Here is a 57,671-nt window from a genome sequence, read left to right as displayed (position 1 = left end):
TCCGGCCGGGGCGGCGGAAGGGCGTGAAGGTCAGCGTCCAGAGCCCGCCGGCGGAGCGCTCGGCCACCGGGAGTCCGGCCAGCGCGGCCGGGTAGGGGCCGAAGACGGGCTCGTCGCCGGGCGCGGGGCGGCCGTCCGGGCCGAGTGCGCAGTAGCCGCCGGAGCCCCGGCACCAGTACCACATCGTCCAGCCCGAGGCGAAGCCCGACATCGCGGCGACCTGCCGCCGCACCAGCTCCGCGTTGCCCGGGGTGCGGGAGTTCGGCGGCCCCCACTCGCCGACGAGGACCGGCATCCGGTGGGCGGTGGGGTAGCCGCCGATCGCGGCGGTGTAGTTCTCGACGAATCCCCCGGCCGGGTCCCAGTCCCGGCCGCCCTCGACGGCGGTGTCGTAGAAGTGCGGTGCGTAGCCGAGCCGGTCCGGGCCGTGGCGCGGGTCGGTGAACGCGGGCAGTTCGGTGGGCACGCCCAGACCGACCAGGACGGTCGGCTCGACGAACAGCCAGGAACGGCTGTCCGTGCGGCGGACGGCGGTGATCAGCCGCTGGTACATCCTCGGCAGCCGGTCGCGTTCCAGCGCGGCCGAGGCGGCGACCAGGACGGCCGGGTCGTGCGGGTCGCCGTCGATGGGCCCGGACGGCTCGTTGAACAGGTCGTAGCCCAGCAGCGAGGGGTGGCCGCGCAGTTCGGTGGCGATCCGGGTGTAGAAGTCGCTCTGCCGGCGGCGCAGGTCGGCGTCGTCGTACAGGTGCCGGAACGCGGCCTGGACGGCCGGCTGGTAGTAGCCGGCGAACCAGTCGTCGGGGTCCTCCTCGAACGGCAGGCCCTCGTCGCGGGTGGCCCAGAGCGGGATGCCCCGGTCGCCGCCGCCGAACTTGGGACCGTAGACGTCCTGGTGGAAGTCGACGACGGCGAGCAGCCCGTACCGGTCGGCCCAGCCGAGCACCCTGTGCAGCCGGGTCAGCTCGGTCCGGTCGTAGCGGTCGGGGGCCGGTTCGAGCCGGTTCCAGGAGGTCGCCACCCGGATCACCGTGAACCCGTGCGCGGCGATCGAGCGGATGTCGGCCTCGGTCGTCTCGGCGTACTTGTCGACGTTGAAACCGCGCAGTTGCAGCACCCGGCCGTCGGCGTCGGTGAACAGCGTGCGGCCGTCGGCGGCGGTCACCGTGCCGGTGGGGAAGGCGGCCCGCGCACCGCCGGAGCGGTCCGCGCCGTACGGGTCGGGGTGGTCGGCGGTGTACGGGTCGGCGGCGACGGCCGCCGTGCCGGTGCTCAGCGCGGCCGCAAGGGCCAGGACCAGGGCGGCGGCGGTACGGCGAACGCGCACGGGGCACCTCGGGCGGGGGCGGAGGGGTGGCGGTGAGGGCCGATCCTGCCGCACGGAAGTGCCCCGCACAAGAGGTGAGCATGACTCATGTTCAGTTGATCTCGCCTGGTGCTGAACGGAGTTGGGCTCGCCGGCGGGTCAGCCGGTCGGCGCCGCGGGGGCGTCCGGCGTGGCGGGGACGGCCGCGCCGGTGATCGCCTGAGGCAGGTCGGCGGCGGCGGCGAGCCGGCCCCAGAGCAGGTCGGCCAGCGCCTGCACCATCCGGGCCCGCGGGCAGGGGCGCTGTTCCAGCCACCAGTCGCCGACCGCCAGCACCATCCCGGTGACGGCCCGCCCCCAGGTCTCGGAGAGCAGCGGCCCGTCCGCGCCGAGGTCGACCTGCACCTGGACGGCCTTGGTGATCTCCTCGGCGATCTGTCGCAGTGCGGGGGCCAGGGCGTTGCCCGCGCCGGTCGGGTCGCCGCTCTCGGGGTGGGTGAGCAGCCGGTAGACCTGCGGGCGCGACTCGATCGCGGCCAGGTAGGTGTCGAGCACGTGCTCCACCCGGTCGCGCCGCTCCAGCGGCTCGTTGAGGGCGGCCCGGACGGCCGCGAGCAGGCCGCTGGTGTGGCGCTCCGTCAGGGCGGTGATCAGGCCGTTCCGGTCGCCGAAGTGCCGGTACAGGATCGGCTTGGTGATGCCCGCCTCGGCGGCGATCGCGTTCATGCTCGCCCCGGGGCCCTCGCGCTGGACGACCCGGTCGGCGGCGTTGAGCAGCTGCTCGCGGCGGAGCTCGCCGGCGGGCTGGGCGGGGGGCGTCGACACGGTGGGCGCTCCTGCGGTCGAGGGGGTCGGGGGGTGGGGATGAGCGTTGACAGGGCCTGCCCATCAGTAGCAGACTCCCGTCATGTTACCCGAGGTAACACGCCCTGTGGCGTGGGCTTCTGCCGATGCGCGGCCCCGACGCCCGACCTGATGCCCGACCCGATGCCCGAACCCGTTGACCGGAGGCACCATGAGCACCTTCTCCCTGGACCCGGGCCCGGACCAGCTGGCCGTCCGCGACTGGCTGCACGGCTTCGCCGCGGACGTGATGCGGCCCGCCGCCGCCGAGTGGGACGAACGCGAGGAGACCCCCTGGCCGATCATCCAGGAGGCCGCCCGACTCGGCATCTACTCCCTCGACTTCTACGCCCAGCAGTACTTCGACCCGTCCGGGGTGGGCATCCCGATCGCGATGGAGGAGCTGTTCTGGGGCGACGCCGGCCTCGGCCTCGCCATCGTCGGCACCACGCTGGCCGCCGTGGCCGTGCTCGCCAACGGCACCGACGAGCAGATCGGCACCTGGGCGCCGCAGATGTTCGGCACCCCCGACGACCTCAAGCTCGCCGCCTTCTGCTCCTCGGAGCCCGACGCCGGCTCGGACGTCTCCGCCCTGCGCACCCGCGCGGTCTACCAGGAGGCCACCGACGAGTGGGTGCTGAACGGCACCAAGACCTGGGCCACCAACGGCGGCATCGCCGACGTGCACGTGGTCGTGGCCACCGTCGACCCGGCGCTCGGCGCACGCGGGCAGGCCTCGTTCATCGTGCCGCCCGGCACCCGGGGGCTCGCCCAGGGGCAGAAGTTCAAGAAGCACGGCATCCGCGCCTCGCACACCGCCGAGGTGGTCCTGGACGACGTCCGGCTGCCCGGACACTGCCTGCTCGGCGGCAAGGAGAAGCTGGACGAGCGCCTCGCCCGGGCCCGGGAACGGGCCGCCGGCACGGCCGCCGGCTCCGGCGGTTCCCGTGGTTCCGGCAAGAACGCGGCGATGGCGACCTTCGAGGCCTCCCGACCGGCCGTCGGCGCCCAGGCGATCGGGATCGCCCGGGCCGCGTACGAGGTGGCGCTGGACTACGCCGGGACCCGGGTGCAGTTCGGCCGCCCTATCATCGACAACCAGGGCGTGGCCTTCCAGCTCGCCGACATGAGGACCCGGATCGACGCCTCCCGGCTGCTGGTCTGGCGGGCCTCCTGGATGGCCGCCACCAACCAGCCGTTCACCGCGGCCGAGGGCTCGATGTCCAAGCTGTACGCCGGCGAGACGGCGAAGTGGGTCACGGCGCAGGCGATGCAGATCCTCGGCGGCAACGGCTACACCCGGGAGTACCCGGTCGAGCGGATGCACCGCGACAGTGCGATCTACACCGTCTTCGAGGGCACCAGCGAGATCCAGCGGCTGGTCATCGCCCGGGCGATCTCGGGGCTGCCGATCCGCTGAGCCGGCGGCCGTCGGCGGGGCCGGCCGGCGCGGCGCGGGGCGCGGCCCGGTCCGGGCGCTCCGCCCGGTCGGGGTCAGCGGGCCGCCCAGAAGGTCAGGCCCGCGGTCAGCGCGCCGACGACCGTGCCGGCCACGGTCTGCGCGAGGGTGTGGTCCCGGAGCACCACCCGGGACCACGCGACGACGGCCACCACCGGGGCGACCAGCAGCCACCAGGGGCTCAGCGCCAGGGCGAGGCAGACGGTCGCGCCGCCGGTCACCGCCGTGTGCACGGAGATCTTCCACCACACGGTCACCAACAGCAGCGGCAGCAGCGAGGCGAACATCGCCAGCACGATGGCCGTCATGTCGGTCGGGGCGTCCAACACCACCATGGTCACCAGGCTGATCAGCACCGACAGCAGGACCAGCGGCAGCACCACCAGCCGCCGCTTGCGGTGGCCGACGTGCCGGTCCTCGATCTCGCCCCGGCGCATCCCGCGCCGGATGAACCAGGTCGGGATCACGGCGGCGAACAGCGCCGCGAACGCACCCCAGCCCAGGCCCACCAGCCCGTAGCGGACGGCGCCCAGCAGCAGCACCAGCGCGATGATGACGTTCTTCGGCTCCACCCCGTCGGTGACCAGCCGGGCCATCCGGTGCTCGGGGACGGCCGGGGCGGCCGGGATGCCCGGGCCGGGCGCCGCGGACGCGTCGGTCGCACCGGTCGCGTCGGGAGAGGTCTGGGCCGTGGGGTTCATCAGCTGCCGTTCTGCGGGAAGGAGACGCTCGGTCAGAATTGTGCCTCCCGCCGCTCCAGGAACGCCGACAGCCCCTCCCGGACGTCCGGCGCCAGCCGGGACTTGCGTTCCCAGGGCGCCACGGCCGCGCCGGCCCGCTCCGGCGAAACGGCCAGTGCGGCCTTCACCGCACCGATCGTCTGCGGTGAGCGCCGGGCCAGCAGCCGGGCGAACTCCACCGCCCTGGCGTCCAGTTCGGCCGGCGGCAGGACCTCCTCGACCAGCCCGTACCGCTCGGCCCGCCCGGCCGGCACCAACTCGCCGGAGAAGAGCAGGTACTTGGCGCGGGCCGGCCCGACCAGCCGGGCCAGCCGGACGGTCGGCACGGCCGGGTAGACCACGCCCAGCTTGGCCGGCGTGATGCCGAACCTGGCGTCCTCGGCCGCGAACCGCAGGTCGCAGGCGACCGCGAGCTGGCAGCCGCCGCCCACGCACGCGCCGTGCACCACGGCCAGGGTGGGGTGCGGGAAGGCGGCCAGCGCTTCCTCGGCGGCCACGTTGTCCGCGTGGTACGCGTCGGCCTGCGCGGGGTCCGCGTAGACCCCGGTCAGCTCGGTGATGTCGGCGCCCGCGGAGAAGGTGCCGCCCGCGCCGGTGAGCAGCAGCGACCGGACGTCCGGGTGCGCGGCCAGCCGGTCCAGGACCCGGGGCAGGCCGCGCCACATCGCCAGGGTGACGGCGTTGCGGCGCTCGGGGCGGTCCAGCAGCAGGGTGGCGACCGCACCGTCCACCCGGGCGCGCAGGCCGTCCACTCCGGTGTCGACCGGCTCGACCATTCAGTGCCTCCACGGGTGCTCGTCGGTGCGCCTCACCCTTCCACAGCGGGTCGCTCCGGGACGACGGCGGTCACTGTGATCTCCACCAACTGGCCGGTGTAGCCCAGGCAGGCCACGCCCAGCAGGGTCGAGGCGTGCGGCCCGTCGGCCAGGCCGGAGGCGTTCACCACCTCCCAGACCTCGGAGAGCGGGCCGGGGAGCGGCGCCACCACGTAGACCGTGCTGGCGACCACCTGCGGCAGTCCGCTGCCGATCGACCGGAGTGCGGCGTCCAGGTTGGCGATCACCTGGTGCGCCTGGGCGACGTGGTCGCCGGGGCCGACCAGCGTGCCGTCCGCGTCCAGCGGCACCGCGCCGGCGAGGAACGCCAGCCGGGTGCCCGGCTCGACGACGGCGGTGTGGGCGTACCCGGGCGGCGGGAAGAGGCCCGGGACGGTGCTTCGGCGGATCATGCGCGGCGCTCCTCGGATCGTCCGGTCCGCACGATCATCGGGTGCGGGCGGCCGGCTGTCACCCGGGTTTCCGGTGTCCCGTCAGCTGGCCGCGCCGCCGCTGGCCGCGCCGCCGCTGTCCGCGCTGCCGCCGTCGGCGGTCGCCCCGTTGCCGTCGGCGTCGCTGCCGTCCGCGGTGCCGCCGTCCGCGTCCTCGCCGTCGGCGGGGCGCCACTCGTGCGCCAGCAGGGACCACACCTCGTAGTCCAGCCGGACGCCGTTGTGCAGCGCGTACTCGCGCAGCACGCCGTCCAGCCGCATCCCCGTCCGCCGGGCGACCGCCCGGCTGCGGGCGTTGACGGTGCTGTTCCACCACTCGACCCGGTGCAGCCCCCGCTCGACCAGCGCGTAGTCGACCAGGTGCCGGACCGCCGCGCCGATCAGGCCGCGGCCCCCGCCGGCGGGCTCGCTCCAGACGCCGATCTCACAGGTGCCGGCCTTGGCGTCGAAGTGGACGAACATCGCGCCGCCGACCAGGGTGCCGTCCAGCCAGATCCCGAAGATCCGGCCGCTGTCGGTGGCCTGCCGGTCCGCGTACGACTGGAGGGTGGCGCGCGCCGAGTCCAGGTCCGTGGAGCGGGCGGCCCAGGGGATCCAGGGGTCGACGGTCTCCCGGGCGCGGTCCATGTGGGCGAGGAACTCGGTGGCCTGCCAGGGCTCCAGGGGGCGGAGCTCGGCGTCCTCGGTGAGCGGGATGGCGTACACGGCGGCCTCCGGTCGGCTGCGGGTGGGTGCGCGTGGGTGCGGGGCACCGCCGCGGGGCGGGCCCCGGCCAGAGTACATAACAAACGTTTGGTAGGTACCATGGCCGCCATGACGCCCGCCCGAGGAGACCACGAAGCCCGCCGAGCCGACGTCTCCGAGGCGGTCTGGCGGGTGCTGGCCGCGCGCGGCTTCGGCGGCCTGACGCTGCGGGCGGTCGCCGCGGAGATGGGCGCCTCCACCGGGCTGCTCACCCACTACTTCCCGAACAAGCGGGCCCTGCTGCGGCACGCGCTCGACGTCCTGGACCAGCGCTCGGCCGCGCGCGCCAGGCCGGCCTCGGAACGGGCCGGCGCCGGCCTGGAGATGCTGAGGGCCACGCTGCTGGACATCCTCCCGCTCACTCCGCTGAGCGCGGCCGGGAACCGGATCTGGGTGGCCTCCTGGGACGTTGCGCTCGCCGATCCGGAACTGGCCGAGGAGCACGCCGAGCGGTACCGGAGAGCCAGGCTCCGGATGGCCGGGCACGTCGTGGACGCACGGCGGCGGGGTGAGCTTCCGGACGGATCCGGTGGTTCGTCCCGCAGCTTGTCGGGCGGCTTGTCCGGCGGAACGTCCGGCGGTTCGTCCGGCGGTTCGTCCGGCGGTTCGTCCGGCGGTTCGTCCGGCCGGGACGGAACGGACGAGGTCCGCGTTCCGGGCACACCGTGCGGTGCGGATGAAATGCGCGGACCGGATGAAATGCGCGGAGCGGGCGGATCGGGCGGATCGGCCGAGGATGTGGCGGCGGCGGCGCAGAGTTTTGTACTGGGGTTGGTGGTGCAGGCGCTCTTCGCGCCGCGGGAGTTCCCCGCGGAACGCCAGATTCAGCTGGTGGACCGTTATCTCGCCGGTCTCGTGGCGGGTGCGGCCGAGGGTGTTGTGACGGGCGCCGGAGAGGGAGTCGAGCCCGGTGCCGGCACGGGCCGGACCGGTGCCGATGGATTCCACCGCGGGTGATTCGGGTGGATGTGGGCGCCCCCAGCAGGATTCGAACCTGCGACCTACCGCTTAGAAGGCGGGTGCTCTATCCGCTGAGCTATGGGGGCCGGGCGGGGTGTCGGGCCGGATAAACCGGCCCTCGACTGCGCTGAGTGAGGGACTGCGAACGCATTGTGTCGGTCTGCGGCAGGCTCCTCGGGTGCCCGGCGTGCGGGCACACCCGGCCCCTGGCCGGGGGCTGGATGTTCCGGGACAGGATACGGGTGTCGGGATCCTCCGCCGGGCGTTCAGGCGTCGGGTCGGGTGTGTCGGCCTTGGTGGAGCCGTCCGATAATCGCAGGTGGTGGCCGGACGTGCAGCGCCCTGGCGGGCCTTGGGGCCGGACGTTGTGCACTCGTTACGGGGCTGCCTCCTCACCCGTTATGGATTCGGTGCGGAGAATACCCGGCCGTCCTTGCGGGTGGGGGCCGGATTTGGGTTACTTCGGTCGGATGACATGGCCCGGACGGCTGCCCGGCCACCCGTTCGGTGCTTGGCGGGATGTGCGGTTTGCGCGATTCGTTGTCATGTCCGCGGTCAGGTCAGGGTTCCCGTAGCTGCCGAATTCCGGGTGAATTCACTCGGTCGAGCTATTTGCGTTGTCCACAGCCGCGACTTGTCCACAGGAATTCGGACGATCCTGGCGCGCACCGGCTCGGGATTGCACTCTCTTCCCGGGCGGATCGCTCCGCCGAATGCCTCGGCGGATTTCTTCGGGGATTCGGTCGGCGCGTCCGGTCACGGGTCGCCGGGCGGTGAATGGCCGTCCGGCGGAGGTGCCCGGCGGGCGGCCGAATGGCGGTCCGCGGGTGGGGCTGCGGGGGGTGCGTGCGGCCGCCGGCGCACGGCGGTTGACGGGTGGTCGGCGGTGTTCGGCCGGAGATCGGGAAGGTGTGCCATGAACGAAACCCTGGTGACCATGGTCGGGAACGTCGCCTCGGCGGTGAGCTACGCGCAGACGTCGGCCGGGGTGCCGGTCGCCAACTTCCGGATGGCGACCACGGAGCGTCGCTACGACCGGGGCAGTGGCGACTGGGTGGACGGCGACACCAGCTGGGTCACGGTGGTGGCGTGGCGCTGGCTCGCCACCAACCTGGTCGCCTCGGTCAGCAAGGGCGATCCCGTGGTGGTCAGCGGCCGACTGCGGGTCAGGGAGTGGGAGCAGGAGGAGCAGCGGCGTTCGGGGGTGGAGATCGACGCCCGGGTGGTGGGTCACGACCTCTCCCGGGGGACGTCGGCGTTCCGCCGTGCGGTGCAGGCCGGGCCGGAGCTGGTCCCCGGCGGCGCAGGTGGGGCGGGGTCGGGGGCCCGTCCGGAGCTGCCGCCGGCGGTGACGACCGTCGAGCAGGCGGTGCCGGGCTGGATCGTCGCCGCGGTGGAGGCCAGGCGGGTGGCAGACGTGTCCGATGTGTCCGATGTAGGCGTCTCGTCCGGGGAGTTGACGGGTAATGGAGGTGGCGGGTGAAGCAGGTGGTGGAGTTGTGTCGAGCCGGGGGGAACATGTCGACTAAGGTTCAAAGCTGATCGATTTTCCGGCACTTCGGCGGCCCAAGAGTGCAAAGCCCGACGGATCGCGGATTCGACGGGGCATTCTGTCGAAGCGTCAACCACTGCCGACGCTTGGCGGTTTGGTAACGATACAGCCACGGAACTGTCCGGGTTTGCTACACGGGTTTGAACCTACCGGCTGGTCAATAAGATGCGTCTGGTCCACACAGGTGCTGTGGCGTCACAGGGGGCGCCGCATTGCAGGGGCGGCCGGCCATGAGCGCGGCCAAGCCCGAAGGGATCAATACATGTTCCACAAGCAGGCGCGGGTTCTCTCCCGTATAGCCACTGTCATGCTCGCATCGAGCCTGGCCGTGGCCGGCGGTACCTTCGCGGCGGGCGCGGCCCCCGCGCCGGCCGCCGACGGCGAGTCAGGTTCGGGGATCACCGCCACGATTCAGCCGACGATGCTGAGTGGGCCGGTCCAGGTCGATGCCAACCACAAGATCGACGGTGGGCTGTTCACCCTGCTGACCTCGGACGGCAAGAAGATCCAGACCTACTGCATCGACGTCGACCACGGCGTCGACATCAAGGGCAACATCAAGTACCAGGAGTCCGACTGGTCCTCCAGCTCGCTGGGCGCGCCCGGCAAGGCCGAGGCGGCCGGCAAGATCCGCTGGATCCTGGAGCACTCGTACCCCAAGCTCGACCTGGAGACCGTCAAGAAGGCCGCCGGCATCACCGGTGACTTCGAGAAGGAGGACGCGGCCGCCGGCACCCAGGCGGCGATCTGGCGCTTCTCCGACAACAAGACCACGGCCACCCCGCTCGACGCGGAGGCCAAGAAGCTCACCGAGTACCTCTCGGGTGCGGCCAACACCGGCATGCCCGAGCCCAAGCCGTCGCTGGACCTCGACCCGACCTCGGTGAACGGCAAGTCGGGCACCAAGCTCGGCCCGTTCAAGCTCAACAGCAGCGCCGAGTCGGTCAAGCTCTCGCTGAGCGACGACGCCTCCGGCGGCAAGGTCAAGCTGCTGGACAAGGACGGCAAGGCCGTCACCACCCTGAACGGCCCGATCGCCAAGGACACCCAGCTGTTCCTGGACGTCCCGGCGGGCACCGCGGCCGGTTCGGCCAAGGTCAGCGCCACGGCGACCACGGTCGTGCAGACCGGCCGCGTGTTCCTGAGCGTCGGCTACACCCCCGAGAAGCACAGCCAGAGCATGATCCTGGCCGGCTCCGAGGAGGTCACCGTCACCAAGACCGCGCAGGCCACCTGGACCCAGGCCAAGGGCCCGCAGCTGTCGGCCTCCGCCAAGATCGACTGCGCCAAGAACGGCGTCCAGGTCTCCGTCACCAACGGCGGTGACGAGGAGGCCGACGTGACCGTCGCGCCCGGCAAGACCGTCAAGGTCGGCGCCGGCAAGACCGAGACCGTGCTGGTCCCGGTCGCCGAGGACGCTTCCTACACCATCAAGGTCACCGGCCCGAACTTCACCAAGGAGTTCTCCGGCGTCCTGGACTGCAAGGTCTCCAGCACCACCGGTGGCACCGGTGGCGCGACCCCGTCCGCCTCGCCGTCCACCCCGGTCGGCAACGGCACCACCGGTGGCCCGAGCCTGGCCACCACCGGTGGCGGTAGCGGCACGGGCATCATCGCCGGTGTCGCCGGTGCGCTGGTCCTCGCCGGTGCCGGTGCGGTCTTCGCCCTGCGCCGTCGTGGCCGCCACGGCCGCAACGCGGTCTGAGGCACACCCGCCGCACACCCGCCGCACAGCCGGGCCCGGCCACCGGGCCCGGTGAGCGGCGGAACCACCGGGTGAGACAGAACCACTGAGTGAGAACGGTCCCGTCCGCCGCCGTCCGCGGCGGGCGGGACCGTCGCCTTTCCCGGCCCCGGAGCACGGTCACGTCCCGGCCCCGGAGCACGGTCACGTCCCGGCCCCGGAGCACGGTCACGTCCCGGCCCCGGAGCGCGGTCACGTCCGGGCTCCGGAGGCGACGCCGCAGGCCCCCCGACCACGGGCGCTGCCAGGCCCCGCAGCACGGCCGCTGCCCGGCCCCGGACCACGGCCGTTAGGGCGCCCGGGCCCGGTGCGGCACAATGGAAGGCTGCAAGCCGATTACTCACGACGACGCCGGAGCGATCTCACGTGGCGGAATTCATCTACACCATGCGCAAGGTGCGCAAGGCACACGGCGACAAGGTCATCCTTGACGACGTGACCCTCAACTTCCTCCCCGGAGCGAAGATCGGCGTCGTCGGCCCCAACGGCGCCGGCAAGTCCACCGTGCTGCGGATGATGGCGGGCCTGGACCAGCCCTCCAACGGCGAGGCCTACATCTCGCCCGGCTACACCGTCGGCATGCTTCTGCAGGAGCCCCCGCTCGACGAGACCAAGACGGTCCTGGAGAACGTCCAGGACGGCGTCAAGGAGGTCAAGGGCAAGCTCGACCGGTTCAACGAGATCGCCGAGCTGATGGCGACCGACTACTCGGACGCGCTGCTGGACGAGATGGGCAAGCTCCAGGAGGACCTGGACCACGCCAACGCCTGGGACCTGGACGCCCAGCTGGAGCAGGCCATGGACGCCCTGGGCTGCCCGCCCGGCGACTGGGCCGTCACCAAGCTCTCCGGCGGTGAGCGCCGCCGCGTGGCGCTCTGCAAGCTCCTGCTGGAGGCCCCGGACCTGCTGCTGCTCGACGAGCCCACCAACCACCTCGACGCCGAGTCGGTGAACTGGCTGGAGCAGCACCTGGAGAAGTACGCGGGCACCGTCGTCGCGGTCACCCACGACCGGTACTTCCTGGACAACGTCGCCGAGTGGATCCTGGAGCTCGACCGCGGCCGCGCCTACCCGTACGAGGGCAACTACTCCACCTACCTGGAGGCCAAGCAGTCGCGCCTCAAGGTCGAGGGCCAGAAGGACGCGAAGCGCGCCAAGCGGCTCAAGGAGGAGCTGGAGTGGGTGCGCTCCAACGCCAAGGGCCGGCAGGCCAAGTCCAAGGCCCGCCTCGCCCGGTACGAGGAGATGGCGGCCGAGGCCGACAAGATGCGGAAGCTGGACTTCGAGGAGATCCAGATCCCGCCGGGCCCGCGCCTGGGCTCCGTCGTCGTCGAGGTCAACAACCTCTCGAAGGCCTTCGGCGAGAAGGTCCTGATCGACGACCTGAGCTTCACCCTGCCGCGCAACGGCATCGTCGGCATCATCGGCCCGAACGGCGCAGGCAAGACCACCCTGTTCAAGATGCTCCTCGGCGAGGAGAAGCCGGACGGCGGCTCGGTCAAGGTCGGCGAGACGGTCAAGGTCAGCTACGTCGACCAGGGCCGCGCCAACATCGACCCGAAGAAGACCCTGTGGGCCGTCGTCTCCGACGAGCTCGACTGGATCAACGTCGGTCAGGTCGAGATGCCGTCCCGCGCCTACGTCTCGGCGTTCGGCTTCAAGGGCCCGGACCAGCAGAAGCCGGCCGGGGTGCTCTCCGGCGGTGAGCGCAACCGGCTGAACCTGGCACTCACCCTCAAGCAGGGCGGCAACCTGCTGCTCCTCGACGAGCCCACCAACGACCTCGACGTCGAGACGCTCTCCTCGCTGGAGAACGCCCTGCTGGAGTTCCCGGGCTGCGCGGTGGTCATCTCCCACGACCGCTGGTTCCTGGACCGGGTGGCCACCCACATCCTCGCCTACGAGGGCGAGAGCAAGTGGTTCTGGTTCGAGGGCAACTTCGAGTCGTACGAGAAGAACAAGATCGAGCGGCTGGGCGCCGACGCCGCCCGTCCGCACCGGGCCACCTACAAGAAGCTGACCCGGGGCTGAGAGCCGCAGGCATGCCATGCCACCCGTACGTCGGGCCGTCCGGGTTCGGACGGACGGTGGCAACGCAGCCGAAGCAATGGCCCGGCAGACTGCCTCCGCGGCGGTCTGCCGGGCCGCCGCCCGTGTGCCCCAGGGCCGCACGGACGGCACCCGGGGCCCCCGGGCCCCTCGATCGGTGAGGAGACCAACCGTGGCACGCCACATCTACGCCTGCCCCCTCAGGTGGTCCGACATGGACGCCTTCGGCCACGTCAACAACGTGGTCTTCCTTCGCTACCTGGAGGAGGCCCGGATCGACTTCATGTTCCACCGGGCCGCCGAGGCCGGCGCGGGGGAGTTCGCGGGCGGATCCGTGGTGGCCCGGCACGAGATCGACTACAAGCGTCCGCTGGTCCACCGCGCGGCACCGGTGACGGTGGAGACCTGGGTGACCCAGATCGGCGGGGCCTCGCTGACGGTTTCCTACGAGATCAAGGACGTCGCCGAGGACGGCACCGAGACGGTCTACGTCCGGGCGTCGACCGTCGTCGTCCCGTACAACCTGGCCGAGGGCCGGCCGCGCCGGATCAGCGCGGTGGAGCGGGAGTTCCTCAGCCGCTACACCGACGACGCCGCCGCGGATGCGGGCGACGACACCGAGGCCGTCGGCGCGGACACGGCGGGTACGCGCGGCAAGCGGGCCGTCGCGGCCGTCTGACCGACCCGGGGCCGGAACGGCCCGTACCGCCCCCGAGCGCACCGAGTGAGCTGATCACCCTTGACCACCATCACCCGCCTCCGTCTCGTCGACGCAGGGGACGGCGCCGACCTGGGCGCCTTCCTGCTGCGGCTGCTGCGTTTCGACCGGGCGGCCGCCGTCCGGCTGCAGGCGGTCACCGGCCCGACCGGGCAGGGCGTGCTCGCGGTGTTTGGTCGGCTGCCGCTGGGCGGCTCCGGGGTGCTGGCGATCCGCACCGCACGGCTGGTGGATCTGGACGCCGAGGTGGACGCGACCGTCTCGGCGGGCCGGCTGCTGGACTCGGTGGACCAGGCGGAGGGGACGTTCGCCGTCCCGGAACCGGTGACCGGCCCGGCCTGGGCGGGCCTGCTGCCGCCGCGGGCCGGCTGGCAGCCGGTCGGTACGCCGCCAGCCGGTGAGGTCTACCCCGAACTGATGGCCGCGGTACGGGAGTTCAAGGAGCGCAGCGCGCAGGTCCCGGAGCACCACCGGACCCGTGCGGTGCTGGACGGGCTGGCCGACGAGATCTGGTCCCGGCCGCTCGGCGTCCTGCCCGAGCTGCCGCTGCGGGCCGCGCACGCGGCGTACGTGATCGGCTTCCTCACCCCGGCCGCACCGCTCACCGTCCACCGGGCCGGCGGCTGGCTGCGGTTGAGCGCGCCCGCCGGTTCGGTCGCGCTGCGCCGCACCGCCGCGCCGGGCGCCGGACTGGGGCTGAGCCCGCTGATCTGAGCGGTCGCCCGCGCCGCACCGGCCGCGCCGGGCGTCAGCCGGCCGTGTTGATCATCGAGGCGGCGGCGTAGGTGAGGTAGTCCCACAGCTGCCGCTCGGCGTCCGCGGGCAGTCCCAGCGAGTCCAGGGCCGCCCGCATGTGCTTCAGCCAGGCGTCGTGTGCGGCCCGGTCGACGGCGAACGGGGCGTGCCGCATCCGCAGCCGGGGGTGGCCGCGCTCCTCGCTGTAGGTGCGCGGGCCGCCCCAGTACTGCATCAGGAACAGGGCGAAGCGCTCCTCGGCCGGGCCGAGGTCCTCCTCGGGGTACATCGGCCGCAGCAGCTCGTCCTGGGCGACGCCCTGGTAGAAGCGGTGGACCAGGAGCCGGAAGGTGGCCTCGCCGCCGACCGCGTCGTAGAAGGTCTCCTCGCTGAGCGTCTCGCGCCGGGTCTCGTTCACCCGACCATGGTCCCAGACGGCCCCGGGGGCCGTACACCGGGACTTCCGGCGTACGACCCCCGGGGGAGCGGTCGGGCCGCCGCTACGCGTCGTCCCAGTTGAAGAAGCGCCAGGCGACGGCGGACATCACCGCGGCGAAGGCGAGCAGGCCGCCCATGGCCGGGAGGACGTCCATCAGGCCGCCGCCCCGGCTGAGCACCGACTGGGCGGAGGTGACCAGGTAGTGCAGCGGGAACACCTTCGAGACGGTCTGCAGCCAGCCCGGGGCGCCGTCCAGCGGGAAGAAGGCACCGCCGAGGAAGGACATCGGCAGGATGATCATCTGGTTGATGCCGTTGGCCGCCTCCTCGCTCTTGGCGGCGGCGCCGGTGACCAGGCCGATCGACATGAACGCGATGGTCGCGCAGAGCACCAGCGGGACGACCAGCCACCAGCTGCCGCTCAGTTTCAGCCCGAAGAACGGGGTGGTGGCCACCGCGAGGAAGATCGCGGTCTGGGCCAGCGCCACCACGCCGCTCACCGCCACCCGGGCGCCGACCACGGCGCCCGGCGAGACCGGCGCCAGCCGCAGCCGCCGCAGCACCCGCTTCTTGCGCCAGCTGACCAGCGTGAAGGAGGCGCCGTAGACCGCGCCGGTGGCGATCGCCCAGCCCAGCAGGCCGGGGGTGAGGTACTGGATCGGCTTCAGCGACTCGTCCTCGACCTGGGAGGTCACCAGGGTGAAGGCCGGCGCCCGGCCCGAGGCCTGCTGGTTGGCACCCTGGACCACCGAGTTGACGATGCTCTGCACGCTGCCGGCCTTGACCTGGTCGGTCGCGCTGTAGCGGAGCTTCACCGTCCCGTCCGGCCCCTCGGAGAGCACGCCGTCGAGGTCGCCCTTGCGCAGCTTCTCCAGGGCGTCGGCCTCGTCGGTGACCCGGCTGATGGTGAGGACCTTCTCCAGCTGCTCCCGGCCCTCGCCCTGCACGGCGTCCAGCACCCGCACCTGGCCGACCTCGGCCACCTTCACGTGCGGCGCACCGGCGCTCTTGAACAGGGTGCCGAACAGCAGCAGGAACATCAGCGGCATCAGCAGGACGAAGAACAGCGCACCGCGGTCGCGGACGAACCCGAGCAGCATCACCCGGGTCAGTCCGCCGAACGCGCTGACCCGCTCCGACCCGGTGGACTCGGGCTCGGGGGCCTGCTGTCGTACGGGGGTGGTGGTCGCGCTCATGCCCGGTACTCCCGTCCGGTCAGCTGGAGGAAGACGTCCTCCAGGGTGGCGCCGCGGACTTCGAGACCGCGCAGCGCGTTCTGTTCGGCGAGTACCGAGAGCACCGGCGCGGGCAGCCGGGTGGACAGCGAGAGCGTGACGCCGTCGTCGTCCAGCCCGGTGAACTCGGCCCCGGCCGCGGTGAACAGCTCGCGGGCCCGGACGGTGGTCAGCTGCCCGGACTCCACGCTCACCCGGACGCTGTCGTCGATCTCGCGGACCAGGGCGGCGGGGGCACCGGTCTTGAGCACCTTGCCGTGGTCCATCACCGAGACCCGGTCGCAGAGCACCTCGGCCTCGTCCAGGTAGTGCGTGGTGAGCACGACGGTGCGGCCCTCGGCGTTGATGTCCCGCAGCAGGTCCCAGAGGTTGCGGCGGGCCTGCGGGTCGAGACCGGTGGTGGGCTCGTCGAGGAAGACCAGCTCCGGGTCGTGCACCAGGGCGCAGGCGATCGAGAGCCGCTGTGCCTGGCCGCCGGACATCTTGTCGGTCTGCACCCCGGCCGACTCGGTCAGGCCGACCCGCTCCAGCATCGCGTCGGCCCGCTTGGGACCGATGCCGTAGAACGAGGCGAAGGTGCGGATGGTCTCACGGGCCGTCAGCTTCACGAAGAAGGCCGAGGCCTGGAACTGCACGCCGATGCGCGGCAGCAGCTGCTTGTTGCGCGGCCACGGGCTGAGCCCGAGCAGCTCCACGCGGCCCTCGTCGGGCTCGCGGATCCCTTCCAGGATCTCCAGCGTGGTGGTCTTGCCGGCCCCGTTCGGGCCGAGAATGCCGTAGAACTCGCCAGTCGCGACGGAGAACGAGACTCCGTCGACGGCCTGGACATCCCCGTACCGCTTCCGGATCCCGTCGGCGGTTATTGCTTCAGTCATGCCTCCAGACCCTAGGACCCCAGGTGGGGGCTGTGAAGGCGGCTTGAGCAAAGCGTGAGGAAAACCGGCCGACCGGCGTCTGACGCACGGTCGGCCGACCCTGCGTCAGGCGCCGCGGTGCAGCGTGATGGTGGTCCACGCACCGAGGTGGATCCGGTCGCCGTCGTTCAGCGGGATCGCGGTGTGCGGGGGCACCGGGTCGGGGCTGCCGTTGACGGTGGTGCCGTTGGTGGAGTCCTGGTCGACCAGCACCCAGCTGCCGTCGGCCTGTTCGGCCAGCAGCGCGTGCTGGTGCGAGGCGCCCGGGTCCTCCGGGGCCACCGAGAGGTCGATCTCGGGCACCGTGCCGCGGTTCTGGCTGCGCCGGCCGATCCGCAGCTGGCCGCGCCCGGTCAGCGGGATCCGCCGCTCGGGGGAGTACGACGGGAAGAACAGGCCCGCCGCCTCCGGTCCGCTGCGGGTCATCATGTCGGTGAAGTAGTCGCGGTCGGCGCTGACCACCGCGATCCAGTTGATCCGTGCCGGCGGGGCGGGCGGCCCGGGCGGGGCCGGCTGCTGGGCGCCGCCGGGCGGCGCGAGCCGGAACGAGGTGCCGAGCTCGTCGCCGGGCCCGCCCTGGCCGGGCTGGGCGTAGACCGGGCCACTGCGCTCGTAGCCGTCCGGCTCGGGGAACGCCGGGGCCGGCGGGGCGGGCGGAGCCTGCTCGAACGGCGGCCGGTAGCCGGCCGGCTCGTAGGGGGAGGCCTGCTCGTAGCCCGGGCCCGGCTCGTACGGTGCCTGCGGGCCCCGGGGCGGCTGCGCGGCCGGCGGGGTCTGCGGCTCGTAGGGCGACTGCGGCTCGAACGGCGCCGGTGCCTCGAACGGCGACTGGCCCGCGGGCGGCGGGTACCCGTAGCCGGGTCGGCCGGAGGGCTCCGGCGCGGCCGGTGGCGGGTAGCCGTAGCCGGGGCGGCTGCCGGGCTCGGGCGCGGGCTGCCGGTGCCCCGGCTGCCCGTGCTGCTGTCCCTGGGGCCCGTGCTGCCCGTGCTGTCCCTGGTGCTCGTGCTGCTGGTGGTGCTGCTGGTGCGACGGGCCGGGCGGGGCCGGCGGCTGCAGGCGGGCCGGCGGCGGCGGGGGCCCGGCGGCGGACTGCGGGTGCGCCGGTGCCTGCGGCCGGCCGGCCCCGGGCAGCTGGTAGTCGTAGCCGCACTCCTCGCAGTACCGCCCGGTCTGCGGGGTCCGGCAGATCGGGCAGGTCACCAGGTCCGCGGTGAAGTCGGGGGCGGCCGGCGAGGGCGAGACCACGGTGGGCGTGCCGAACGGCGGCCCGGGCGGCGGGGGCGGGGTGCCGTACGGGCCGGGCGGGGCCGGCGGCGGGCCGGGCGGGCTGCCGAAGGGGCCGCCCGACGCCGGCGCGCCGGGGACGGCCAGGCCGGGCGGCGGAGTCATCGGGAAGCCGCAGAAGTCGCACCAGTCCTCGGCCTGCGACTCATGGCCCCTAGGGCAGATCGGCATCAGGTTCCCCCACATGTCCAGCTGGTCCGGCCCCGGGCGGCGGCCGGTCAGGTTCTCGGTCGGTCGATTATTTCTTGACCCGGACGGTCTTGGTCGACCGGGTCTCGAGTGTCATCGAATCGGCCTCGCTCACATCCTTGCGGAACCGAACGGTACCTTCCTTCGCGTCGACGACGTCGACGACCTTCTGGAGCAGTTTGAGGGTTCCCGCGTTTCCGGTCCGGTGGGCGAGCCGGACGGCCGCGCCGAGCTTGGCGGTGGCGCGGTCCACGTCCCCGGCGCGGTGGGCGGCGAGGCCCTCCTGGATCGAGTCGGCCAGCTCGGCCTGGCCGGTGTAGTGCGCGACCTGGGAGTTGATCCGGGTGGAGGAGGCGAGGTCGTCCGTCCAGACGGCCTTGACCAGCCCCTGGGACAGCACCTCGGGCGTGGCGTCGCCGGGCTGCGGCAGGACGAGGCTGATCCGGGCGGCGAGCATCTCGTTGCCGACGGCGGCCGCGGGCACCTCGACGCAGACGTGGTAGTCGCGGCTCTCGTCGCCCCAGGAGCCGGTCGGGTAGTCGCCGGCCCGGGGACCAGCCTCGGTGCGGCGGTCGGTGAGGTCCTCCACCGAGGGTGCGACCTGCTTGACGTAGGTGACCCGGGCGTTGGCCGGGGTCCACACCCGCAGGGCGACGTCGGCGACCTGCTTGCCCATGGCGGTGGCCATCATGGCGCGGAAGTCCTCGGCGAGGCCGTCCGGCTCGGCGACGATGTCGACCGTGCCGAGCAGGGCGGAGGAGATCTTCCGCAGCTCGGCGACCTCCCAGTCGGTGCCGACGCCGCGGCAGTCCGCGGTGAAGTACCCGGTGGCCAGGTCCAGCGCGCGCTGCAGCTCGGCCGGCTTCTCGTGCTCGTTGCGGCCGTCGGTGAGCAGGATGGCGTGCCGGATGGCGAGGTCGGGCCGGGAGCCGAAGAGCGCGTGGGCCTTGGTCAGCCAGGTGCCGATGGCGGTGCCGCCGGCCGGGGTGAGCTTGCGCAGGGCCTGCTTGGCCTGGGCCCGGGTGCTGCTGCCGGCGACCGCGAGGGTGCCGTCGCCGGGGTAGACCTCGGTGGCCTCGTGGGTGCCGGCGACCACGGCGAAGGCCACCCCGTCGCGGAGCGTGTCGATGGCGGCGGCGGTGGCCTCCCGGGCGTTCTTGGCCTTGGCCGCCGGGTACTGCATCGAACCGGAGCAGTCGACCATGACCACCACGCCGGCGGCGGGGCCGTCGCCCGGGAGCAGCGGGCGCCCGCCGGAGGTGCCGCCGCCGGTGGCGGTGACGGTGACGATGGCGTTGACCTCCCGGGCGCCTTCGGCGAGGTACTCGTTCTGGAAGATCTCGACGTCGAATCGGGGGGCACTGGGCCGGGACAGACTTGCCATGGGCTGAGAGCTCCTGTCGAGCGGTCAGGTGAGTGGGCGTCAGTCGGTGCTGGGTGCGTAGGCGGGCATCGGCGGGACGGCCCGCGTACCCGCCGCCGGGACGACCGGCAGGTCGGGCAGGGTGTCGTCGTGCCGCGGCTGTTGGACGGGCAGGTCGAGCATGGTCGCCTCGTACTCGGCCTCCTCCTCGGGGCGCTGGGCCCGCGGGGTGATCGGCAGGACGGCGACGGTGATGTTGTCGTGCCCGCCCGCGGCCACCGCGAAGTTCACCAGGGACTGGGCGGTCGCCAACGGCTCCGTCCGGGCGTCCCGGCGGACGAAGGTGGCCAGGTCGGTCGCGGCCTCGGCGTAGTTCCACAGGCCGTCGGTGCAGATCAGCACCACCCCGGGCACGTGCGGGGTGAAGCTGACGGTGTGCGGGTCGAGGTCCTCCGCGTCGGCGCCGAGCCAGCCGGTGATGGCGTGGGCGCGGGGATCGGCGTACGCCTCCGACTCGCCCATCAGGCCGGCGCTGACCATCCGGGCGGCCCAGGAGTCGTCCTCGGTCAGCCGGTACGGCTCGGCGGCGTCCCGGTCGTCCGGGATCCAGTACGCCCGGGTGTCGCCGACCCAGCCGATGGTGACCAGGCCGGCCGCCGAGATCGCGCTGACATAGGTGCAGGCGGGCGCGTTGAGGTGGCCGCCGGGCCGCTCCGGCGGGGTGCCGTCGTAGGCCAGGTCGGTCACCGCGCGGGCGGCGGCGGCGATCGCGCCGCGCATCGCCAGGGTCGGATCCTGGCCGTGCTCCAGCGCGGTCAGCAGGGCGGCCGAGGCGGCGTCCACCGCGGTGGCGGAGGCCTCGTCCGGACGGGCGGAGGAGGACACCCCGTCGCAGACCACGGCGATCACGGCGGGCGCGCCGTCGGGCAGCGCGGTGCCGGCCACGGTGAAGGCGTCCTCGTTGCGGTGGTGGCGCAGGCCGCGGTCGGAGACCCCGGCGACGCCGGACAGGGCGCGCTCCTGGTGGTCGCGCGGGCGGGGCTGGGCGGTGCCGCAGGCTTCGCAGTACCCGTCGGCGGCGAGTTCGGCCGCGCCGCAGCGCACGCAGCCCCGGGGGGCGGCGGCCGGGCCGTCGACGACGGTCGGGGGCCCGTTCAGGTTCGCGCCGCAGGCCCCGCAGAACGCGTCCTGAGGGTCCATCGGTTCGGCACAGCTGGGGCACCTGGTCTGCTGCGGCATTGCGTCACACCCACGTCCGGGGGCGGGCCCGGTTCGCCCGCTCCACCATCTCGATCCTTGTTTCGGCCCGGTCGGACAACCGCGCCAACACCCGGTAGGAGTGTTCCAGAGCGAACCGCAGTTCCCGTTCGGCGGGGGCGTGTCCGAGCACCTTCGGCTCGCCGTCGGGCCGGCCGCCGCCGGCCTTGCCGGCCAGCACCCAGCCGAGGGCGCTGTCGAGCACCTCGACGGCGAGTTCCTCGCGGTGCCGGGCGTCCAGGGTGAGTGCGTCCAGCTGCTCCGAGCAGCGGTGCAGCTCCGGTCCGAGCTCCTCCGCGGCCGACCGCCCGCGCAGCCGGGCGCGGACGGTGCCGACCCGGGCGGCGGTGAAGTGCGCGGAGGCCTCGGGCACCGCCTCCAGCGCCAGCACGGCGCCGGCCCGGTCGCCGGCCGCGAGCCGGACCCGGGCCAGGCCGAAGGCGGCGCTGACGTAGCTGCGGTCGGTGGTGCCGACCAGGCGGTAGAACTCGATGGCGTCGCCGGCGTTGCCCAGCAGCTCCGCGCAGACGGCCAGCGCCAGCTTGGGCGCGGGCTCGCCGGGGAAGGCGTCGTAGAGCGCGTCGAAGGACTCGGCGGCGGCCTCGGTGCGTCCGGCGGCGAGCGCGGTCAGGCCGCGGTACCAGACCACCCGCCAGTCGTCGGGGTGTTCCCCGGCCAGCTCGTCCAGGGTGTGCCCGGCGGCGGCGGGGTCGGCGAGTTCGAGCTCGGCGCGCAGGGCCCGCAGCCGCAGTTCGACGGACGGGGCGGGGGCGGCCCGCAGGGTGGCGAGCACCTCGGCGGGGCTGCCGGCGGTCAGTGCGGCGAGGAAGCCCGCGTTGGGGTCGACCGGGTCGACCCGGGGGATCGGCAGGGCCAGCGCGGCCTGTGCGGGGTCGAGCGGCTGCTCGGTGAGTTCGCTGTCCAGCAGGCGCAGTTCGGGCCCGAACAGGGTGGAGGCGGCCGGGCGGGGCCGGCCGTCCTTGAGGCTGAGGACCTCGCGCAGCACGCCGGTCAGCTGGTCGGCCATCTCGGCGGCGGAGCCGAACCGGCGGGCCGGGTCCGGGTCGGTGGCGCGGACCAGGAAGCGGTAGTAGGACTCGTACTCGGCGAGGACCGCGACCTCCTCCGGGCCGGGGAGCTCGTGCCGGTGGGTGGTGGAGTAGCCCTGGAAGTCGAAGGTGAGGACGGCCAGGGTGCGGGCGACCGTGTAGAGGTCGGAGGAGGGCGTCGGGCCGTCGGTGCCGATCTCCGGGGCCTGGTAGCCGACCGTGCCGTAGATCGGGCCGTCGTCGTCGAAGCGGCGGACCGCCCCCATGTCGATGATCTTGAGCGAGTCCTCGCTCTGGATCACGTTGTCGATCTTGAAGTCGCAGTACACCAACCCCCGGCTGTGCAGGTACCCGAGCGCGGGCAGCGCCTCCAGCGCGTACGCGATCGCCTGCTCCACCGGCAGCGGCTCGCGCCGGCCGTCCGCGGTACGGCGCTCGGAGGCGATGTCCTTGAGCGACTTGCCGCCGACGTACTCCATGACGATGTAGCCGTCGGTCGAGCCGGTCCGGGCGTCGGGGTGCTCCACGAAGTTGATGATGCGGACGATGTTGGGGTGGTCCACCTCGGCCAGGAAGCGGCGCTCGGCGACGGCCACCGCCAGCGCGTCCTCGTCGCCGGTGTCCAGCAGGCCCTTCAGGACCACCCACTTGTCGTTCACCCGGCGGTCGATCGCCAGGTAGATCCAGCCCAGGCCGCCGTGCGCAATGCACCCCAGCACCTCGTACTGGCCGCCGACCAGGTCCCCGCGCTCCAGCTTGGGGGTGAACGAGTACGGCGTGCCGCACTTGGTGCAGAAGCCGTCCGGCCGGCCCGGTCGGCCGTTCTTCTCCCGGCCGACCGGGCTCTCGCACTTGCTGCAGAAGCGCTTGCGCTCCGGGACCTCCGGGTCGGTCAGCACCGCCGAGGCCGGGTCCGGGGCCGGCACCGGCGGGACGGTCACCAGGCCGGCGCCGAGGTTGCCGCGCCGGGCGCTGCCCCGGGAACCGGTACCGCTGCGCACCGAGACCGCCGAGCCGCGGCCGGTGCGCGCGGAGGAGCGGTGCGAGCGCGAGCGGCCGGACATCGTCCGCACCGAGCCCGAGCGGGCCGAACCGGAGCCCGAGCCCGAGCCGGACCGGGCGGCGGGCACCTTGGCCGGCGCCGCCGCGGCGGCCAGGCCGCACTCGTCGCAGTAGCCGTCCGCGTCGATCGCCCCGCCGCAGCCGTCCCGGCCGCACGCGCCCCCCGGCTGCGGCCCGGACGGTCCACCACCGGTCGCCGAGGCGCCGGCCACCGCAGACCCCCCGGCCGCCGCAGACCCCCCGGCCGCCGCAGACCCCCCGGCGGCCGCCGCCGACCCGGCGCCGGCCGCGACCGGCTGCGGGGCGAGCCCGCACTCCGTGCAGTACCCGTCGGGGTCGATCTCCCCCGCGCCGGAGCACTCCGGTCGCCCGCACACCTCAGCCGCCATCAGTACCGTCCCCCCCTAGCCGTTCTCATCCCTGTCCACCGGATTGCCCGTCCTGCGGCCCGCCCGAACCCTGCGATCCGCCCGAACCCTGCGGCCCGCTCGAACCCGTCCGGTCCGGCGGCCGCAGCGCCTGCTGGAACCGCGCCACCGCCTCGGCTCCCGCCCGCAGGTCGCAGGGGGCGCTCCAGAGCAGCCAGCGCGCCTGATCGAAGCGCTCCACGACCTCCGGGTCCTCGGCGAGGCCGAGCCGGGCGGCCATCGCCTTGTACGCCTCCAGCCGGCCGCGCAGCTCGGCCCGGACGGCCAGTGGCTGGGCGACCTCGGTCAGCGAGTGCCGGGCCCGGTTCAGCTCCTTGACGGCGGCGTCCTCCAGCGCGTCCAGCAGCGGCCCGAGCCGGTACCACTGGCCGGACTGCTGGCACTCCACCGCCTGGCCGATCCGCTCGCGCAGTGCCGAGGCCGGGCCGGGCACCGCCGGGACCTCGGTCGCGGCGATCTTCGCCAGGACCTCGCCGCGCGCCCGCCGGGCCTCGGCCAGCGTGGCGTCGGCGCGTTGCAGCAGGTCCGCCACCTGCTGGAGGCGTTCGTGCGACTCGTCGCGCAGCCGCAGCAGGCCCTCCAGCTCGACCCGGATGTCGTCCAGGGCCCGTCCGGCCCGGTCGAAGCGCTCGGTGTCCACCGCGCCGCTCGGCGCGGAGAAGCCGCCCTGGGCCGGGACGGTGCCGTGCCGGGCCGGGCCGGTGCCGCCCTGGGCGGGCACCCGGGCGGGTCGCCACAGGGCCAGCGGGTCGGCCCGCACCTCGGCCCGCAGCGCGGTGAGGTCCCGGGCCAGGTCGGCGAGGTCGTCGGCGAGCGGATGGCCGCCGGGCCGCACCCCCACCGAGCCGGCCAGCATCTGGACCCGGTGCAGCTCGGCCAGCAGCAGGTCGATCCGGGCCGGCAGCGCGGACCACACCGCGTCGGCGGCGTTGACCACCTCCAGCACGGTCTCGTACCAGCCGTCCATCCGGCTCATCAGCTCGGCCAGGCTGACCTGTTCGGCCAGCCGGGCCGGGCTGCCCAGGCGGCCGACGGCCTCCGGTAGCTGGCCGCCGGAGACGGTCACCGCCGGGCCGGTGAGCAGCTCGCTGAGCTGGGCCAGCTCGGCGCCGCCCGGTCGGTTGCGGCGGGCCCGGACGGCCCGGGCCGAGGCGAGCGCCTCGGAGTAGCGGTCGAACAGTGCCCACAGCAGCCCGAGGCCCTGCCCGGCGACGGACCAGCGCTCCGCGGTGCGGCCGCTCAGGTCGGCCCCCTCCAGCAGCCGGCGGCCCGGGTGGTCCTGGAGGGCGAGCAGCGCGGCCTCGACCGCGTCGCGCTCGGCGCCCAGCCGGGCCAGCGCACGGTCCACCTCCTCCCGGCTCATCACCGGGCCGGCCGATCCTGCCACGCGGGGTCCTTCCTCTCTGCCACGGCGGACAGCGCAGTTGACGGGGCGACCGGCTGACCGTGCCTCCGGCGGGTGCCGGCGGTGCGTCGCCCGGCGGCCAGTCTCCCGGATCGCGGCGCGCCGGTCGACGGCGGTGCCGGTACCCGTCGTGTCACCCGCTCCGGGCACCTACTGCTCGTACTCGTACGGCTCGGGCGAGGCGCCCATGGAGGCGGCCAGCCAGTGGTCGTAGCTGCGCCGCCAGCCGCCGTCCGCCCGGTAGTCGAGCAGTGCCTGGTTGACCCAGGCGACCAGGTCGGTGTCGGCCTGGTTGACCACCACGCCCATCCAGCCGGCCAGCAGGGTCTCGCCGACCGCCTCGACCGTCGGGTCCTGCGCGGCCTGGGCCGCGGCCAGCACGGCGTCGGTCAGCGTCGCGTCGACCTTGCCGAGCTGCATCAGCACCAGGCAGTCCAGTTGGTTCTCCACCACGATGACGTCGGCGGCGCCGTGCCGGTTCGCCTTCAGCTCGGTGTCCGAGGACGAGGAGGCCGCCGCGCAGACCCGCTTGCCCTTGAGTCCCTGCTCCAGGCCGGTCGCCCTGGCGGACTTGGGGACCACCAGCCGCTGCCCGGCCGCGAAGTACGGCTTGGAGAAGGCGACCTCCTGGAGCCGGGCGCAGGTGATGGTGGTGGTCCTGATGACCACGTCCACCTCGCCGGCCTTGACCGCGTCGATCCGGCGGGCGGTCGGGACGGCCTTGAAGGAGATCTTGTTCGGGTCGCCGAGGATCGACTTGGCGACGGCGTGCGCCAGGTCGATGTCGAACCCCTCGATGCTGCCGGTCTGCGGGTTGCGGTAGCCCCAGTGGTAGCTGTTCTGGTCGACGCCGACCACCAGGGCGCCGCGCTCCCGGATCTTCCTGATCTTCGCGCCGTCGGCGTCCTTGGCCGCCGGCACGCTCTTCGTGGTGTCGCAGCCGTCCGCCTCGGGGGCCAGTGCCGGGGCGGCGGCGAGCTCCGCCCGGATCCCCCCGCCCGGCGCGCCCTGCGAGGTCCCCGCCCCGAACACCCCGGCGGCCAGCGCCACCGCGGCCACCAGGGCCCTGGCCCGTACCGTACGCGTCATCGTCCCCACCCCCTCTAGCGGTAGTCGGCCAGTCGGCGGCCGATGCCCCGGACCACGGCCACGGCCGACAGCACGGCCAGTGCGGCCGCGCCGACCGCGAGGGCCTCCAGGGTGCCGTCGACCCCGTCCGCCGCGGCCCTGAACCGGGCCCGTTCGACCGTCGCGGCCCGGCCCAACTGCTCGTCCAGCGCGGCGAACGAGGCCTCCGCGGTGTCGTCCCGGCCGGCTCCGACGGTGCCCTGCAGTGCGGCGTCGAAGTCGCCCGCGCCCTCCTTCTCGGCGGCCTGCCGGTGGCGGGCGTCCCAGCCGGTGAACTGCTTGCGGGCCTCGGCCACCTGGCCGCCCGCGTCGCGCGGTGCCAGCCGCAGGGCCTGCTCCAGCGAGCCGCCGTCGCGGGCGGTGCCGTTCGGGCCGGCCGGCCCGGCGAGGGCGTCGGTGACCGTCGCCCAGCGCTTGGTGTAGGTGTCGCTGGAGCCGCGGGCGACCAGGTTGAGGTTCTCCGCGGTGTGCGCCTGAAGGGCCTGGGTGCGGGCCCGGTTGAGCGCGGTGAGCGGCTCCGTCCCGTCCGTGCGGCTGTCGGCCAGCCAGGCGCCCGCGGCCAGTGAACCGGCCAGCAGCCACCCGACCGCGACCAGCAGCGTCGCACTCGCGGTGAGCAGGCCGGGGTTGAAGACCCGGTTGGTGCGCCGGAACAGCAGCAGTTGGTAGCGGGCCAGCGCGCCGAGCGCGAGCAGGCCGAGCACGAGCGCCGCCCACGGCAGGGCCTCGGCGTCGGCGTAGTCGCCGTCCAGCGCTCGCGCCTCGGCGTCGACCAGGTGCTGCGCGTTCGCCAGCATGGTGTCCTGCATCAGCGTCGAGGCGTACCGCAGGTAGGCGCCGCCGAGCGGCAGGCCCTGCCGGTCGTTCGCCCGGGCGGTCTCCACCAGGCCCGCGTACTGCGGCAGTTGCTGGTTGAGCTCGGTGATCCAGTGCTGGGCGTCCGGGTCGGATCCGGCCCGGGCGGCCGCCTCGGCGAGCAGCCGGGAGGCCGTCGCCAGGTCGTCCTGGTAGCGCTTGCGGACGGCCGGCGGCTCGGCGCCCGCGAGCAGGAAGCCGGAGGCCGCGGTGGTGTCCGCGTCCGCCAGCGACCGGTAGATCTCGGCCGCGTCCTGGCTCAGCGGCCCGCTGCGGCCGGCCACGTGTCCGGACGCCGTGGCCCGCGAGCCGGCCTGCCAGGCCGTCACCGCGCCGAACAGCAGCACCAGGGCGACCAGCGCCGCGCCGGCCAGCCGCAGCCGGCCGGGCGGGGTGTCCACCGCGCGCCGCAGGGCGGCCGTGCTGATCGGTCTCGTTGCCGTTCCGGGGGCCGCCGTCCGTGCGGACGCCCGTTCCCCCGTGATCACTGGTGTCGCCACCGCTCCGCCCTCCCCCGTGGCCGCCCCGAATCGGCGGCCGGGCCCGATGTCTGCAGTATTGCTGCGGGCACCGACGGGTACACCTGACTTGCGCCGGACTTGAGCTTTCGACGGCTCCGCCCGCCACCCGTACCCGGACATTCCGTGCCCTGTCGGCGCGCGCGGCTCGCCGCGAGCGCCCGCTGCCCTGGCCGCACGCCGGCGCCGGGCGCCCCCGTAGCATGGGGAGCATGCGTCTGATCGGCACCGTGAGCCCCGACCGTCCGCTGCTCGTCGTCGCCGCGCACGAGGAGGCGGCGTACCTCGGCGACGGCCTCCCCGTGCTGCTGACCGGCATGGGCAAGGTCAACGCGACGGCGGCGCTGGCGACCGTGCTGGCCCGCGGCGACCGCCCGTCCGAGATCGTCAACCTCGGTACGGCCGGCGCGCTGAGGTCCGGCTGGGCCGGCACCCACCAGGTCTCCCGGGTGCTCCAGCACGACCTCGACACCCGGGTGCTGCACCAGCTGACCGGCCGCACCTACGGCGGGCCGATCGAGCTCGGCGCGGAGCCGGGCCCGGTGCTGGCCACCGGCGACCTGTTCGTCTCCGACCCCGAGGCGAGGGACCGGCTCGCGCAGAGCGCGGACCTGGTCGACATGGAGGGGTACGCGCTGGCCACCGTGGCCCGCCGGGCCGAGCTGCCGATCCGGCTGATCAAGCACGTCAGCGACGAGGCGGGTGCGGGCGCCGACCGCACCTGGCGCGAGTCGGTGGACGACTGCGCGAAGATCCTCGCCGACTGGGTGCACGCTCAGCTCACGTTCTAGTGGGATGCCCGGCGCGTCGCCAACGGGCCTGAGGCCCCGGGCTGTTCGGGCACCGAGCGAGTCGGTGCCGCCGTGCTGCGGACGCTACCGGCGATCATGCGGCGGACTCAATGGCCAAAACCGGGCATCTCGCCGGATCACCGAATGTTCATCCGGACGCAACCGGTGGTTTCCTCACCCCTGGGCGAGCGCCGCAGCCAGCAGCTCCTCGGTGCTGACCACCTTGGCGAACCGCATCGTGTGCAGCGAGGCCGCGGTGGCCCGGGCGAGGTCGGCCGCGGGGATGGTCACCCCGTCGGGGCCGGCCATCGCGAAGGTGTGCATCGCGTCGATCGGGAAGATCACGTCGTAGCCCAGGTTGCCGCCCATCCGCGCGGTCGTCTCGTTGCAGACGTTGGTCATGATCCCGATGGTGACCAGCTGGGTGGCGCCGCGCTCCTGGAGCCAGGCGTGCAGGTCGGGAGTGCCGTAGAAGGCGCTGTTGACGGTCTTGGTGATGGTCAGGTCGGCCTTGGCGCCGGCCACCACGGGCTTCAGCTCGTACCCGGGGGTGCCGGGGGTCAGCGGGCTGCCGTCGCCCTGGTGCTGCACCATCACGACCGGCCGGCCGGTCGCCTGCCAGGCGTCCAGGACGGCGCCGATCCGCTGCTCGGCCTCGGGGTTGTCGCGCTCGCCCCAGAACGCGTGGTCCTCGAAGCCCTGCTGGACGTCGATCACCACCAGGACGGCGTCGGCGGCGAGTTCGAGCGGGGCGTTGAATGCGCTGGTGTTCGTCATGGCTCCATCCTGCGGGCGCCGCCGGCCCCGCCGTGATAGGCGGAGATGCCCACCATCGATATAATCCTGCCATGCGCATCGTGGGCTGCCCGATCTTCGACGGAGTACGGGCCTTCGACTACGCCGTGATCGGCGAGGTGTGGTCCAACCGCCTGTCCCGGGACGGCCTGCCCGCCTTCGACCTGCGGGTCTGCGGCCCGGACGACCGGCCCGTCCGGATCGGCGGCGGGCTGGAACGCCGCCCCGACGACGACTTCGCGGCGCTGCTCGACTGCGACCTGGTGGTCGTCCCCGGCGTGACGGACCCGTTCGCCCCCAACGACCCCCGGCTGCTCGACGTGCTGCGCACCGCCCACGCCCGCGGCATCCCGATCGCCTCGCTGTGCGCCGGCGCCTTCGTCCTCGCCGACGCCGGCGTACTGGACGGCCGCCGGGCCACCACCCACTGGTGGCTCACCGCGGAACTCGCCAGCCGCCACCCGGCGGTGACCGTCGACCCCGAGGTGCTCTTCACCGGCGACGGGCAGGTCTGGACGTCGGCCGGGGTCGCCGCCGGCATCGACCTGTGCCTGCACCTGGTCCGCTCCGCGCACGGCCAGCAGGCCGCCGCCTCGATCGCCCGCGCGATGGTCACCGCCCCCTTCCGGGCCGGCGGTCAGGCCCAGTTCATCCCGTCCCCCGTCCCGGTGACCGACGCCGGGGACCCGCTCGCCGCCGTCCGCACGGCGGTGCTCGCCGCCCTGGACACCCCCTGGACGGTCGCCCGGATGGCCCGGCTCGCGACGATGGCCGAGCGCACCTTCGCCCGGAGGTTCGCCGCGTCCACCGGCGTGCCGCCGCTGCGCTGGCTGCTGGAGCAGCGCGTACTGGCCGCCCAGCGGCTGCTGGAGGAGACCGACCTGCCGGTCGACGAGATCGCCGTCCGGTGCGGCTTCGGCTCCGCCGTCTCGCTGCGCCCGGTCTTCACCCGCCGGGTCGGCGTCGCGCCGCGCGAGTACCGCCGGTCGTTCCGCGGCCGGGCCGGCGCGGCCGCGGACTGACCGTCACCGCCGTCCCGCCGTCCGTACGGTGGCGGCACCCGTCGCCGGGCCGCCGGGGTGTGCGGGCCCCGGCGGTCCGGCGACGGGCGGTCGGGTGGGCCCCGGGTCGGCCGGGCCCGAGGCCGGGGCGCCGAGGTGGCCGGGCGGCGGATGCTTCAGGCCGCGACCGGCGCGGTCGTCGGGTACGCGGACCGCAGGCGCTGCTGGACGGCGGGCCCGGCGCCGATCCGGTCCAGCCCGAGCAGGGCGGCGCCGAGCACCGGTGGGGCGACCACGATCCGGGGCTCGGCGAGCGGGGCGGCCCCGGCCAGCCGGGCCGTCAGGTTGTCGATCAGCAGCGGGTGCCGGGCGGCCAGCACGCCGCCGCCGAGCACCACCGGCGTGGCCTCGCCGAGCAGTCCGAGCCGGGTGAGGGCGACCACGGCGAGCCGGGCGATCTCGTCGGCCTGGCGGTCGACCAGTTGGAGTGCGGTCGGGTCGCCGCCCTCCGCGGTGGCGAACAGCACCCGCACGATCTCGTGCAGCCGCACCCGGTCCACCCGGCCGAGGTGGACGGCCTCGGCGACCGCGGTGGCGCCGGACAGCCCGAAGTGCGCGGCGATGGCGGCGGCCAGCGCGGTCGGTCCGCCCCGGCCGTCCTCGGCGCGGGTGGCGTGCCACATCGCCTCGGCGGCCAGCCCGCCGCCGCCGCCCCAGTCGCCGGTGAGGTGGCCGAGGGCGGGGAAGCGGGCCGTCCGGCCGTCCGGCAGCAGGCCGACGCAGTTGATCCCGGCGCCGCAGACCACCGCGACGCCGCGCGGGCCGTCGGTACCGGCCCGCAGCAGGCCGAAGGTGTCGTTGGCGACGTGGCTGGTGCGTCCCCAGGCCCGGGCCGCCAGCGCGGCGCCGAGCCGCTGCTCCTCGATCGGCAGGTCGGCGTTGGCCAGGCAGGCGCTGACGTGGCGGGCGAGGACCCCGCCCGGTCTCAGACCGGCCTGCCGGGCGGCCTCCTCGACCAGCGGGGCGAGGGCGGCGACGGCCTGCTCGGCGCCGTCCAGCTGCGGCTGGAAGCCGCCGCCGCGGGCCGTGCCGAGGACGGCGCCCTCGGCCGAGACCAGTGCGACGTCGGTCTTGCTGTTCCCGGCGTCGATGGCGAGGACGCCGGGGAACTGCTCCTCCTGGCGGTGGTTCATCGCTTCCCCCCACGGTGGTGCACGGTGGTCATCGGCCGTCACGCCCAGCTCAGGTGAGCACGGTTGTGGGCGAGCAGCCGGTCGGTCAGTTTCTCGGCGAGGTCGAGCTGGCCGACCAGGGGGTGGGCCAGCAGTGCGTCGAAGACCCGGTCCCGGCCGCCCTTGAGCGCGGCCTCCAGCGCGAGGTGCTCGTAGGCGGTGACGTTGGCGATCAGGCCCGCGTACAGCGGTTCGACCGGCCGCTGGGGCAGCGGGCGGATGCCGTCGGCGCCGACCTCGGCGGGCACCTCGATCACGGCGTCGTCGGGCAGGAACGGCAGGATGCCGTCGTTGCGGGTGTTCACCACCTGCACGCTCCCGGCGCCACCGGTGCCGAGCAGGGCGGAGATCAGCTGGACGGCGGCCTCGGAGTAGAACGCGCCGCCGCGCTTGCCGAGCAGCTCGGGCTTGGTGTCCAGGGCCGGGTCGGCGTACATCTCCAGCAGTTGCCGTTCGATCGCCGCGACCTCGGCCGCCCGCGAGCCCTTGACCCTGAGCTCCTCGACCACCAGGTCGTGCTGGTAGAAGTAGCGCAGGTAGTAGGAGGGCACCACGCCGAGCCGGCGGATCACCGGCGCCGGCAGGTGCAGGTCGGCGGCGATCTCGTCGCCGAAGCCCTCCAGCAGTTCGGGGAGCACCTCGCGGCCGCCCGCCGCGCCGGGGGCGTCGAGCAGGGTGACGCCGCGCTCCCAGGTGAGGTGGTTGAGGCCGACGTGGTCCAGGCGCACCAGCTCCGGGTCGACGCCGAGGTGGGCGGCGAACTTCCGCTGGAAGCCGATGGCGACGTTGCACAGCCCGACGGCGCGGTGCCCGGCGCTCTGCAGGGCGCGGGTGACGATGCCGACCGGATTGGTGAAGTCGACGATCCAGGCGTCCGGGTTGGCGAGGCGGACCCGTTCGGCGATGTCCAGCACCACCGGGACGGTGCGCAGCGCCTTGGCGAGGCCGCCGGCGCCGGTGGTCTCCTGGCCGACGCAGCCGCACTCCAGCGGCCAGGTCTCGTCCTCGTTGCGGGCGGCCTGTCCGCCGACCCGCAGCTGGAGCAGGACGGCGTCGGCGTCGCGGACCCCGGCGGCGACGTCGGTGGCGGTGCTGACGGTGGCGCCGTGGCCCTGCCGGGCGAAGATCCGGCGGGCCAGGCCGGCGATCAGTTCCAGCCGGTCGGCGGCCGGGTCGACCAGCACGAGCTCGCCGATCGGGAGGGTGTCCCGGAGCCGGGCGAACCCGTCGATCAGCTCCGGCGTGTAGGTGGAACCGCCGCCGACGATTGCCAACTTCAGTGCGGACATCAGCCCTTGACCCCTGTCAGTGTCACGCCTTCGATGAAGGCCTTCTGCGCGAAGAAGAACAGCACGAGCACCGGGGCCGTCACGAGCAGCGTGGCGGCCATGGTGAGGTTCCAGTTGGTGTGGTGGGCCCCCTTGAACGACTCCAGGCCGTAGCTGAGCGTCCAGGCTCCCGGGTTCTCGCTGGCGTAGATCTGCGGCCCGAAGTAGTCGTTCCAGCAGTAGAAGAACTGGAACAGGGCGACGGCGGCGATCGCGGGCCTCGCCATCGGCAGGACCACCTTGACCAGGGTCCGCAGGTCGCCGCAGCCGTCGATCCGGGCCGCCTCCAGGTACTCCTTGGGGATGGTCAGCAGGAACTGCCGCAGCAGGAAGACGGAGAACGCGTCCCCGAAGGCCATCGGGACGACCAGCGGCCACAGCGAGCCGGTGAGGTGCAGCTGCTTGGCCCAGAACAGGTACATCGGGATGACGGTGACCTGGGGCGGCAGCATCATCATCGAGATGACGGCCATCAGGGTCAGGTTGCGGCCGCGGAAGCGGAACTTGGCGAGCGCGTAGGCGACCGGGAGGCTGGAGACGACGGTCAGCAGGGTGCCGCCGGCGGCGTACAGCAGGGTGTTGCGCCACCAGGTGAGGAAGCCGGGGGTCTGCCAGACCTTGCCGTAGTTGCCCCAGTGCCACTCGGTGGGCCACAGGTCGGAGGTGAGTGCCTGCCGGTCGCTCATCACCGAGGTGAGCAGGACGAAGACGAACGGCAGCAGGAAGAACAGCGCGGCGGCGACGGCCAGCGAGTGCACGGCGACCCAGTGCAGGGCGGCGCGGCGGCGGGCCGTCCGGGCGGCGGTGGAGCGCGCCGGGGCGGGCAGGCGGACGGTGGAGGTGATGGTCATGGTTCAGTCCTCGTCGACGAAGCCGGACTTGCGGCGCAGCAGCAGGGACGTGAAGGCCATCGAGATCGCGAACAGGATCACCGCGACCACGCACGCCGAGCCGGTGTCGAAGCGCTGGAAGCCGAGGTTGTAGACCATCTGCGGCAGCGTCCAGGTGGAGCCGTGCGGGTAGCCGGGCTCGAACTGCTGGCCGGAGCCGCCGATCACGCCGCTGGCGACCTTTCCGGCGACGATCGCCTGGGTGTAGTACTGCATGGTCTGGATCACGCCGGTGACCACGGCGAACATCACGATCGGCGAGATGTTCGGCAGGGTGACGAACCGGAACTTCTGCCAGGGGCCGGCGCCGTCGAGCTCGGCGGCCTCGTACTGCTCCCTCGGGACGTCGAGCAGGGCGGCCATGAAGATGACCATCAGGTCGCCGATGCCCCACATGGCGAGCAGAGTGAGGGCGGGCTTGGACCAGGCCGGGTCGGTGAACCAGCCCGGCTGCGGCAGCCCGAGCTCGCCGAGCAGGTGGTCGACCGGGCCGGTACCGGGGTTGAGCAGGAAGGCGAAGGCCATCGTGGCGGCCACCGGCGGGGCCAGGTAGGGCAGGTAGAAGGCGGTCCGGAAGAAGCCGGCGCCGGTCTTCACCCTGGTGATCAGCAGCCCGATGCCGAGACCGAAGACCACCCGCAGGGTGACCATCACCAGCACCAGCCACAGGGTGTTGCCCAGTCCCGTCCAGAACGACGGGTAGTGGTTGAGGACGTAGTCCCAGTTCTTCAGTCCGGTGAAGGTCGGGGCGGTGAAGCCGTCGTACTTCATGAAGGAGAAGTAGACGGTGGAGACCAGCGGGTAGGCGAAGAAGACGCCGAAGCCGATCAGCCAGGGGGAGAGGAAGGCCGCGGTGCGGGCGGCCTCCCGGCGGCGCTTGGCCTTCAGCGCCGGCGGGGCGGGGGTGCTAGCGAGGGCCACGGCGCGTCACTTCGCCTGCTGGACGGCCGCGTCGATCTCCTTGGCCGTGGCGGCCAGCCCGGCCCTGAGGTCGGTCTGCCGGCCGGACTCGTACTCGTAGCCGAGGTTCTGCAGGGAGACCTGGTACGCGCCGCCGTTGATGCTGGCGGGGGTGGTGCTGGAGTTCGGGTTCTTGGCGATGTCGATGAAGGTGCGGAAGTTCGCGTCGGCCTGCAGCCCGGGCGAGTCCAGCGCCGCGAGGGTGCTGGGCACGTTGTGGATCGCGTTGGCGAAGCCCACCACGGCGCCGGTGTCGGTGGTCAGGTACTTGACCAGCTCCCAGGCGGCGGTCTGCTTCCGGCTGCCCCTGGCGATGCCGATGATGGTGCCGGTCTGGTAGCCGCGGCCGTAGGTGGCGGTCTGGTCGTCGGGTACCGGGAACGGTGCGGTGGCCCACTCGAAGTCCGGCTTGTCCTCGGCCAGCGAGGCGGTGCGCCACTCGCCGTCGATGGCCATCGCCACCTGGCCGGCGGTGAACGGGTTCTTGGCGCTGAACTCGTCGCCGAAGCCGGTGCGGTACTTCTCCAGCTTCTCGAAGCCGCCGAGCTTGTCGACCAGGCCCTTCTGCCAGGTGTACATCGCGGCGACCTTGGGGTCGGTGGCGATGTCGGACCTGCCGTCGGCGCCGAAGTAGGAGGGGCCGTACTGGCCCAGGAAGTGGGTGGGGGTGGACTCGTAGCCGTGGTAGTTCGGCATGAAGCCGAGCTGCTGGTAGCCGTCGCCCTCGGTCCGGGTCAGCTTGACGGCGTCCGCTTCGAACTCGCCGAAGGTCTTCGGCGGCGCGGTGATCCCGGCCGCGGCGAAGGCGGTCTTGTTGTAGTACAGGCCGTAGGCGTCGCCGAGCAGCGGCAGCGAGCACTGGTTGTCCTGGAAGCGGCTGTACTGCAGCATCGCGGCCGGGAAGGTCTTCGCCGGGTCGATGCCGTCCTTCTGCAGCAGCGGCCTGAGGTCGGTCCAGACGCCCGCGGAGCAGAACTTGCCGACGTTGTCGGTGGTGAAGGAGGAGACCACGTCCGGCGCGGCGTCGCCGCCGGCCCGCAGCGCCTGCTCGCTCTTGTCGTCGGCGATGTTGCCGACCACCTTGACGTGGATGTTCGGGTGCAGCTTCTCGAAGGCGGCCACGTTGTCGGCGATCGCCTTGACCTCGTTGTCCTGGCTCCAGCCGTGCCAGAAGGTGATGGTCACGTCCTGGCCGGCGGCCGAACCGTCCTGGCCGCCGGTGGTGTTGCTGCCGGTGCAGGCGGTGGCGAGCAGGGACAGACAGGCGGCGCCGGTCAGGGCGGCGAGCGCGCGGTGCGGTCGGCGGGTGATGTCCACGGGGTTCTCCTGGAGGTACGGGGGCAGGCGGCAGTGCCCGTCGGCCCGTGCGTGGGGGTGCCTTCGGTGGTGTGCGGGAGAGCGGGGTGCGGGAGAGCTGTCGCGGCGGGGTGGTCGGGGCGGGCGCCCGGCTTCAGTGGGTCGTGAAGACGGCGTCCCGGGCGGTGGCGAGGGCGCGCTGCAGTGCGCCGTGCAGGACGGGGGAGCCGGGGACGGTGCTGGAGCGCACCTCCGGCCGGGGCATGGCGATCCGGGCCAGCGAGTCCTGGACGAGCTCGCGCAGCCGTTCGCCGCCGGCGGTCGGCACCCCGCCGGCCAGCACCAGCAGTTCCGGGTCGACCACCGCGACGACGGCGGCCAGTCCGACGGCGATCCGCTCGGCAAGGACGGCGAGGAACTCCTCGCCCGCGCCGGGGGTCTCCAGCGCGAGTGCGACGGCCTGTTCGGCGTCGGGCGCGTTCAGCCCGTGCGCGCGGGCCAGGGCGAGCACGGCGGGGGCGCCGGCCAGCTCCTGGAAGCCGCCGGAGTTCTTGCGTCGGACGTCGTGCACCACCGGCGCGCCGGGCACCGGCATGTAGCCGACCTCGCCGGCGCCGCCGGTGAAGCCGCGGTGCAGCCGCCCGGCGATCACGATCGCGGCGCCGACGCCCTCCTCGGCCCAGAGCAGGACGAAGTCCTCGCTGCCCCGGGCGGCGCCGACGGCCTGCTCGGCGATGGCGGCCAGGTTGACGTCGTTCTCGACGGTGACCGGCGCGCCGACCGCCTCGGTCAGCTCGGCGACCAGCCGCGGCGAGTGCCAGCCGGGCAGGTGGGTGGCGTACCGCAGGCGGCCGGTGACCGGGTCGAGCGCGCCGCCGATGCCGAGGACGGCCTGGTGCAGGCTGCCCTCGGGAAGACCCGCCTGCCGGACGGTCTCGGCGACGGCCTCCGCCACCCGCCGGACGGTCTCGGCGGCGGGCCACCCCTTGGTGGTCACCTGGTGTTCGGCGAGGGTGTCGCCGGTGATGTCGGCGACGGCGACCCGGACGTGGGTGGTGGTGACGTCCAGGCCGGCCACGTACCCGGCGGCCGGGTTGACCTGGTAGAGCTGCGCGTTCGGCCCGGGCCCGCCGGCGGTGGTGCCGACCGGGACGACCAGGCCGGCCGTCTCCAGCCGGGCCAGCAGCTGGGAGGCGGTGGGCTTGGACAGCCCGGTCAGCGTCCCGATCTGGGTGCGCGAGAGCGGGCCGTTGGCCAGCAGCAGTTCGAGGGCGGCGCGGTCGTTGATGGCACGCAGCAGGCTGGGGGTGCCGGCCAGCGGCGCACGGGAACGGGTGGTGTCGGTCACAGGCCCGATCCTCCTCCGCCGGCCGGGCGCGGCGCCGCCCGGGGTCGCTGTTCGATGAACTGTTAGGAAAGTTTCCAATTCCTGAGGAGGACCGTAGGTCCCACCCCGGGCGGGTGTCAATGGCCCCGCCGGGCCCGATCGGCGAACGCGGCCCCGAACGCCGGGAGCCCCGCCCCCCTGGCAGGGGGAACGGGGCTCCGGAACGGGACGGGAGGGGTCAGCCGGCGGCCGGCCCGGCGCCGTCCGCGCTCTGCGGCGGGATCGGCTTGGCGGCCAGCGACCGGGCCGAACCCGGATCGGCCAGCACCGAGGGCGGCAGGATCTCGACCACCACGGGCGGCGCGGCGGCGGCGGCACCCGCACCGGCCGGCGCCTCCTCCTTGAGCTTCACGCCCGCCAGGTCGAACGCGGCCTTCAGTCGCAGCCGCAGCGTCCGCGCCACCAGCGTGGCGTTGCCGGGGGAGCAGCGCGCCTCGACCCGCAGCACCACGGAGTCCGCGGCCACGGACTCGACGCCCAGTACCTTGACCCGGCCCCAGATCAGTTCGTCGAACGGGGTCTCCTTGGCCAGTTGCTCGGCGGCCTCGGTGATCAGGGCCTCGACCCGCTCCAGGTCCTCCTTGTAGCCGACCTGCACGTCCACCGCGGCGGTCGCCCAGCCCTGGCTCATGTTGGCGATCCGCTTGACCTCGCCGTTGCGGATGTACCAGATCTCGCCGCCGGTGCCGCGGAGCTTGGTCACCCGCAGGCCGACCTCCAGCACCGTGCCGGTGGCCACCCCGGTGTCGATCTCGTCGCCGACGCCGTACTGGTCCTCCATGATCATGAAGACCCCGGAGAGGAAGTCCGTCACCAGGTTCCGTGCGCCGAAACCGATCGCGACACCCGCGACACCGGCGCTGGCCAGCAGCGGCGCCAGGTTCACCCCGAGGGCGGACAGCACCATCAGCGCGGCCGTGCCCAGGATGGTGAACGAGGCGACGCTGCGCAGCACCGAGCCGATCGCCTCCGAGCGCTGCTGGCGGCGCTCGGTGTTGACCATGCCGCTGTTGGCCAGCAGCCCGCCGAGCCGGCTCAGCTCGGCCTCCGCCTCCGACGGGCGGCCCATCCGCGCGATCAGCTTGTCGATCAGCTTGCGGACCATCGCCCGCAGCACCAGGGCGAGCACCACGATGAACAGGATCCGCAGCGCACCCTCCACCCAGCCCTGCCAGTTCGCGTCCAACCAGCTCGCGGCCTGCTTGGTGGAACTGCTCACCTCGTCGGCGCTGGTCGGCAGCGTGAACGTGAGCGAGGGCGTCGCGGGCGCCGGGGTGAGGTCGGCGATCGGGCTGACGGGGGCGGATCGAACCACGTGCGGGGCTTCCTTCCGGGCAGGGCTACGACGGGGCCGCCCGGTCGGGACGGACCGTCGCGCCCAGCCTATCGGCCGCGGGCCACCCGGCCGGACGCGCCGTCAGCCGTCCGGACGCCCTCGAAAGGGCCCCCCACCAGGGGCGCGGAGTGCAGCGGGACCGCCCGGTGGGCATACCGGGATATGACGGAATGCACATCGGGGTGGCGCCGGATGTGCACTGTCCGTTACTGAACGATCCGTTAGGAAGGAAATGGTGGCGCCGCACGAACACGTAAGGCGACACTGGTGGAGATCGCGCTCAAATGCGTGATCACCCGCTCGTCCCGGCGCGAGCCACGCGCCGCAGGCGTCCAAGGAGGCCTCCGTGCCGCATGTCCTGGTCCTCAACGCGTCGTACGAGCCACTCGGCGTCGTATCGATGCGCCGCGCACTCATCCTGGTCCTCAGTCACAAGGCGGTCTGCCTGGAGGACTCCGGAATCACTCTGCACAGCGCCACCAGCGCCGTTCCGGCGCCGTCCGTCGTCCGACTGACCCGCTTCGTCCGGGTCCCCTACCGCGGGCCCGTTCCGCTCACCCGCCGCGCACTGTTCGCCCGGGACCACGGGCGCTGCGTCTACTGCGGGGCCGCCGCCACCAGCGTCGACCACGTCATCCCGCGCAGCCGGGGCGGCCAGCACCGGTGGGACAACGTGGTCGCGGCCTGCCGCCGCTGCAACCACACCAAGGCCGACCGCCACCTGACCGAGCTCGGCTGGCGCATGAAGCACCCCCCGGCCGCCCCGAGCGGCCTTGCCTGGCGGGTGATCGGCACGGGGATCAAGGACCCGCGCTGGCGCCCCTACCTGGAGCCGTACGGCGGTCTCGACCAGCTGCACCAGCAGCTGAGCGGCTTCGAGCACCACGACCATACCGACGGTGGCGGCGTCCTGCCGGCCCCGCACGGCCGGTCGCGCCCCATCCGCCGCGGAGAGCAGCCCGAGCCGCTCTCCGCCTGACAGACAAGGGCCTGCCCGACACATCCCCCGGTATGCCTCATGGGCCGCCTGCGCACCCCCAGTGGGAGCGCGGGCGGCCCGCCGTCTGCCGGCCCTCGCGCCCGCCCGCCGCCCCGCCGCCAGAACGGACGGATCCCGATGACCACGCTGCCCGCCGCCCCGCCGCCGCCCGCACCCGGGACGCCCGTTGCGGCGATCTCCTTCGACGGCGACGACACCCTCTGGGACTTCGACTCCGGCTTCGACGCGGCCGTCGAGCACAGCGCCCGCCTGCTCAGCGAGGCGCTCGGCCCGCCGGCGGTCACGGTGCGGTGGCTGCACGAGGTCCGCGACGAGGTCGCGCTCGGCCTGCCCGGCGCCGGTCCCGGGGTGGTCCGGCGGGCGGCCTTCGCGGAGTCGGTGCGCCGCCGCGGGGGCGCACCCGGGCTGGCCGCCGAGGTCCACCGGGCCTTCACCGCCGTCCGGGCCGAGCGCACCGAGCTCTACCCGGAGACCCTGGACGTGCTGCGCGAGCTGTCCGCGCGGGTCCCGCTGGCGCTCACCAGCAACGGCAACACCGAGCTGGGCTGGCTCGGCCTGGAGCACCTGTTCACCGTGGTCACCCGGGCCGCCGAGTGCGGGATCCACAAGCCCGACCCCGGCATCTACCGGCTCACCGCCGAGCGCCTGGGCGTCCCGCCGGAGCGGGTGCTGCACGTCGGCGACCACCCGGTCGAGGACCTGGCCGGCGCCCGGGCCGCCGGCCTGCCCGCGCTGCTGCTGGACCGCACCGGCCGCACGCCGGGCGCGCTCACCTCACTGCGCGGTCTGGCCGGGCTGCTGGACGGCCGTCACGGGGTCACGGCGTAGGCCTCCACGCCCCACAGCGAGTACCCGTAGGTGGTCGCCCTGCTGACCCCCTGCACCCGCAGGTACTGGGTGTCCGGGGCGTCGAAGCGCAGCGTCTCGTTGCCGCCGGTGCTGTCGTCGACGGTGGCGACGGTGGTCCAGCTGATCCCGTCCGCGGAGGTCTGCAGGCGGTACGAGGAGGCGTAGGCCTCCTGCCAGTGCAGCACCGCCGAGCCCAGCCGGACCTTCTCCGGGAGCCGGATCTGCACCCAGGCGTCGTCCGCGGCCTTCGCCGACCAGCGGGTCTTGGGGTCACCGTCGGTGACGGCCGAGGCCGGCTGGGAGGCGGAGGCGTCGCCGGAGGAGGAGGCGGTGCCGTTCCTGGCCAGGTCCGGGCCGCCGGTCGGCGGGACCACGTGCACCTGGAGCACCTGCTTCACCGTCAGCGTGCCGACGGTGAAGGTGATCGGCACCTGGTACGTGCCCGACGGCGTCCCGGCCGCCGCGGCGACCTGCACCGGGGAGCCGACCTTCGCGCCGCGCGGCACGGTGACGGCTCCCGCGGGGGTGACCGTCAGGCCCTTGGCCTCGGCCGGAACCTCGGCCTTGAGCAGGCCGGCGGCACCCTCCGGGCGGCCGGCCTCCAGCACCGCCTTGGTCTGCACCGGAGTGCTCTGACCGGCCACCACGTCGAGCGTGCCGGGGGAGAGGGTGAGCCGGGCCGCCGGCACGTCGGCGTACCAGGGGATGATCTGGTTGACCACGGGGGCCTCCCCGCCCGGCGCCCAGACCAGCCGGATCGCCTCGGCGGGGCCGCCGCCCGCGGGGAGCTCGTTGTAGCCGGGCTTCACCGGGCCGATCGCCGCCCAGCTGCCGTCGGGCCGGCGCACCTCGGCGGTGGCCGTGGCCCGGACCGACGGGTCGGTCAGCACGGTCACCCGGTCCAGCGGGCGCGGCGCGCCCAGCTCGACGGTCAGCGGCGCGGTGTTGGTGCCGGGCGCGCCGGCCGCCCGCCAGGCGGTGTCCGGGTCGCCGTCCAGCACCGCGGCCGCCGAGGAACCGGGCGCGGCCGGCGGGGCGCTCACGCTGGCCGGGCTGTCGCCGGGCGCCGCCACGCTGAACTCGCGGATCGCGACCGCCGTCTTCTGGCCCGCGGTGGCACGCAGCCGGACGGCCTTGACCACCGTGCCGGCCGGGGCGTCCACCGAGATGGTCATCTGGTTGTGCACCTTGGCCAGCTGGTGCCAGCCGCCCGTCCCGGTGGAGTACTCCAGCACCGCGTCGTGCAGGTAGTCCCCGGCGGCGCCGGCCGCGTCCGGGCCGTTGCCCCAGGAGCCCATCAGCACGGTGACCCGGCCGACCGGACGGGCGGTGCCCAGGTCCAGCCCGACGGTGTCGCCGGTGGTCGGCGGGCCGGCGCTCCAGTAGAAGGTGTCCGCGGAGCCGTCTGCCATCAGGGCCGGCACGTGGTCGTGGGCGCTGCCGAAGGTACTGCTGGCGGTGATCCCGCCGGCCGTGATGCCGGACCAGGTGTCGGCGGACTGCACGGCACGCTCCAGGAAACCGTCCAGCACGCCGGCGCCGACCGTCACCGGGCTGCCGTCCAGCCGCTCGCGCAGGCTGCGCAGCCGGATCCGGGCGTCCCAGGCGGCGTTGCCGTCCCCGCCGCGCTGGGCCAGCAGCATGTCCAGGGCGGCCTGGCCGGCCTGGCCGTACGCGGCGAGCTTGGTCAGCCAGGGCGCGGCCTCGGGCCCGATCGGGTCGGCGGACAGGGCCTGCGGGGCGTTCGCCATGGTCGCGAAGGCCTCCCGGACGGGCCCGGCGGCCTCGGCCAGCCGCGCCAGGTCCGGGGCGTTGCCGCCGGTCGGTTCCAGGGCCGCCCAGAACCGCTCCAGCAGCGGCACCAGGTAGCCGGACTCCTGGCGGGCGAGCGGCGAGGAGGAGCTGTTGCCGGCCAGCGCGGTCAGCGCGGCCAGCTCGGCGGGGTCGGCCGCCAGCGAGTGCAGGGCGGCGGTCCAGGAATCCGTCGGCTGATAGCCGTCCGGCTTCCAGCCGAAGTCGGCGGCGGTCGCCAGCGGGATCCGGGAGGCGACCGGCTGGCTCATCGCCGCGGTCAGCAGCACCGCCGAGCGCTTCGCCACGTCGGGGTCGCGCCCGGCGTAGCCGCCGAGGTACAGCCGCTCGGGGGTGGAGTCGTTGACCGGGTAGTTGTCCATGGTCATCAGCGGCCGGCCGTACAGCGCCGCCGTCTCGTCGAACTGGCCGCCGGTCACCTTGGCCGGGATCGCCGACCCGCCGCTCCAGGCCACCTGGACGTCCTTCGGCAGGGCCGCCGCCAGGGCCGTCCGGTACGGCGTGGCGCCCTGCTTCTGGTACTCGGTCGGCATCACCGACAGCTGGACCGGATCCGGGCGCTTGGCCAGGTGCTCGCGGACCTTGCCGGTCAGCGCGGCCTGCGCCTTGGCGGCGGCCGCCGGGCCGGTGCCGAAGGCCTTCCGGTCGGCGGAGCAGTGCCACTCGTCGTAGCTGGCGTCCAGGAACTGCAACTGGAAGGCCCGGAAGCCCAGTTGGTGCAGCGAGTCGAGCTTGGCCAGCAGTGCGTCGAGGTCCCTGCCGGAGCTGTAGCAGAACGACTGCCCGGGGTCGATCGCGTAGCCGAGCGTCACGTGGTTGTCCCGGGCCCGGGCCGCCAGCTCGCGCAGTTCGTCCGACTGGCGGGCCGGGTAGGCCTCGCGCCAGCGGGACAGCCGGTACGGGTCGCCGCCGGGCGCGTAGAGGAAGAAGTTCTGCTTGGTGCGGCCGAGGAAGTCGATCTGCTCCAGCCGCTCCTCGGCGGTCCACGGGGTGCCGTAGAAGCTCTCGGCGGTGCCACGCACGGCGGCGCCGCTCGGCCAGTCGCGGATCGTCAGGCCCGGGAAGCCCTTGGCGCCCTCGCCCTGGCCCTGGCCGGGGGAGAGCGGGGCCAGCAGCTGCCGCAGGCTCTGCGCGCCGTAGAAGGTGCCGGCGCCGTCCGCGCCCACCAGCACCACGGCGCCGTAGCTGCCACCCCCGGCGGCGGGCAGCTGCCCGATCGTCAGGACGTAGCCGCCGGCCGGCAGCCCGGCCGTCTCCGGCACCGCGCCGCCGCCCGCGGCGGCCAGGTCGTGCAGCATCCGGTCGGCCTGCCCGCTCGCGCGGCCGACGTACACCACCAGCGAACCGGCGGCCGGGGCCGGCGCCTCCGGCGTCGGCGTGACCTCGGTGGCGCCCGCACCGCCCAGCACCTGCCGGACGGCGTCCAGTGCCGCGCCGTCCGCGCCGTCGCCGGTGACCAGGCTGACCGCGCCCGGCACGCTGACGGGCCGTCCGGCGGACTGGAGCTGCTGCGGGCGCGGGAACACCTGCGGGTCGGCGAGCGAGCCGAGCGGGGTGGCCATCGAGGTGCTCGCCACCCGGTGGTCGCCGACCGGCGCCGCGAACGCGCCCGGGGACCCGACCAGCAGCCCGCTGACCACGGCGGCGGCCGAGAGGGTCGCGGCGAGCTGGATCGTGCTGCTGCGCCGCCCGGACCTGCGCTCCGCGCGGACCGAGGCGAGCAGCGGGGCCGTGCCCTTGATGTCGGCGATGAACCGGTCGGCGGCCTTCGGGGCCATCTGACGGGCCGTGCGGGCGGCCGTCCGGCGGGCGGCCAGTGCGGCCGGGTGGTAGAGCACGTCGCGCAGGGCCGCGCTGTCCCTGATCTGCTGCCTGAGCCGGCGTCCCGCCGCTTCCGAAACGCGCGCCTGCACAGGAGCCTCCTCGCACCGAAAGCGCAGCTCACCGACCCCGCCGCCGCGGATCGTCGAACTGCCGCACCACCCTTGACCCGCCTAGCGACCACAGCCCACCAGGTGCCTGGTCCGGTGTCAACGTCGTTGACTTCAATGCGTTTAATGTCCAGATTGTCTGCTGAGCATGCCGGGCGGCCCCGCGTGGCCGCCCGCGCGACCCCGCGCGCTCGTGTCGGTCGGGGTCGCGCGGCCCCCGTACGGGTAGGACTGTGGCTGTTCGCATCGGGCGTCCTCACCGACCTCTGGGAGCCGCAGCGTGGCCGCATACCTGGACCGTGACGAAACCGGCAAGAGCGGGCAGGCGCCCGCCGAGGACAGTCCGGCCCCGCCGCCGGAACTGGTCGCGCTGGCGCACGCGTACGGGGTGGACAGCACGTACGACCCGGGCAGCGGCCCGGTGCCGGTGGCGCCGGACACGCTGGTCGCCGTGCTCGCGGCGCTCGGCGTCGACGCCGGCACGCCGCAGGCCGTCCGGGATTCGATGGAGCGTCACCGGGAGCGCCAGGCGGCCCGGTTGCTGCCGCCGTGCGTCGTGGTGCGGGCCGGACGGCGCACCGCGCTGGACGTCCCCGCGGACGCCCGGCTGAGCATCGAGCTGGAGGACGGCGGCACGTGGACGCTGCCGACCGGCCACTCGCACTGGCTGCCCGCCGACCTCCCGCTCGGCCGGCACCGCCTCACCGCCCGGGTGGGCGGCCGCGAGGCCGCCGCGCCGCTGATCGTGGCGCCGCAGCGGGTGCCGGAGCCGGCCGGCCGCGGCTGGGGCTTCCTCGCGCAGCTGTACTCGGTGCTGTCCGAACGCTCCTGGGGCATGGGCGACCTGGGCGACCTCGGCGAGCTGGCGCAGTGGGCCGGCAACGAGCTGGGCGCAGACTTCGTCCAGCTCAACCCGCTGCACGCGGGCCTGCCCGGCGCCCCCTCCGACCCGTCCCCGTACCGCCCCTCCTCCCGCCGCTTCGCCGACCCGGTGCACCTGCGGATCGAGGCGCTCCCCGAGTACGCCTACGCCGACCTCGGCGACCTGCCGCGCCGCGCCGCCCACCTGCGCGACGAGGTGCTGCGGCACGACGGCCTGATCGACCGCGACGCCGTCTGGGCCCTGAAGCGGCAGGCCCTGGACATCCTGCACCGCGTCCCCCGGGGCGCCGGCCGGGACGCGGCCTACCGGGCCTTCGTCGCCCGCGAGGGCGCCTGGCTGGAGCAGTACGCCACCTGGTGCGCCCTGGCCGAGCGGCACGGCGGCGACCGGCACCACTGGCCGAAGGGCCTGCGGCACCCCGACAGCCCCCATGTCGCCCTCGCCAGGCAGGAGTTGGCGCCGGCCGTCGAGTTCCACCGCTGGCTGGCCTGGCTGGTGGACGAGCAGCTCGAACGGGCCCAGCACACCGCCGAGCAGGCCGGGATGGCGGTCGGCCTGATCCACGACCTGGCGGTCGGCGTGCACCCGGACGGCGCCGACGCCTGGGTCCTCCAGGACGTCCTCGCCGACAACATCTCGGTCGGCGCCCCGCCGGACGCCTTCAACGCGCACGGCCAGGACTGGGGCCTGCCGCCCTGGCGCCCCGACGCCCTGGCCGAGGCCGGCTACGCCCCGTACGCGGAACTGCTGCGGGCCTCGGCCCGGCACGCGGGGGCGATCCGGATCGACCACGTGATGGGCCTGTTCCGGCTCTGGTGGGTGCCGGCCGGGCACCCGCCCACCCGCGGCGCGTACGTCCGTTACGACGCGGAGGCGATGCTCGGGGTGCTCGCGCTGGAGGCGCACCGGGCCGGCGCCCGGGTGATCGGCGAGGACCTCGGCACGGTCGAGCCCGGGGTGCGGGAGGAGCTGACCGCCCGGGGCGTCCTCGGCACCTCGGTGCTCTGGTTCGAGCGGGACTGGCAGGACAAGGGCGCCGTCCTGCCGCCCGAGCGCTGGCGCCCCGGCTGCCTGGCCACCCTCACCACCCACGACCTGCCCAGCACCGCGGCCCGGCTGACCGGCGAGCACGTCGAACTGCGGCACCGCCTGGGCCTGCTGGCCCGCCCGCTCGGCGAGGAGCAGGCCGAGGCCGCGGCCGAGCTGACGGAGTGGCACGCCGAGCTGGTCCGGGCCGGCCTGATCGGGGCCGGCGAGGACCTCACCCCCGAGGCGCTGCACGCCTTCCTGCTGGCCACCCCGGCCGCACTGGTCGGCGTCTGGTTGCCCGACACGGTCGGCGACCCCCGCCCGCAGAACCTCCCCGGCACCTGGGACCAGTACCCGAACTGGCGCCTGCCGGTCGCCGACGCCACCGGCACCCCCGTCACCCTGGAACAGCTGGCCACGGCCCCGGCCGCCGCCCGGCTCGCGGCCCTGGCCGCCGCCCGCACCGGAAGGCGCACCCCGCCGCGCGGGGGCCGGTAAGCGGCCGGTACCTTGGGAAACGTGGACAAGAGGAACGCTTTGCGCGCCGGTGCGGTCTCCGCAGCGGCCACGCTGATGATGCTGATGTCGACGCCCGCCATGGCGCTGGTGCGGGACGACGGTGACGACCCGGGGCAGAGCCTGAGCGTCGCCCAGACGCTGGGCCTGTTCGTGGCGTTGCCGATCGTGCTGTTCCTCGTGATCGCCGGCCTGGTCATGCTCCCCTCGCTCGGCAAGGGCAAGAAGTAGCAGCAGACACCCGGGACCCCCGTCGCCTCTCCGGAGGCGGCGGGGGTCGTCGTGCATGCCGGGGCTGACGCCGCCCGGCCGGTCGCGGGACGTCAGGGCGACGCGAGAGGGGCCGGACACGCGTCCGGCCCCTCTCGCGTCGGCGGTGGGTCAGTGACCCGGCGTCCGGGCCCCGGCCGCGCGGTCGGCCGCCTGGGCCTTCAGCGCGCGCTCGATGCCCGCCCGGGCCTCCACGACCTGCCGGCGCAGCGCCGGGACCGGCTCGGCCGAGGCCAGCCAGGCGTCGGTGGCGTCCAGGGTGGCCTGCTCGACCAGGAAGGACGGGTACAGGCCGACGACGATCTGCTGCGAGATCTCGTGGCTGCGGGTCTCGTAGATCCCCTTGACCGCGGCGAAGTACTTGGCGGCGTAGGGGGCGAGCAGCTCCCGCTGGTCGGACTGCTGGAAGCCGCTGATGACGGCCTCCTGGACGTAGTTGGTGAGCACGTCCGACTCCACCACCGACGCCCAGGCCTCGGCCTTGGCCTCGGCGGTCGGGCGGGAGGCGCGGCAGCTGGCCGCGTGCTCCTGCCCGGCCGCGGTGTTGTCTCGGGCCAGCTCCGCCTCGACGGCCTTGTCGTCGGCGCGGCCGGTGGCGACCAGGCGGGAGAGCAGGGTCCAGCGCAGCTCGGTGTCGACGGCCAGGCCGTCCAGCACCGTGGAGCCGTCCAGCAGGCCGGCCAGCAGGGCGAGCTGCTCGTCGGTGCGGGCGACGGCGGACAGCGTGCGGGTCCAGGCCAGCTGGTGGTCGCTGCCGGGGGCGGCGGCGCGCAGGTGCTGCTCGGCGGCGGCGGCCCAGCGCTGGAGGCCCTGCTCGCGCCAGTCCGGGTCGGCGTAGGCGTCCAGGGCCAGCTTGGCCTGGCGCTGCACCGACTGGACCACGCCGATGTCGGACTCCCGGGTGAGGCCGGAGACGGCCAGCTCCAGGTAGTCGCGGGCGGCGAGCTCGCCGTCGCGGGTCATGTCCCAGGCGGAGGCCCAGCACAGTGCCCGGGGCAGGGGCTCCGCGAAGTCGCCGAGGTGCTCGGTGACGACGGCCAGCGAGGCGGCGTCCAGACGCACCTTGGCGTACGAGAGGTCGTCGTCGTTGAGCAGCAGCACGGCGGGCTTGGCGCGGCCGGCCAGCTCGGGGACCTCGGTGCGCGCGCCGTCGACGTCGAGCTCGATCCGGTCGGTGCGCACGAGCGCGCCGTCCTGGAGCTCGTAGACGCCGACCGCGATCCGGTGCGGGCGCAGCACGGCCTCGCCCTTGGCGCCGGCGGGCAGGGCCGGGGCCTCCTGGAGCACGGCGAAGGAGGTGATGGTGCCGTCCTCGGCGACCTCGACGGCCGGGCGCAGGACGTTGATGCCGGCCGTCTCCAGCCACGCCTTGGACCAGGTCTTGAGGTCGCGGCCGCTGGCCTTCTCCAGGGCGCCGAGCAGGTCGCTGAGCCGGGTGTTGCCCCAGGCGTGCTGCTTGAAGTAGGCGCGGACGCCCTCGAAGAAGGCGTCCTGGCCGACGTAGGCCACCAGCTGCTTGAGCACCGAGGCGCCCTTGGCGTAGGTGATGCCGTCGAAGTTGACCTGGACGTCCTCCAGGTCGTTGATCTCCGCCATGATCGGGTGGGTGGACGGCAGCTGGTCCTGCCGGTACGCCCAGGTCTTCATCTGGTTGGCGAAGGTGGTCCAGGAGTTCGGCCACTTGGAGCCGGGCGCCTCGGCCTGGCAGACCGCCTCGGCGAAGGTCGCGAACGACTCGTTCAGCCAGAGGTCGTTCCACCACTCCATGGTGACCAGGTCGCCGAACCACATGTGGGCCAGCTCGTGCAGGATGGTGGCGGCGCGGCCCTCGTAGGCGGCGTCGGTCACCTTGGAACGGAAGACGTACTGGTCGCGCAGGGTGACGGCGCCCGCGTTCTCCATCGCGCCGGCGTTGAACTCCGGTACGAAGAGCTGGTCGTACTTGGCGAACGGGTAGGCGAAGTCGAACTTCTCCTGGAAGTAGTCGAAGCCCTGCTTGGTGACGTCGAAGATCGCCTCGGCGTCCAGGAACTCGCGCAGCGAGGGGCGGCAGTAGACGCCCAGCGGCACGCGCTGCTCGCCGCTGGCGTACTCGTCGAAGACGCCCACGTACGGGCCGGCCACCAGCGCGGTGATGTAGCTGGAGATCCGGGGGGTCGGCTCGAAGGACCACACCTGGGTGTCGCCCTCGCCGGCCGGCTCGGGGGTGGGCGAGTTGGAGACCACGACCCAGCCGCGCGGGGCGGTGACGGTGAACCGGAAGGTGGCCTTCAGGTCGGGCTGCTCGAAGCTGGCGAAGACGCGGCGGGCGTCCGGCACCTCGAACTGGGTGTAGAGGTAGGTCTCGCCGTCGACCGGGTCGACGAAGCGGTGCAGGCCCTCACCGGTGTTGGTGTAGGCGCAGTCGGCGACCACCCGCAGCTCGTTCTGGGCCTGGAGGCCGGGCAGCGCGATCCGGCTGTCGGCGAAGTTGGCCAGGTCGAGGACCTCGCCGTTCAGCACGATCTCGGACACGCTCGGCGCGACCAGGTCGATGAAGCTGTCGGCGCCGGGAGTCGTGGCGGAGAACCGGACCACGGTGGTGGACCTGAACGTGCCACCCGCCCGGGCGGTGCCCAGGTCGAGCTCGATCTCGTACGCGTCCACGTGCAGGAGCTGGGCCCGGGTGCGGGCCTCCTCACGGGTCAAGTTGGTGCCAGGCACTCGCAGGACTCCTTTGTCAGGCTCGGATGCACAGGCATCCTCCCATGCCCGGGACCGGTGTGGACCTTGGAATTCCCGCCCGCGCCGCGGGCCCGCGGGCGGCCGGACGGAGGTTTCGGAACGGTCCCGGTTGGTGCTTCACACGGCGGCGAGTGGGGCGCTGAGCTTAGAGTTCAGAAGTTGAAGCTGAACAGCTGGTTGAGGGATCAACGCCGTCAGGTGACGATCACCGACGCCACAGGAGCTCCGCCGCAAAGGCGCGGCAGGGGCGGGGACGGTCGAGTCCCCGTGCCCTGGGAGGGTGAATCATGTCGATGGACACGCCGGGATCGCAGTCCTCGTTGCACCGGGCCAACCTCGAACGGGTGCTGCGCGCGGTGCGGATGGCCGGCTCGCTCACCCAGGCCGAGATCGCCCGGGGCACCGGCCTGTCGGCCGCCACGGTGTCCAACATCGTCCGGGAGCTCAAGGAGAGCGGCACCGTGGTGGTCGCCGACACCTCCTCGGGCGGGCGCCGGGCCCGCAGCGTCTCGCTCAGCGGGGACGCCGGGATCGTGGTCGGCGTCGACTTCGGCCACACCCACCTGAGAGTCGCGGTCGGCAACCTGGCCCACCGGGTGCTGGCCGAGGAGAGCGAGCCGATCGACGTCGACGTCTCCGCCCAGCAGGGCTTCGACCGGGCCGAGGCCCTGGTCGACCGCCTGCTGGCGCAGGCGGGTTTCCGCCCGGACAAGGTGATCGGCGTCGGCCTGGGCGTGCCCGGGCCGATCGACCTGGAGACCGGCGCGCTCGGCTCCACCGCGATCCTGCCCGGCTGGACGGGCATCGCCCCGGGCAAGGAGCTCGCCCAGCGGCTGGGCATGGAGGTGCACGTCGACAACGACGCAAACCTGGGCGCGCTGGGCGAGCTGGTGTGGGGGGCCGGGCGCGGGCTGAGCGACCTGGCGTACATCAAGGTGGCCAGCGGTGTCGGCTCCGGGCTGGTGATAAACGGTCAGATCTACCGCGGCCCGGGCGGCACGGCGGGCGAGATCGGGCACATCACGCTGGACGAGGCCGGGCCGGTCTGCCGCTGCGGCAACCGCGGCTGCCTGGAGACCTTCGTGGGCTCCCGGTACCTGCTCAACCTCTTGAACGCCAACCACCCGGGTGAGCTGACCCTGACCAAGGTGGTCCAGCTGGCCCAGCAGGGCGACCTCGGCTGCCGCCGGGTGATCGCGGACGCCGGCCGGCAGATCGGAATGGGCGTCGCCACCCTGTGCAACCTGCTCAACCCGCGCCGGATCATCCTCGGCGGCGATCTCGCCGAGGCCGGTGAGCTGGTGCTTTCCTCGATCCGGGACTCGGTGGCCCGCTACGCCATCCCCAGCGCCGCGCGGCAGCTCTCGGTCGTTCCGGGCACGCTCGGTGGTCGGGCCGAGGTGCTCGGTGCGCTCGCGCTGGTGATGAGCGAGATGGGTGAATCGGGCGCAATCCGGCAGACCGGGGTCGCTGCGACGAGCCAGGGCTGACCGGGCGACAGGACGGGCGCCGGGGCCGCTCGGACGGGTTGGTCTCGGCTTCGCCTTCAGGAAGATAACGAAAGGGTTCGAATCCTGGGTCTTCCGGTTTTACTTATTGACGACAAGCAGACGAGCCGGGTTGACTCCCTTCCACCTCGCCGCAACGTTGCGGCTCTGTCAGGGAGGCACCCCCCACATGAACGCAATGATGCGTCGCGCTGTCATCGGTACCGCCGCGGTTTCGATGGCCCTCTCCATGGCCGCCTGCGGCAAGGCCGGCAGTGACAAGAAGGACAGCGCCGCGTCCGGCGACACCAAGTCGATCGGTCTGCTGCTCCCCGAGAACGCCTCGTCGACCCGTTACGAGTCCTTCGACAAGCCGTTCATCGAGGCCAAGGTCAAGGCGCTCTGCGCCGACTGCAACGTCAAGTACAGCAACGCCGAGGGTTCGGCTGCCAAGCAGAAGCAGCAGTTCGACACCCTGATCGCCCAGGGCGTGAAGGTCATCATCCTGGACGCCTTCGACGCCAAGTCGACCCAGTCCTGGGTCAAGGAGGCGGCCGACAAGGGCGTCAAGGTCGTCGCGTACGACCGCCTGGCCACCGGCCCGGTCGCCGCCTACGTCTCGTTCGACAACGAGAAGGTCGGCGAGCTCCAGGGCCAGGCCCTGGTCGACGCCCTGGGTGCCAAGGCCGCCGACGCCAACATCGTCATGATCAACGGTGACGACGCCGACCCGAACGCCGGCAAGTTCAAGTCAGGTGCGCACAAGGTCCTGGACGGCAAGGTCAAGAAGGTCGTCTACGAGCAGTCCGGTGAGTGGAAGCCCACCGTCGCGGGCCAGAAGGTCGGCGCCGCCATCACCCAGCTCGGCAAGGACGGCTTCCAGGCCGTCTACTCCGCCAACGACGGCATGGCCGCCGCGATCATCACCCAGCTCAAGGGCGCGGGCATCACCGTCCCGGTCGGCGGGCAGGACGCGGGTCTCGACGCCATCCAGCGCCTCGTCTCCGGCGACCAGGCCTACACCATCTACAAGGCCTACCGTCCGCTGGCCGACTCGGCCGCCGAGCTCGCCGTCAACCTGCTGCAGGGCAAGGACATCAAGTCCGTCGCCTCCGCCAGCATCGACAGCGACACCGACAAGGGCATCCCGGCCAAGCTGCTGGAGCCGAAGGTCGTCACCAAGGCCAACATCCAGGACACCGTGATCGCCGACGGCCTCTACAAGGCCGCGGACATCTGCACCGGCGACTACGCCGCCGCCTGCGCCACGGCCGGCCTGAAGTAATCCCCGGCGGGCGACGCTCCCCCCACCCCGGGTGAGCGTCGCCCGCTCCGGCACGGCGTGCCAGCACCCCCGTCCTCCCCGGTGAGGGCGGGCCGCCGTGCCCCCCAAACCTTTTCGCACTACCCCTTCGCGCCCGGGTCGGCGCGCGGCGGCCGTGCCATGCCCACCGCGGCGGGCGCACGGAATGAAGGAGATGGTTCACGTGACAGGCGCACCCGTACTGGCGTTGCGCGGGGTCTCCAAGCGCTTCGGCGCCGTCCAGGCGCTGACCGACGTCCACCTGGAGGTGCACGCCGGTGAGGTGGTCGCCCTGGTGGGCGACAACGGCGCGGGCAAGTCGACGCTGGTGAAGACCATCGCCGGCGTCCACCCGATCGACGAGGGTGCCATCGAGTGGGAGGGCGCCCAGGTCGGCATCAACCGGCCGCACGACGCCCAGGCGCTCGGCGTCGCCACCGTCTACCAGGACCTCGCGCTCTGCGACAACCTCGACGTGGTCGGCAACCTCTTCCTCGGCCGCGAGCTGAAGAAGTTCGGCACGCTCGACGAGGTCGGCATGGAGAAGCGGGCCAAGGAGCTGCTCGACACGCTGTCGATCCGCATCCCGAGCGTCCGGATCCCGATCGCCGCGCTCTCCGGCGGCCAGCGCCAGGTGGTCGCGATCGCCCGCGCCCTGGTCGGCGACCCGAAGATCGTCATCCTGGACGAGCCGACCGCCGCGCTCGGCGTCGAGCAGACCGCCCAGGTGCTCGACCTGGTCGAGCGCCTGCGCGACCGCGGCCTCGGAGTGATCCTGATCAGCCACAACATGGCCGACGTGAAGGCCGTCGCGGACACCGTCGCGGTGCTCCGCCTGGGCCGCAACAACGGCGTCTTCGAGGTGGCCACCACCTCGCACGAGGAGATCATCTCCGCCATCACCGGCGCCACCGAGAACGCCGTGACCCGGCGTCAGGCACGTCTCGCGGAGGACGCGAAGTGAGCACCAGCCAGACCACCACCGACACCCCGCCGGCCGCGATCGACCCCCGGCTGCTGGTCCGCGAGGCGGGCTTCGCGGGCTACGTCGAGGAGTTCAAGCGGAAGATGAAGAGCGGCGACCTGGGCTCCGTCCCGGTCGTGCTCGGCCTGATCCTGATCGCGGCCATCTTCCAGACCGTCTCCGGCGACTTCCTGAACGCCGACAACCTGACCAACATCACCAAGTGGATCGCGGGCCCCGGCCTGATCGCGGTCGGCATCGTCTTCGTGCTGCTGCTCGGTGAGATCGACCTGTCGCTCGGCTCGGTGGCCGGCGTCTCGGCGGCCATCGCCTCGGTGCTCTCGGTCCGCTCGGGCATCAACGAGTGGCTGGCCGTGCTGATCGCGATGGCGGTCGGCATCGGCATGGGCGCCCTGCACGGCTTCTTCTTCGCCAAGATCGGCGTCCCGGCCTTCGTGGTCACCCTGGCCGGCATGCTGGCCTGGATGGGCCTGCAGAACTCCGTGCTCGGCGACAAGGGCACCGTCAACCTGCTGAACGACGGCGTGATCGCCAAGCTGGACACCTACTTCCTGGGTGACGGCGACGTCTTCTTCACCTGGGCCTTCGCGATCCTCGGCATCGCCCTGTTCGGCGCCGGCCAGCTGATCGACAGCCGCCGCCGCTCGGCCGCCGGCCTGTCGGCCCGCCCGATGAGCGAGATCGCCCTGCGCACCGGCGTGATCGCGGTGATCGGCCTGGTCGCGGCGTACATGCTGAACCAGGACCGCGGCCTGCCGCTGCCCCTGGTGGTCTTCTTCGGCATCGTGGTCGTCACCGACTTCGTGCTGCGCCGCACCTCCTACGGCCGCCAGATCTTCGCGGTCGGCGGTGGCGTCGAGGCCGCCCGCCGGGCCGGCATCAACGTCGCCTGGGTCCGGATCTCGGTCTTCATGATCTCGGCCGGCATGGCCTCCCTCGGCGGTCTGTTCATCGCGTCCCAGCAGGGCTCGGCGGACAAGCTGCTCGGTGGCGGCAGCGTCCTGATGAACTCGATCGCGGCCGCGGTCATCGGCGGCACCAGCCTCTTCGGCGGCCGGGGCAAGACCTGGTCGGCGCTGCTCGGCATCCTGGTGATCCAGTCGATCATCACCGGCCTGGACCTGGTCCACGTCAACCAGGCCATCCAGTACATGATCACCGGCGCGGTCCTGCTCGGCGCGGTGGTGCTGGACTCGGTCTCCCGGCGGACCCAGAAGTCCTCCGGCCGGGGCTGACCCCCGCAGAACGGTGTGAGGCTCGGCACCCGAACCATTCGGGTGCCGAGCCTCGTCGTGTTGGGTGGGTGCCATCGGTCCTGGTGGGGCGCCGTCGGTGCAGAGTGACCGCACTGGTACGACTAGTACGACAACCGGCGTGCCGCGTGGCGTCCGGCAGGTGGACATTAGACTCGACCGGTCAAGGGTGCGCCGGCCGGCGCCGAAGCACTCCGCACCCACGGGCGACAGCGCCCATCGGGCCCGCCCTGGGTCCGGGAACTGTGAACGAGGAGGAACGGGTGGCCCTGCTGACCCGCATTAGGGGACCGCGCGATCTCGACCGGCTCACCCCGGCGCAGCTGGCCGCACTGGCCGACGAGATCCGCGGCTTCCTGGTCGAGGAGGTCTCCAAGACCGGTGGCCACCTCGGACCGAACCTCGGCGTGGTCGAGCTGACCATCGCGCTGCACCGGGTCTTCGACTCGCCGCGCGACCGCATCCTCTTCGACACCGGCCACCAGAGCTACGTGCACAAGCTGCTCACCGGCCGCCAGGACTTCTCCGGCCTGCGCACCAAGGGCGGCCTGTCGGGCTACCCGTCGCGCGCCGAGTCCGAGCACGACGTCATCGAGAACTCGCACGCCTCCACCGTTCTCGGCTACGCCGACGGCCTGGCCAAGGCCAACCAGCTCCAGGGCCACAAGGACCGGCCCGTGGTCGCCGTGATCGGCGACGGCGCGCTCACCGGCGGCATGGCCTGGGAGGCGCTCAACAACATCGCCGACGCCAAGGACCGCCCGCTGGTCATCGTCGTCAACGACAACGAGCGCTCGTACTCCCCGACCATCGGCGGCCTCGCCAACCACCTCGCGACCCTGCGCACCACCCAGGGCTACGAGCGGTTCCTGTCCTGGGGCAAGGACGCGCTGCAGCGCACCCCGGTGGTCGGCCAGCAGCTCTTCGAGACGCTGCACGGCGCCAAGAAGGGCCTCAAGGACTTCATCGCCCCGCAGGGCATGTTCGAGGACCTCGGCCTCAAGTACATCGGCCCGATCGACGGCCACGACCTCACCGCCCTGGAGTCCGCGCTCACCAAGGCGCGCGGCTTCGGCGGGCCGGTGATCGTGCACTGCCTGACCGAGAAGGGCCGCGGCTACCACGCCGCCGAGAACAACGACGAGGACCGCTTCCACGCGGTCGGCGTCATCCACCCGGAGACCGGCCTGCCGATCAAGTCCGCCGGCAAGGACTGGACCTCGGTGTTCGGCGAGGAGATGGTCTCCCTCGGCCGCGAGCGCAAGGACATCGTCGCGATCACCGCGGCGATGCTGCACCCGGTGGGCCTGGCCCCGTTCGCCAAGACCTTCCCCGAGCGGATCTTCGACGTCGGCATCGCCGAGCAGCACGCCGCGGTCTCCGCGGCCGGCCTCGCCACCAACGGCCTGCACCCGGTCGTCGCGGTCTACGCGACCTTCCTCAACCGTGCCTTCGACCAGGTCCTGATGGACGTCGCCCTGCACCGCCTGGGCGTCACCTTCGTGCTCGACCGCGCGGGCGTCACCGGCACCGACGGCGCCTCGCACAACGGCATGTGGGACATGTCGATCCTCCAGGTCGTCCCCGGCCTGCGACTGGCCGCGCCGCGCGACGCCGACCAGCTCCGCGCCCAGCTGCGCGAGGCCGTCGAGGTGGACGACGCGCCCACCGTGGTCCGCTACTCCAAGGGCACGGTCGGCCCCGCCGTGCCGTCGCTGGGCCGGATCGGCGGCATGGACCTGCTGCTGGAGAACGGCGAGCGCGACGGCGACCGCCGCGCCGACGTGCTGATCGTCTCGGTCGGCGCGATGGCCCCGCTCTGCCTGGAGACCGCCGAGCTGCTGGCCGCCCAGGGCATCACCTCCACCGTGGTCGACCCGCGCTGGGTCAAGCCGGTCGACCCGGCCCTGCCCGGCCTGGCGGCCGAGCACCGGGTGGTCGTCACGGTCGAGGACAACGGCCGCGCCGGCGGTGTCGGTTCCGCGGTCGCCCAGGCCCTGCGCGACGCCGACGTGGACCTGCCGCTGCGCGACTTCGGCATCCCGCAGGAGTTCCTGGACCACGCCACCCGCGACCAGATCATGGCCGAGATCGGCCTGACCGCCCCGGACATCGCCCGGCAGGTCACCGCCCTGGTCTCCCGGCTCGGCGCGCAGGCCGTCCAGGCCTGACCCGGCACCGGCCCCGGGAGCGGCACCGCCCGCTCCCGGGGCCGTGCGCTGTACGCCCCCCGCCGGGCCCGTGCTCCGGCCAATTCCGTGCTCCGTCGCCCACGATCGGACTATTGTCGTACCGATGCCGGGACCGGCAGCGTCCGTGCAGAAACCGCCCGGTAGGTTGTCACCTGTGCCCCTCACCACCAGCCGCCTCACCGCCCTGACCGCACGCGTGCCCGAACGCGTCCGGACCGGGTACTGGACCCGCGTGGTCCCGGTGCTCGCGCTGCTCGCGGTGGTCACCCACGTCCCGTCCTTCCTGCGACCGGTGTGGAGCCCCGACGAGGGCTACCTGGCCACCCAGGCCCGCATGCTGGCCGACGGCGGCGTCCTCTACGACACCGTCGTCGACCGCAAGCCCCCGCTGCTGCCGTGGCTCTACGAGGCCTGCTTCGCCGTCTTCGGCTCCGCCTCGCTCTGGCCGCTGCGCACCCTCGCCATCGTCGCCCACCTGGTGACGGCGGTCCTGCTGGCCTCACTGGCCCGCGGCCGCTGGGGCAACCGGGCCGGCGCCGGCGCCGGGGTGCTCTACCTGCTGCTGTCCATCGGGCTCTCCCCGGAGGACACCCAGGCGGCGACCTTCGAGGTCTTCATGCTGCCCGCCATGGTCGCGGCCTTCCGGTACGCCGAACGGCGGCGCTGGCTGGCCGCCGGCATCGCGGTGGCCCTGTGCTCGCTGACCAAGCAGACCGGCGGCGCCGTGATGCTCCCGGTGCTGTGGATGCTGTTCCAGGACGCCCGCCACCGCGGGGTGGCCTGGCGGCCCGCCCTGTTCAAGATCTGGTTCGGCTTCGCGCTGCCGATAGCGCTGGTCGCGGCCATCCTGACCAAGCCCAAGGGCTTCCTGTTCTGGGTGGTCACCGGCAGCGGCGACTACGCCACCCTGGGCTCCAACTGGCTGCAGATGGTCGGCCGGGCGCTCGGCAACTCCGGCATCCTGCTGGCCGCCGGCCTCGGCTTCCTGGCACCGGTCGGCTACCGGCTCTGGCTGCGGCGCGGCCGGCGGCTGCTGCCGGGCGCGGCCGAGGAGCACGGCTCCACCAGCGACCTGTGGATCTGGCTGCTCTCCTCGGTGGTCGCGGTCAGCGTCGGCTTCCACTTCTTCGGCCACTACTACCTCCAGCTGATGCCCCCGCTGGTGCTGCTCGGCGTCGG

At 73.5% G+C, this 57,671-nt stretch carries 43 protein-coding genes, 1 tRNA gene and 3 pseudogenes (2 of these 47 cut by a window edge); 20 read left to right on the top strand and 27 right to left on the bottom strand.

Annotated elements, in window-relative coordinates:
- Both ACIOFR_RS12095 and ACIOFR_RS12090 read right to left on the bottom strand, forming a co-directional pair.
- Positions 1-1,327, bottom strand: the 5' portion of a protein-coding gene (locus ACIOFR_RS12095; protein ID WP_400995294.1) for a glycoside hydrolase family 5 protein. 179 nt of this gene lie to the left of the window's left edge; the window shows 1,327 of its 1,506 coding nt (coding positions 1-1,327); the start codon lies at positions 1,325-1,327; its stop codon lies beyond the left edge, outside the window.
- Positions 1,328-1,465: 138 nt separating this feature from the next.
- Positions 1,466-2,131 (bottom strand): TetR family transcriptional regulator, encoded by a 666-nt coding sequence (locus ACIOFR_RS12090; protein ID WP_400995291.1) that lies wholly within the window; start codon positions 2,129-2,131, stop codon positions 1,466-1,468.
- A 190-nt stretch (positions 2,132-2,321) separates the two neighbouring features.
- Here ACIOFR_RS12090 and ACIOFR_RS12085 point away from each other — a divergent pair, with 190 nt between their 5' ends.
- On the top strand, positions 2,322-3,569 hold the full coding sequence (locus ACIOFR_RS12085) for an acyl-CoA dehydrogenase family protein (RefSeq protein ID WP_400995289.1): 1,248 nt from the start codon (positions 2,322-2,324) through the stop codon (positions 3,567-3,569).
- A 74-nt stretch (positions 3,570-3,643) separates the two neighbouring features.
- Here ACIOFR_RS12085 and ACIOFR_RS12080 read toward each other — a convergent pair whose 3' ends face one another.
- The 4 genes and pseudogenes from ACIOFR_RS12080 to ACIOFR_RS12065 all read right to left on the bottom strand — a co-directional run.
- The gene (locus ACIOFR_RS12080) at positions 3,644-4,309 is read right to left on the bottom strand and encodes a hypothetical protein (protein ID WP_400995286.1); all 666 of its coding nucleotides are present in this window, start codon (positions 4,307-4,309) and stop codon (positions 3,644-3,646) included.
- Positions 4,310-4,341: 32 nt separating this feature from the next.
- The gene (locus ACIOFR_RS12075) at positions 4,342-5,124 is read right to left on the bottom strand and encodes an enoyl-CoA hydratase/isomerase family protein (RefSeq protein ID WP_400995284.1); all 783 of its coding nucleotides are present in this window, start codon (positions 5,122-5,124) and stop codon (positions 4,342-4,344) included.
- A gap of 32 nt (positions 5,125-5,156) precedes the next feature.
- Positions 5,157-5,576 (bottom strand): RidA family protein, encoded by a 420-nt coding sequence (locus ACIOFR_RS12070; protein WP_400995281.1) that lies wholly within the window; start codon positions 5,574-5,576, stop codon positions 5,157-5,159.
- A gap of 195 nt (positions 5,577-5,771) precedes the next feature.
- Positions 5,772-6,320: pseudogene (locus ACIOFR_RS12065) on the bottom strand (GNAT family N-acetyltransferase); the annotation flags it as partial.
- Positions 6,321-6,428: 108 nt separating this feature from the next.
- Between ACIOFR_RS12065 and ACIOFR_RS12060 the strand changes: the two are divergent.
- Both ACIOFR_RS12060 and ACIOFR_RS12055 read left to right on the top strand, forming a co-directional pair.
- Positions 6,429-6,878, top strand: a pseudogene (locus ACIOFR_RS12060) (TetR/AcrR family transcriptional regulator); the annotation flags it as partial.
- 135 nt (positions 6,879-7,013) lie between these two features.
- Positions 7,014-7,223: pseudogene (locus tag ACIOFR_RS12055) on the top strand (TetR family transcriptional regulator C-terminal domain-containing protein); the annotation flags it as partial.
- A gap of 109 nt (positions 7,224-7,332) precedes the next feature.
- Here ACIOFR_RS12055 and ACIOFR_RS12050 read toward each other — a convergent pair.
- Positions 7,333-7,405 (bottom strand) — tRNA-Arg (locus ACIOFR_RS12050).
- 830 nt (positions 7,406-8,235) lie between these two features.
- Here ACIOFR_RS12050 and ACIOFR_RS12045 point away from each other — a divergent pair.
- The 5 genes from ACIOFR_RS12045 (at position 8,236) to ACIOFR_RS12025 (ending at position 14,096) form a co-directional block, all read left to right on the top strand.
- Positions 8,236-8,802 carry a single-stranded DNA-binding protein gene (locus ACIOFR_RS12045; protein ID WP_400995279.1) on the top strand — a complete coding sequence of 189 codons (567 nt, stop codon included), beginning with the start codon at positions 8,236-8,238 and terminating at the stop codon, positions 8,800-8,802.
- Positions 8,803-9,178: 376 nt separating this feature from the next.
- The gene (locus tag ACIOFR_RS12040; protein ID WP_400995276.1) at positions 9,179-10,576 is read left to right on the top strand and encodes a thioester domain-containing protein; all 1,398 of its coding nucleotides are present in this window, start codon (positions 9,179-9,181) and stop codon (positions 10,574-10,576) included.
- Positions 10,577-10,981: 405 nt separating this feature from the next.
- Complete coding sequence (gene ettA, locus ACIOFR_RS12035) at positions 10,982-12,646, top strand: energy-dependent translational throttle protein EttA (RefSeq protein ID WP_400995273.1); 1,665 nt, start codon at positions 10,982-10,984, stop codon at positions 12,644-12,646.
- Between the two features lie 190 nt (positions 12,647-12,836).
- A complete protein-coding gene (locus ACIOFR_RS12030; protein WP_400995271.1) occupies positions 12,837-13,343 on the top strand; it encodes an acyl-CoA thioesterase in 507 nt (168 codons plus the stop codon).
- 60 nt (positions 13,344-13,403) lie between these two features.
- On the top strand, positions 13,404-14,096 hold the full coding sequence (locus ACIOFR_RS12025) for a hypothetical protein (RefSeq protein ID WP_400995269.1): 693 nt from the start codon (positions 13,404-13,406) through the stop codon (positions 14,094-14,096).
- 34 nt (positions 14,097-14,130) lie between these two features.
- On the opposite strand, the gene ACIOFR_RS12020 is transcribed toward ACIOFR_RS12025, so the two are convergent.
- The 10 genes from ACIOFR_RS12020 to ACIOFR_RS11975 all read right to left on the bottom strand — a co-directional run bounded on the left by ACIOFR_RS12020 (position 14,131) and on the right by ACIOFR_RS11975 (position 27,224).
- A complete protein-coding gene (locus ACIOFR_RS12020; RefSeq protein WP_400995267.1) occupies positions 14,131-14,535 on the bottom strand; it encodes a globin in 405 nt (134 codons plus the stop codon).
- A gap of 82 nt (positions 14,536-14,617) precedes the next feature.
- A complete protein-coding gene (locus ACIOFR_RS12015) occupies positions 14,618-15,751 on the bottom strand; it encodes an ABC transporter permease (protein ID WP_400995265.1) in 1,134 nt (377 codons plus the stop codon).
- Positions 15,748-16,665, bottom strand: a complete 918-nt coding sequence (locus ACIOFR_RS12010; protein WP_400995263.1) for an ABC transporter ATP-binding protein — start codon at positions 16,663-16,665, stop codon at positions 15,748-15,750. Before ACIOFR_RS12010 ends, ACIOFR_RS12015 begins: the two co-directional genes overlap by 4 nt.
- Before the next feature lie 105 nt (positions 16,666-16,770).
- Positions 16,771-18,174: an FHA domain-containing protein gene (locus ACIOFR_RS12005; RefSeq protein ID WP_400995260.1), complete on the bottom strand. Its 1,404-nt coding sequence runs from the start codon at positions 18,172-18,174 to the stop codon at positions 16,771-16,773.
- Positions 18,175-18,226: 52 nt separating this feature from the next.
- A complete protein-coding gene (locus tag ACIOFR_RS12000; RefSeq protein WP_400995257.1) occupies positions 18,227-19,561 on the bottom strand; it encodes a VWA domain-containing protein in 1,335 nt (444 codons plus the stop codon).
- A gap of 39 nt (positions 19,562-19,600) precedes the next feature.
- Positions 19,601-20,740, bottom strand: coding sequence for a PP2C family protein-serine/threonine phosphatase (locus ACIOFR_RS11995; protein ID WP_400995255.1), 1,140 nt, complete (start codon positions 20,738-20,740; stop codon positions 19,601-19,603).
- Positions 20,741-20,783: 43 nt separating this feature from the next.
- Positions 20,784-23,297 carry a tetratricopeptide repeat protein gene (locus tag ACIOFR_RS11990; RefSeq protein WP_400995253.1) on the bottom strand — a complete coding sequence of 838 codons (2,514 nt, stop codon included), beginning with the start codon at positions 23,295-23,297 and terminating at the stop codon, positions 20,784-20,786.
- Positions 23,298-23,322: 25 nt separating this feature from the next.
- Positions 23,323-24,699 (bottom strand): hypothetical protein, encoded by a 1,377-nt coding sequence (locus ACIOFR_RS11985; protein WP_400995361.1) that lies wholly within the window; start codon positions 24,697-24,699, stop codon positions 23,323-23,325.
- A gap of 192 nt (positions 24,700-24,891) precedes the next feature.
- Entirely contained in the window at positions 24,892-25,830 is a 939-nt protein-coding gene (locus ACIOFR_RS11980) for a glutamate ABC transporter substrate-binding protein (protein ID WP_400995251.1), read from the bottom strand.
- Positions 25,831-25,844: 14 nt separating this feature from the next.
- The gene (locus tag ACIOFR_RS11975; RefSeq protein ID WP_400995249.1) at positions 25,845-27,224 is read right to left on the bottom strand and encodes a hypothetical protein; all 1,380 of its coding nucleotides are present in this window, start codon (positions 27,222-27,224) and stop codon (positions 25,845-25,847) included.
- A gap of 230 nt (positions 27,225-27,454) precedes the next feature.
- Here ACIOFR_RS11975 and ACIOFR_RS11970 point away from each other — a divergent pair, with 230 nt between their 5' ends.
- Positions 27,455-28,033, top strand: a complete 579-nt coding sequence (locus ACIOFR_RS11970) for a nucleosidase (protein WP_400995247.1) — start codon at positions 27,455-27,457, stop codon at positions 28,031-28,033.
- A gap of 174 nt (positions 28,034-28,207) precedes the next feature.
- Here ACIOFR_RS11970 and ACIOFR_RS11965 read toward each other — a convergent pair whose 3' ends face one another.
- On the bottom strand, positions 28,208-28,810 hold the full coding sequence (locus tag ACIOFR_RS11965) for a cysteine hydrolase family protein (protein ID WP_400995241.1): 603 nt from the start codon (positions 28,808-28,810) through the stop codon (positions 28,208-28,210).
- 71 nt (positions 28,811-28,881) lie between these two features.
- Here ACIOFR_RS11965 and ACIOFR_RS11960 point away from each other — a divergent pair, with 71 nt between their 5' ends.
- Complete coding sequence (locus ACIOFR_RS11960) at positions 28,882-29,850, top strand: GlxA family transcriptional regulator (RefSeq protein ID WP_400995238.1); 969 nt, start codon at positions 28,882-28,884, stop codon at positions 29,848-29,850.
- 155 nt (positions 29,851-30,005) lie between these two features.
- Here ACIOFR_RS11960 and ACIOFR_RS11955 read toward each other — a convergent pair whose 3' ends face one another.
- From ACIOFR_RS11955 to ACIOFR_RS11925, 7 genes are all read right to left on the bottom strand, one after another.
- Entirely contained in the window at positions 30,006-31,022 is a 1,017-nt protein-coding gene (locus tag ACIOFR_RS11955) for an N-acetylglucosamine kinase (RefSeq protein WP_400995236.1), read from the bottom strand.
- 38 nt (positions 31,023-31,060) lie between these two features.
- On the bottom strand, positions 31,061-32,341 hold the full coding sequence (locus ACIOFR_RS11950) for a 6-phospho-beta-glucosidase (protein WP_400995358.1): 1,281 nt from the start codon (positions 32,339-32,341) through the stop codon (positions 31,061-31,063).
- 8 nt (positions 32,342-32,349) lie between these two features.
- Positions 32,350-33,240: a carbohydrate ABC transporter permease gene (locus ACIOFR_RS11945; protein WP_400995233.1), complete on the bottom strand. Its 891-nt coding sequence runs from the start codon at positions 33,238-33,240 to the stop codon at positions 32,350-32,352.
- A 3-nt stretch (positions 33,241-33,243) separates the two neighbouring features.
- The gene (locus ACIOFR_RS11940) at positions 33,244-34,200 is read right to left on the bottom strand and encodes a carbohydrate ABC transporter permease (protein ID WP_400995230.1); all 957 of its coding nucleotides are present in this window, start codon (positions 34,198-34,200) and stop codon (positions 33,244-33,246) included.
- A gap of 6 nt (positions 34,201-34,206) precedes the next feature.
- Complete coding sequence (locus tag ACIOFR_RS11935; protein ID WP_400995356.1) at positions 34,207-35,550, bottom strand: ABC transporter substrate-binding protein; 1,344 nt, start codon at positions 35,548-35,550, stop codon at positions 34,207-34,209.
- A gap of 139 nt (positions 35,551-35,689) precedes the next feature.
- The gene (locus tag ACIOFR_RS11930) at positions 35,690-36,883 is read right to left on the bottom strand and encodes an ROK family transcriptional regulator (RefSeq protein ID WP_400995227.1); all 1,194 of its coding nucleotides are present in this window, start codon (positions 36,881-36,883) and stop codon (positions 35,690-35,692) included.
- 217 nt (positions 36,884-37,100) lie between these two features.
- Positions 37,101-38,210: a mechanosensitive ion channel family protein gene (locus tag ACIOFR_RS11925; RefSeq protein WP_400995354.1), complete on the bottom strand. Its 1,110-nt coding sequence runs from the start codon at positions 38,208-38,210 to the stop codon at positions 37,101-37,103.
- A gap of 394 nt (positions 38,211-38,604) precedes the next feature.
- Here ACIOFR_RS11925 and ACIOFR_RS11920 point away from each other — a divergent pair, with 394 nt between their 5' ends.
- Both ACIOFR_RS11920 and ACIOFR_RS11915 read left to right on the top strand, forming a co-directional pair.
- Complete coding sequence (locus ACIOFR_RS11920; RefSeq protein WP_371499756.1) at positions 38,605-39,237, top strand: HNH endonuclease; 633 nt, start codon at positions 38,605-38,607, stop codon at positions 39,235-39,237.
- A 138-nt stretch (positions 39,238-39,375) separates the two neighbouring features.
- Positions 39,376-40,086 carry an HAD family hydrolase gene (locus tag ACIOFR_RS11915; RefSeq protein ID WP_400995224.1) on the top strand — a complete coding sequence of 237 codons (711 nt, stop codon included), beginning with the start codon at positions 39,376-39,378 and terminating at the stop codon, positions 40,084-40,086.
- Here ACIOFR_RS11915 and ACIOFR_RS11910 read toward each other — a convergent pair.
- Complete coding sequence (locus tag ACIOFR_RS11910; protein ID WP_400995220.1) at positions 40,068-43,832, bottom strand: beta-N-acetylglucosaminidase domain-containing protein; 3,765 nt, start codon at positions 43,830-43,832, stop codon at positions 40,068-40,070. The two genes, ACIOFR_RS11915 and ACIOFR_RS11910, sit on opposite strands and share 19 nt — an antisense overlap.
- Before the next feature lie 298 nt (positions 43,833-44,130).
- Between ACIOFR_RS11910 and malQ the strand changes: the two genes are divergently transcribed.
- Both malQ and ACIOFR_RS11900 read left to right on the top strand, forming a co-directional pair.
- On the top strand, positions 44,131-46,260 hold the full coding sequence (gene malQ / locus ACIOFR_RS11905; protein ID WP_400995218.1) for a 4-alpha-glucanotransferase: 2,130 nt from the start codon (positions 44,131-44,133) through the stop codon (positions 46,258-46,260).
- A gap of 21 nt (positions 46,261-46,281) precedes the next feature.
- A complete protein-coding gene (locus ACIOFR_RS11900) occupies positions 46,282-46,509 on the top strand; it encodes a hypothetical protein (RefSeq protein WP_400995215.1) in 228 nt (75 codons plus the stop codon).
- 150 nt (positions 46,510-46,659) lie between these two features.
- Here the strand turns inward: ACIOFR_RS11900 and pepN are convergent, their stop codons facing one another.
- On the bottom strand, positions 46,660-49,251 hold the full coding sequence (gene pepN / locus ACIOFR_RS11895) for an aminopeptidase N (protein ID WP_400995212.1): 2,592 nt from the start codon (positions 49,249-49,251) through the stop codon (positions 46,660-46,662).
- A gap of 314 nt (positions 49,252-49,565) precedes the next feature.
- Here pepN and ACIOFR_RS11890 point away from each other — a divergent pair, with 314 nt between their 5' ends.
- The 6 genes from ACIOFR_RS11890 to ACIOFR_RS11865 all read left to right on the top strand — a co-directional run.
- The gene (locus tag ACIOFR_RS11890) at positions 49,566-50,762 is read left to right on the top strand and encodes an ROK family protein (RefSeq protein WP_400995352.1); all 1,197 of its coding nucleotides are present in this window, start codon (positions 49,566-49,568) and stop codon (positions 50,760-50,762) included.
- Positions 50,763-50,949: 187 nt separating this feature from the next.
- On the top strand, positions 50,950-52,044 hold the full coding sequence (locus ACIOFR_RS11885) for a sugar ABC transporter substrate-binding protein (RefSeq protein ID WP_400995210.1): 1,095 nt from the start codon (positions 50,950-50,952) through the stop codon (positions 52,042-52,044).
- A 193-nt stretch (positions 52,045-52,237) separates the two neighbouring features.
- The gene (locus ACIOFR_RS11880) at positions 52,238-53,026 is read left to right on the top strand and encodes an ATP-binding cassette domain-containing protein (protein ID WP_371499770.1); all 789 of its coding nucleotides are present in this window, start codon (positions 52,238-52,240) and stop codon (positions 53,024-53,026) included.
- On the top strand, positions 53,023-54,282 hold the full coding sequence (locus tag ACIOFR_RS11875) for a sugar ABC transporter permease (protein ID WP_400995206.1): 1,260 nt from the start codon (positions 53,023-53,025) through the stop codon (positions 54,280-54,282). The genes ACIOFR_RS11880 and ACIOFR_RS11875 overlap by 4 nt, the downstream gene beginning before the upstream one ends.
- A 281-nt stretch (positions 54,283-54,563) precedes the next feature.
- Complete coding sequence (gene dxs, locus ACIOFR_RS11870) at positions 54,564-56,471, top strand: 1-deoxy-D-xylulose-5-phosphate synthase (RefSeq protein WP_400995204.1); 1,908 nt, start codon at positions 54,564-54,566, stop codon at positions 56,469-56,471.
- Positions 56,472-56,595: 124 nt separating this feature from the next.
- Positions 56,596-57,671, top strand: partial view of an ArnT family glycosyltransferase gene (locus tag ACIOFR_RS11865; RefSeq protein ID WP_400995201.1) — the 5' portion only. Its footprint extends 487 nt past the window's final position; only the first 1,076 of its 1,563 coding nucleotides appear in the window; it begins with the start codon at positions 56,596-56,598; the stop codon falls past the right edge of the window.

The sequence above is a fragment of the Kitasatospora sp. NPDC088346 genome, assembly GCF_044740765.1.
Taxonomy (GTDB): Bacteria; Actinomycetota; Actinomycetes; order Streptomycetales; family Streptomycetaceae; genus Kitasatospora.
This window is presented reverse-complemented; position numbering and strand designations above follow the sequence as displayed.

Coding starts and splice junctions, on each gene's coding strand:
- ACIOFR_RS12085 (WP_400995289.1), top strand. CDS start 2,322: ATGAGCACCTTCTCCCTGGACCCGGGCCCGGACCAGCTGGCCGTCCGC.
- ACIOFR_RS12080 (WP_400995286.1), bottom strand. CDS start 4,309: ATGAACCCCACGGCCCAGACCTCTCCCGACGCGACCGGTGCGACCGAC.
- ACIOFR_RS12075 (WP_400995284.1), bottom strand. CDS start 5,124: ATGGTCGAGCCGGTCGACACCGGAGTGGACGGCCTGCGCGCCCGGGTG.
- ACIOFR_RS12070 (WP_400995281.1), bottom strand. CDS start 5,576: ATGATCCGCCGAAGCACCGTCCCGGGCCTCTTCCCGCCGCCCGGGTAC.
- ACIOFR_RS12045 (WP_400995279.1), top strand. CDS start 8,236: ATGAACGAAACCCTGGTGACCATGGTCGGGAACGTCGCCTCGGCGGTG.
- ACIOFR_RS12040 (WP_400995276.1), top strand. CDS start 9,179: ATGCTCGCATCGAGCCTGGCCGTGGCCGGCGGTACCTTCGCGGCGGGC.
- ACIOFR_RS12015 (WP_400995265.1), bottom strand. CDS start 15,751: ATGAGCGCGACCACCACCCCCGTACGACAGCAGGCCCCCGAGCCCGAG.
- ACIOFR_RS12010 (WP_400995263.1), bottom strand. CDS start 16,665: ATGACTGAAGCAATAACCGCCGACGGGATCCGGAAGCGGTACGGGGAT.
- ACIOFR_RS12005 (WP_400995260.1), bottom strand. CDS start 18,174: ATGTGGGGGAACCTGATGCCGATCTGCCCTAGGGGCCATGAGTCGCAG.
- ACIOFR_RS12000 (WP_400995257.1), bottom strand. CDS start 19,561: ATGGCAAGTCTGTCCCGGCCCAGTGCCCCCCGATTCGACGTCGAGATC.
- ACIOFR_RS11995 (WP_400995255.1), bottom strand. CDS start 20,740: ATGGACCCTCAGGACGCGTTCTGCGGGGCCTGCGGCGCGAACCTGAAC.
- ACIOFR_RS11990 (WP_400995253.1), bottom strand. CDS start 23,297: ATGGCGGCTGAGGTGTGCGGGCGACCGGAGTGCTCCGGCGCGGGGGAG.
- ACIOFR_RS11985 (WP_400995361.1), bottom strand. CDS start 24,699: ATGAGCCGGGAGGAGGTGGACCGTGCGCTGGCCCGGCTGGGCGCCGAG.
- ACIOFR_RS11980 (WP_400995251.1), bottom strand. CDS start 25,830: ATGACGCGTACGGTACGGGCCAGGGCCCTGGTGGCCGCGGTGGCGCTG.
- ACIOFR_RS11970 (WP_400995247.1), top strand. CDS start 27,455: ATGCGTCTGATCGGCACCGTGAGCCCCGACCGTCCGCTGCTCGTCGTC.
- ACIOFR_RS11965 (WP_400995241.1), bottom strand. CDS start 28,810: ATGACGAACACCAGCGCATTCAACGCCCCGCTCGAACTCGCCGCCGAC.
- ACIOFR_RS11960 (WP_400995238.1), top strand. CDS start 28,882: ATGCGCATCGTGGGCTGCCCGATCTTCGACGGAGTACGGGCCTTCGAC.
- ACIOFR_RS11955 (WP_400995236.1), bottom strand. CDS start 31,022: ATGAACCACCGCCAGGAGGAGCAGTTCCCCGGCGTCCTCGCCATCGAC.
- ACIOFR_RS11945 (WP_400995233.1), bottom strand. CDS start 33,240: ATGACCATCACCTCCACCGTCCGCCTGCCCGCCCCGGCGCGCTCCACC.
- ACIOFR_RS11915 (WP_400995224.1), top strand. CDS start 39,376: ATGACCACGCTGCCCGCCGCCCCGCCGCCGCCCGCACCCGGGACGCCC.
- ACIOFR_RS11890 (WP_400995352.1), top strand. CDS start 49,566: ATGGACACGCCGGGATCGCAGTCCTCGTTGCACCGGGCCAACCTCGAA.
- ACIOFR_RS11885 (WP_400995210.1), top strand. CDS start 50,950: ATGAACGCAATGATGCGTCGCGCTGTCATCGGTACCGCCGCGGTTTCG.
- ACIOFR_RS11880 (WP_371499770.1), top strand. CDS start 52,238: ATGGTTCACGTGACAGGCGCACCCGTACTGGCGTTGCGCGGGGTCTCC.